Here is a 56,410-nt window from a genome sequence, read left to right as displayed (position 1 = left end):
CCGTCACCCTGGAGGGGCGGCGCCCGCTGCTGGCCGAGGTGCAGGCCCTGGTGACCCCCTCCGCGCTGGAGCGTCCCCGGCGTACGACGTCGGGGCTCGACTCCTCGCGCGTGGCGATGGTGCTGGCCGTGCTCCAGCAGCACTGCGGCGTCAGGCTCCACGCCCACGACGTCTTCGCCTCCACCGTCGGCGGCGCCCGGCTCCACGAGCCGGCCAGCGACCTGGCCCTCGCGATCGCGCTGGTCTCGGCCAGCCACGGCGTCGCGCCGCCGACCGGGGTGGTGGCGATGGGCGAGATCGGCCTGGCCGGTGAGCTGCGCCGGGTGCGCGACCTGCCGCAGCGGGTGGCCGAGGCCGCCCGGCTGGGCTTCCGGGTGGCCGTCGTGCCCTCCGAGCCGGGCCAGGCCGCGCGGCGCTCGCCGGAGTCGTGGGTCGTCGACGGCATGAAGGTCCTCGACGTGCCCGACGTCGCCTCCGCCCTGCGGCTGCTGCGGCTGGTCGGGCGCGACGAGGTCCGCCCGCCGCGGGTGCCCCAGACCTGAGCCCGGGCCCGAGGCAGCGCCCGCGCGGGTCACAACGGCGTCACGACCACGCCATGACCGCGCGGGCGGGCGCACGGGCGCCTAGACTCCCCATGGCGGCCGCCGGGGCCGCCGACCCGCACCCTGGAGGACCCCGTGGTCGCCGACCGCTCGGACGAGACCCTGCGCCTGCGCGCGACCCTGGCCTCGATCGCTCCCGGCACCTCCCTGCGCGACGGTCTGGAGCGGATCCTGCGCGGGCGCACCGGCGCGCTGATCGTGCTCGGCCACGACAAGACCGTGGAGTCCATCGCCACGGGCGGCTTCACCCTCGACGTGCCCTTCACCGCCACCGGCCTGCGTGAGCTGGCCAAGATGGACGGCGCGATCATCGTCGACAAGGACAACACGCGCATCATCCGCGCGGCCGTCCACCTCATGCCCGACCACACGATCCCCTCGGAGGAGACCGGCACGCGTCACCGCACCGCCGACCGGGTGGCCAAGCAGACCGGCTACCCCGTGATCTCGGTGTCGCAGTCGATGCAGATCATCGCCGCCTACGTCGGCGAGACCCGCCACGTGCTGGAGGACTCCGGCCAGATCCTCTCCCGGGCCAACCAGGCGCTGGCCACCCTGGAGCGCTACAAGCTGCGTCTCGACGAGGTGTCGAGCACCCTGTCGGCGCTCGAGGTCGAGGACCTCGTGACGGTGCGCGACGTGGCCGTCGTGGCCCAGCGCCTGGAGATGGTCATCCGCATCGCCCGCGAGATCGAGGACTACGTGCTCGAGCTCGGCACCGACGGCCGCCTGCTCTCGCTGCAGCTGGAGGAGCTGGTCACCGGGGTCGACGCCGAGCGCGAGCTGGTCGTGCGCGACTACCTGCCCGCCGGGCGGCGCAGCAAGAGCCCCGAGGAGCTGCTCGGGCGTCTCGAGGCGCTGAGCCCCACGGAGCTGGTCGACCCGGCCGCCACCGCCCGGGTGCTCGGGCTGGGCAACGGCGAGCACCTCGACGGTGCCGTGGCGCCGCGGGGCTACCGGCTGCTGGCCAAGGTGCCGCGCCTGCCGGGATCGGTGGTGGACCGGCTCGTCGACCACTTCGGCACCCTGCAGAAGCTGCTCTCGGCCGGCATCGACGACCTCCAGGCCGTCGAGGGCGTGGGCGAGCTGCGCGCCCGCAGCGTGAGGGAGGGACTCTCGCGCCTGGCGGAGTCGACCATCCTCGAGCGCTACGTCTGAGGACGACCGCCCTCGCGGGCCTCGTCCTGCGCCTCCTGCTCGGCCTCCTGCACCGGCGAGAGCAGCCGGAACTGCACGTCGGCGGGCTCGCCGCCGATCGCGGCCGCGGCGACGTGGTACCACCCCGGCAGCGCCCAGTCGGCCGCGCGGGTGCACTCGGCGTCGGAGCGGCGCCCCGACCACACGACCTCCACCGTGGTGGCCTCGGCGCTGCGCACCACGACGTCCTGCGGCACGACGGCCCGGCGGCACTCGCGCGTCGTCCAGATCTCGTCGTCGCCCGAGGTGATCTTGAGGGTCAGCTCGCGCGCGGAGGTCGTCCAGGTGCACGCCTCGGAGTCCAGGGAGCGCACGGCCACGTCGATGCCCACCTCGCCGCCGGCCACGGCCGAGGTCACGCTCGGCACCACCTCGAGCTCGCCGTCGTCGCACGGCCCGTCGGGCTGCGCCGGCACCGGCTCGGGGGTGCGGGTGGCGCGCGGCCGGTCGGGGCGCCGGGTGGGCTCGGCGGTGGGGCCCACGCTGGCGCCCGCGGTGGGGGCGTCGGTGGCGGCGGCCGAGGGGCTGGCCTCGGGCGCCGCGGTCGGCGCCGCGGTCGGCGCCGGGTCGGCGGCCGTCTGCACGGCCTGCGGGGTCTCGTCGCCGCCGCTGAGGGCGCCGACGATCCGCACCAGGGCCACGAGGAGGAGCACGAGCAGCAGGAGCACGATGCCGCGGCGCACCCAGTACACGCGCGCCGGCAGCGGTCCGCGGGTCAGCGACGTCATGGCCGTCACCGTAGCCAGCCCGGCCCGTCCGGTCGGGGTGCCACACCGGGGTCGCGCCGGCCCGGGTGAGAATGGCGGCGATGAGCAGCCTGCACGCCCCCCTGCTGGAGTGGTACGACGAGCACGCCCGCGACCTGCCGTGGCGTCGGCCCGAGGCGTCGGCGTGGTCGGTGATGGTCTCGGAGCTGATGCTCCAGCAGACCCCGGTGGCCCGGGTGCTGCCCGTGCACGCCGCGTGGATGGAGCGCTGGCCGACGCCGGGCGACCTCGCCGCCGAGCCCACGGGCGAGGCCGTGCGCGCCTGGGGCCGCCTGGGCTACCCGCGACGCGCCCTGCGCCTGCACGCCGCGGCCACCGCCATCGTCGCCGAGCACGGCGGCGAGGTGCCCCGCGACCACGCCGTGCTGCTCACGCTGCCCGGGGTCGGCGAGTACACCGCCGCCGCCATCGCGTCCTTCGCCTTCGGCCAGCGCCACGTCGTGCTCGACACCAACGTGCGTCGCGTGCTGGCGCGGGTGCTCGGCGGCGACGAGCTGCCGCCGGCCGGTCTCACCCGCGCCGAGCGGGAGCGGGCCGCCTCGGTGGTGCCCGACGACGCGGCCACGGCGGCGACGTGGGCGGTGGCGGTGATGGAGCTCGGGGCGCTCGTGTGCACCGCGCGCCAGCCCGCCTGCGCGGACTGCCCGCTCGCGGCGCAGTGCGCCTGGCTGGCGGCCGGGCGGCCGGCGTACGACGGGCCGCCGCGGCGCGCGCAGGCCTGGGCCGGCACCGACCGGCAGTGCCGCGGGCGGCTGATGGGGGTCGTGCGCGACGCCGAGGGCCCGGTGCACGTCTCGGCGCTGGCGGCGGCCTGGCCCGAGCCGGAGCAGCGCGAGCGGTGCCTGGCCGGCCTGGTGGCCGACCGGCTGCTCGTGCAGGCCGGCGACAGCGGCTACGCCCTGCCCTGACCCGGCCCTGACACGGCCCAGACCCGGCCCTGACCCGGACCGGTCCGGCCCGGCCGACGCGCCGCCATCCCCCGGACGCGACAGCGCCCCGGACCTGGCGGCCCGGGGCGCTGCGTGCTGTGCGGTGTGGTGCTCGACTAGCCGGTCGTCACTCGGTCTCGCCGGTGGCCCGCGGGACGTCGCGCGGGCCCTCCTCGTCGGAGGGACCCTCGCCGAGGGCGTCGCCGACCTCGACCCCGGCGGTCTCGAACGGCGGCAGGTCGGGCAGGGCCGCGACCTTCTGGCCCTGGAAGGTGAAGGTCGCGCCAGGGCCCTCGCCCTCGACGTCGACCAGCACGATCTGGCCCGGGCCGACCTCGCCGAAGAGCATCTTCTCGGCCAGGACGTCCTCGATCTCGCGCTGCACCGTGCGGCGCAGCGGCCGCGCACCCAGCACCGGGTCGAAGCCCCGCTCGGCCAGCAGGTTCTTGGCCGACTGGGTGAGCTCGAGCTGCATGTCGCGGTCGCGGAGGCGGACCTCCACGGCGGCGACCATGTTGTCGACCATGTGCACGATCTGCTCGCGCGACAGGGGCGGGAAGACGATGATCTCGTCGACACGGTTGAGGAACTCGGGGCGGAAGTGCTGCTTGAGCTCCTCCGAGACCTTGCTCTTCATGCGCTCGTAGGAGCCCGCCGCGTCGCCGCTCTGGTTGAAGCCCAGGTGCACCGACTTGGCGATGTCTCGCGTGCCGAGGTTGGTCGTCATGATGATGACGGTGTTCTTGAAGTCGACGACCCGACCCTGGGAGTCGGTGAGCCGGCCCTCCTCCAGGATCTGCAGCAGGCTGTTGAAGATGTCGGGGTGGGCCTTCTCCACCTCGTCGAACAGCACCACCGAGAACGGCTTGCGCCGCACCTTCTCGGTCAGCTGGCCGCCCTCCTCGTAGCCGACGTAGCCGGGAGGCGAGCCGAAGAGCCGCGAGACGGTGTGCTTCTCGCTGAACTCCGACATGTCGAGCTGGATGAGCGCATCCTCGTCACCGAAGAGGAACTCCGCCAGCGTCTTGGACAGCCACGTCTTGCCGACGCCCGAGGGCCCGGCGAAGATGAACGACCCGCCGGGACGCTTGGGGTCCTTGAGCCCGGCACGGGTGCGGCGGATCGCCCGGCTGAGCGCCTTGACGGCCTCGTCCTGGCCGATGACCCGCTTGTGGAGCTCGTCCTCCATCTTGAGCAGACGCGAGGACTCCTCCTCCGAGAGCTTCACGATCGGGATGCCGGTGGCGACGGCGAGGACCTCGGCGATCAGCTCCTCGTCGACCTCGGCGACCTCGTCCATGTCGCCGGCGCGCCAGGCCTTCTCGCGCTCGGACTTCTTGAGGATCAGCTGCTTCTCCTCGTCGCGCAGGCGCGCGGCGGCCTCGAAGTCCTGACCGTCGATCGCGGCCTCCTTGCGCTGACGGACCTCGCCGATCTTGTCGTCGAACTCGCGCAGCTCGGCGGGCGCCGTCATGCGACGGATGCGCAGGCGCGAGCCCGCCTCGTCGATGAGGTCGATCGCCTTGTCGGGCAGGAAGCGGTCGGAGATGTAGCGGTCGGCCAGCGTCGCCGCGGAGACCAGGGCCTCGTCGGTGATGGTGACACGGTGGTGCGCCTCGTAGCGGTCGCGCAGGCCCTTGAGCATCTCGATCGTGTGGGCGATCGAGGGCTCCGCGACCTGGATCGGCTGGAAGCGGCGCTCGAGCGCGGCGTCCTTCTCCAGGTGCTTGCGGTACTCGTCGAGCGTGGTGGCACCGATGGTCTGGAGCTCACCGCGGGCCAGCATCGGCTTGAGGATGCTGGCGGCGTCGATGGCGCCCTCGGCCGCGCCGGCCCCGACGAGGGTGTGGATCTCGTCGATGAAGAGCACGATGTCGCCGCGGGTGCGGATCTCCTTGAGCACCTTCTTCAGGCGCTCCTCGAAGTCACCGCGGTAGCGCGAGCCGGCGACGAGCGCACCCAGGTCGAGGGTGTAGATCTGCTTGTCCTTGAGCGTCTCGGGCACGTCGCCCTTGACGATGTCCTGGGCCAGGCCCTCGACGACGGTGGTCTTGCCGACGCCGGGCTCGCCGATGAGGACGGGGTTGTTCTTCGTGCGGCGCGAGAGGATCTGCATGACCCGCTCGATCTCCTGGGAGCGGCCGATGACGGGGTCGAGCTTGCCGTCGCGGGCGTCCTGGGTGAGGTTGCGGCCGAACTGGTCGAGGACCAGCGAGGACGACGGGGCCTCGCCGCTGGCGCCGGTGGCGGCCGCGGCGGACTGCGAGGACTCCTTGCCCTGGAAGCCCGACAGCAGCTGGATGACCTGCTGGCGCACGCGGTTGAGGTCGGCGCCGAGCTTCTGCAGCACCTGGGCGGCCACGCCCTCGCCCTCGCGGATCAGCCCGAGCAGGATGTGCTCGGTGCCGATGTAGGAGTGGCCGAGCTGCAGCGCCTCGCGCAGGGACAGCTCGAGCACCTTCTTGGCGCGCGGGGTGAAGGGGATGTGGCCGGACGGGGCCTGCTGGCCCTGGCCGATGATCTCCTCGACCTGGGCACGGACGGCCTCGAGCGAGATGTCGAGGCTCTCCAGCGCCTTGGCCGCGACGCCTTCTCCCTCGTGGATGAGACCGAGCAGGATGTGCTCGGTCCCGATGTAGTTGTGGGAGAGCATGCGGGCCTCTTCCTGGGCCAGCACGACCACCCGGCGGGCTCGGTCTGTGAACCGCTCGAACATGCGCATCGCTCCTCGTGCAGGTGGGGTGCCGTCCGCTCCTGGGTGGAGGGAGGGTACGGAGTGTCCAACCCCGCTGACAGCCTACGCGTTCCCCCTCAGCGCAGAAGGTGCGTCCGCTGAGAGCGAACACGCCCGGTCCGCCGCCCGTGCGGACGGCGGACCGGGCGTGTCGGCCGGCGTGTCGGTCGGTGTGTCAGTTGGCGGCGTCGAAGGCCTCGCGCACCTCGGCCGAGACGCGGCCGCGGTCGGGCACCTCGTAGCCGTTGGAGCGGGCCCACTCGCGGATCTCCTTGGCGCTGGGGCCCCCGTCGGCCGAGCCGGCCGAGCCGTTGGTCGCGGCGCCGGCGGAGGCCTTGCGGCCGCGGCGGGCCGAGCCCGACACCTTGCGCGCGTGCCCGACGTAGGGCGCCAGGGCCTCGCGCAGCTCCGTGGCGTGCTCGTCGGTGAGGTCGATCTCGTAGGTCGTGCCGTCGAGACCGAAGGTCACCGTCTCGCTGGCCTCGCTGCCGTCGAGGTCGTCCTCGAGGACGATGTGGATCTTCTGCGCCATTGCTCTGCGACCTCCGTGAATTCGACGCCGAAGCGTCGTCGAATTTGAATTCGTGCGAGATCGATGATGCCAGAGTGGCGACGCCGACAAACAATTGTCACGGGTAAAGGATTCGCGCCGCTTTTTGCCGAAGCGCTTGCGGCGACTAATGAATGCGACGACGTCGGCTAAATGGTCCCGCGACGACCACGGGGACGATCAGCGATTACGCGCGTGCACCAGGGCCAGGCCCCGCAGGGTGAGCCACGGGTCGTGGTGGGTGAAACAGGAGCATTCGGCCAGGACGAGGTCGGAGAGATATCCGGTCGCCACGACGGTGACCGCGTCGGTCTCGGCGCCGAGCTCGGAGATCATGCGGCTCACGATTCCCTCGACGCTGGCCGCGACCCCGAAGAGCATGCCCGACTGCAGCGCCTCGACGGTGTTCTTGGCGATCACCGAGCGGGGCCTGAGCAATTCGACGGTGCGCAGCTGGGCGCCGCGACGCCCGAGTGCCTCGAGCGATATCTCGATGCCGGGCGAGATGGCGCCGCCGACGTACTGCCCGCGGGCACTGACCACGTCGAAGGTCGTGGCCGTGCCGCCGAAGTCGACGACGATGGCGGGGCCGCCGTGGAGGGTGGCGGCGGCCAGGGCGTTGACGATGCGGTCGGAGCCGACCTCGCGCGGGTTGTCGGTGAGCACCGGCAAGCCGGTGCGGACCCCGGGCTCCACGACGACGTGGGGCACGTCGGGGAAGTGCCGGGCGAGCATGTCGCGCCACTCGTGCAGCACCGTCGGCACGGTGGCGCAGACCGCGACGCCGGAGACGGCGTCGGCGGCAGGGCCGCCGGGAGCGCCGGCCAGGAGGCCGCGCAGCAGCACCGCCCATTCGTCGGCGGTGCGGCGGGCGTCGGTGCCGACGCGCCAGTCGGCCAGGACCTGCCCGGGGGCGCCGGGCTCGACCGCCGGGTCGAGCAGCCCCAGGACAGTGTGGCTGTTGCCGATGTCGGCGCACAGCAGGCTCACGGCTCAGACGTCCCGGAGGTCGAGCCCGAGGTCGAAGACCGTGACCGAGTGGGTCAGCGCGCCGGAGGAGATGAAGTCGACGCCGGTCTCGGCCACCGCGCGGGCGCGAGCGAGGGTCAGCCCACCGGAGGCCTCGAGGGTGGCGCGGCCGGCGGTGAGCCGGACGGCCTCGGCCATCGTGGCGTCGTCCATGTTGTCGAGCAGGATCTCGCGGCAGCCGGCCTCCAGCAGCTCGCGCAGCTGGTCGAGGTCGGTGACCTCGACCTCGACGCGCAGGTCGGGGTGCGCCTCGCGCACGGCGCGGTAGGCCGGCACGACGCCGCCGGCCGCCACCACGTGGTTGTCCTTGACCATCGCCATGTCGGTGAGCGACATGCGGTGGTTGACCCCGCCGCCGCAGCGCACGGCGTACTTCTGCAGGGCGCGGTAGGTCGGCAGCGTCTTGCGGGTGTCGAGCACGCGGGCGCGGGTGCCCTCGAGGGCGTCGACCCACGCCGCGGTGGCGGTGGCGACGCCGGAGAGGTGGCTGGCGTAGTTGAGCGCCGTTCGCTCGGCGGTGAGCAGGCCGCGGGTCGGGCCGGCCACGCTCATCACGACGTCGCCGGGGGCGACCCGGGTGCCGTCGGGCACCTGACGGGTGACCTCGACGGCGTCGCCGAGGACGAGGCGGAAGACCAGCTCGGCGATGCCGAGGCCGGCGACCACGCCGGCGTGGCGTGCCCCGAAGTCGCCCTCGCCGCGGGCCTCGGCGGGGATGGTGGCCATCGACGTGACGTCGCCCGCGGCCACGCCGCCGGGCAGGTCCTCGGCCAGCGCCGCGACGACGGCGTCGTGCACCGCACGCGGGTCGAGACCCGCCTCGGCCAGCTCGGCGAGGAGCGGCCCCGGCAGCTCGTCGTACGGCGTGAGGCCCGGGAGGGTGCCGGGTCGGGTCGCGGTCTCGTGGCTGCTCATCGCGGTCCTCCGGTGGTCACGGGTGCGGGGGTGGGACCCGCCGCGGGGTCGGTGGCGGGGGCCGGCACGTGGAGGAGGGCGAGCGCGCCCTCGCGCAGGGTGGCGTCGACGTGGCCGGCCCAGCGGGCGTCGTCCCGCTCGGGGAAGTCCTCGCGCCAGTGGGAGCCGCGGGTCTCCTCGCGCAGCAGCGCCGCCCCGGCCAGCGCCGTGCTGAGGGTGACCAGGTTGGTGGTCTCCCAGGCCGCGACGTCGACGACGGTCGCCGGCTCGGCGGCCAGGGCGGCCACCTCCTCGGCGGCGGCGGTGAGGCCGGCGGCGCTGCGCAGCACCCCGGCACGGGCGGTCATCGTCTCCTGCAGGCGGGGCCGCACGGCGGCGTCGACCAGGCCGGGGGCGCGGCCGTCGTCGGCGGGGTCGAGCGGCTCGCTCCAGCCGCGCAGCTCACCGGGCAGCACCGAGGCGATGCGGCGGGAGAAGACGAGGCCCTCGAGCAGGGAGTTGGAGGCCAGGCGGTTGGCGCCGTGCACCCCGGAGCAGGCGACCTCGCCGGTGGCGTAGAGGCCCGGCACGTCGGTGCGGCCCCACAGGTCGGTGGCGACGCCGCCCGAGGCGTAGTGGCAGGCCGGGGCGACCGGGATCAGGTCGGTGACGGGGTCGACGCCGTGGGAGCGCGCGGTGGCCAGGATGGTCGGGAAGCGGCGCTCCCAGAAGCGCGCCACCGCGGCCGGGTCGTCGGGGTCCTCGCCGAGGTGGCGGGCGTCGAGCCACATGTGGGCGCGGCCGGTCTCGTGCATGCGGCGCGTGATCGCCTTGGCCACGACGTCGCGCGGGGCGAGGTCGGCCAGCTCGTGCACGCCGCGCATGAAGGCCGTGCCGCCGTCCTCGGGAGGGCCGTCGACGAGCACGGCGCCCTCGCCGCGCACGGCCTCGGAGATGAGCGGCTGCTGGCCCAGCGAGTGCGGGCCGAGGTACATGACGGTGGGGTGGAACTGCACGAACTCCAGGTCGCGCAGCCGCGCCCCGGCGCGCAGGGCCAGGGCGGTGCCGTCGCCGGTGGAGACCGCCGGGTTGGTGGTCTGGGAGAAGACCTGGCCCAGGCCGCCGCTGGCCAGCACCACCGCGCGGCAGCGCACGGCGCCGACGCCGTCGCGCTGCCCCTCGCCCATCACGTGCAGCGTGACGCCCGCGACGCCGCCGCTGCCGACGGGCCCGTCGAGCAGCAGGTCGACGGCCAGGGCGTGCTCGACCACCTCGATCTCCGGGGCCCGCGCGACCGCGGCGATCAGCGCCCGCTGGATCTCCGCGCCGGTCGCGTCGCCGCCCGCGTGGGCGATGCGGTCGCGGTGGTGGCCGCCCTCGCGGGTCAGCGACAGCTCGCCGTCGGGGGCGTGGTCGAACTGCGCGCCCAGCGCGATCAGCTCGCGCACGGCCTCCGGTCCCTCGGTCACCAGCGCGCGCACGGCCTCGGCGTCGCAGGCGCCCGCCCCGGCGACCAGGGTGTCGATCTCGTGCTCGGCGGGGGTGTCGCCCGGGCCGAGGGCGGCGGCGATGCCGCCCTGGGCCCACTGCGTGGAGCCCGCGGCGAGCACGTCCTTGGTGACGACCAGGACCTTCTCCACCCGGTCCTTGAGCCGCAGCGCGGCGGTCAGGCCCGCGATGCCGGAGCCGATGACCACCACGTCGGCCCGCGTCGTCCACCCCGGGGCGGGGGCGGCGAGGCGGCCGGGCAGACCACCGGGCAGACCACCGGGCTGAGCACCGGGCTGGGCGCCGGGTCGGGCTCCGGGCTGGGCTGCGGGTCGGGCGGGCGCGTCGGGCATCGTCGAAGGCTAGCGCCCGGCCACGGTGTCGCCGCGGACCAGACCGGAGCCCGCGACGGCCTCGGCCGGGTCGAAGCCCGTGGCCAGGATCTTGTTGTCGGCGTCGACGAAGACCACGTGGGGCCGGTGGGTGCGGGCCTCGGCGGTCTCCATCTGGCCGTAGGCGATGAGGATGACCAGGTCGCCGGGGTGCACGAGCCGGGCCGCGGCACCGTTGATGCCGAGCACGCCCGAGCCGCGCTCACCGGCGATGGTGTAGGTCTCCAGGCGCGCGCCGTTGGTGATGTCGACGATGTGGACCAGCTCGCCGGGCAGCAGGTCGGCGGCGTCGAGGAGGTCCTCGTCGACGGTGACCGAGCCGACGTAGTGCAGGTCGGCCTGCGTCACGGTCGCGCGGTGGATCTTGCTGGTCATCATGGTGCGCAGCATCAGGAGGCTCCTGCGGTCTGGTGGCCCGGGCCGGTCGGCCCGAGGGCGAGGGGGAGGTTGTCGATGAGGCGGGTGGTGCCGACGCGGGCGGCGACCAGCACGCGGGCGGGGGCGCCCGGCTCCGGCCGCGCGGGCGGGTCGGCCAGGTCGGGGTCGGTGAGCACGAGGTAGTCCAGGTCGAGGCCGGGCTCGGCGTCGACCTCGGCGCGGGCGGCGGCCAGGGCGGCGGGGGCCGCCTGCGCCGGGTCGGTCGACGCCGCCGCGCCCTGCGCGGCCCGCAGGGCGCGGCTCAGGGCGAGGGCGGCGCGCCTGTGGTCGGGCTCGAGGAAGCGGTTGCGGCTGGAGAGGGCCAGGCCGTCGTCGTCGCGCCGGGTCGGGGCGCCGACCACGTCCACGCCGAGACACAGGTCAGCCACCATCCGGCGTACGAGCGTGAGCTGCTGGTAGTCCTTCTCGCCGAAGACGGCGACGTCGGGACGCACCAGGCCGAGCAGCTTGGCCACGACGGTGAGCACGCCGCGGAAGTGGCCCGGACGGGTCCGGCCCTCGAGCACCGAGCCCAGCGGGCCGGGCTCGACCGTCACCTGCGGCTCGCGGACCTGCGGCCAGCCGGGGTACATCTCCTCGGCCGACGGGGCGAAGACGACGTCGACGCCCTCGCGGGCGCAGACCTCGAGGTCGGCCTCGAGCGTGCGGGGGTAGCGGTCGAGGTCCTCACCCGGCGCGAATTGCAGCGGGTTGACGAAGACCGAGGCGACCACCGCCCCCCGGGCCCCGGCGTGCTCGCGCGCGAGCCGGGCCAGGCTGGCGTGGCCCTCGTGCAGCGCGCCCATGGTCGGCACGAACGCCACCGGCTCCCCCGCCGCCCGCACCCCGGCGAGCGCCGCGGCGAGCTCCGCGCGGTCGCGGGCCAGGACGGGCCTGGTCGGAGGACCGGGCCGGGCGCTGGTCGCGGTGCTGGTGCCGGTGCTGGTCGCGGTGGTGGTCGCGGTGGTGGTCGCGGTGCTGGTCGCGGTGGTGCCGGTCGTCGTGCCGGGCGTGGTCACCGGGGGTCCCCGGCGCGGTGGCGGCGCGGAGCCGGCTCGGCGTGCGGCGCCCCGGCGAGGGCCGCGTCGAGCGCGCGGGTGATCTTCACGGCCCGCAGCGGCAGCAGGCGACCGTCGGCCACCGCGCGGTCGAGGGTGGCGCGCGCCATCGCGACGTACGACGGGAGCGTGTGGGCGGCGTTGGCGGCGAGGTCCTCGAGGTGGGCCTGCACCGTGCCGACGTCGCCGCGCACGATCGGGCCGGTGAGCGCGGCGTCGCCCCGGTCGAGGGCGTTGTCGAGCGCCGCGGTGAGCAGCGGGCGCAGCGTGCCGGCGGGGTCGTCGGCGCCGGCCGCGGCCAGCATCTCCATGGCCTCGCTGACCAGCGTGACCAGGTGGTTGGCGCCGTGGGCCAGGCCCGCGTGGTAGAGCGTGCGCATCTCCTCGGGCACGCTCATCAGCCGCCCGCCCAGACCGGCGGCGAGGCGCTCGGCCATCGCGCGCTCGGCCGGCGCGGCGGTCACGCCGAGAACGCAGCCGGAGAGCCGCTCGAGGTCGACGGCGGTGCCGGTGAAGGTCATCGCGGGGTGCAGCGCGAGGACGCGGGCGCCGACCCGCTCGGCGGGGGCGAGCACCGCGAGCCCGTGGCGCCCGGAGGTGTGCACGACGTGCTGGCCCGGGCGCAGGGCGCCGCTGGCGGCCAGCATGGAGACGACGTTGTCGAGCATGTCGTCGGGCACCGTGAGCAGCAGGACGTCGCAGGCGCGGGCGACCGCGGTGGGCTTGGCGCCGGCGACGCCGGGCAGCAGCGTGGCGATGCGCTCGAGCGAGGCGGGCGACTCCCCCGCGGCGGCGGCGACCTCGTGGCCGGCGGAGCGCAGCCGCGCGGCGAGCACGGCACCGACCCGGCCGGCGCCGACGACGCCGATGCGGAGGGGGGCGGCGCCGGGCGCGGCGAGGTGCCGACCCGCCGGGGTGACCGGGGTGGGGTCGGGACCGGGGGCAGGGCTGTGCGCGGGTGGGACCATGACCGTGACCTTTCGTTTCAGTCCCTCCGACCACCTCCGTCGCCGCGCTGCCGGTCGTGCTGGCTGCGGGTCGGGAGGCCGGGGTGGGTACCGAACGGTGAGCTCGTCAGATGCACCACGAATCTACGCCGACCGCCCCCGCGGGGTAAGGCGATCGGGTGTGACCTGGCCGACAGGCCGGTCGCTGCTGAGAGGGCGCGGGAGTGGCCGGGCGCGGGTCTCAGCCGACCTGGAGCGGGCGCGGCGCGCGCGGCAGCCAGGTCTGCGTGACGTGGTCGACGATGTGGACGCCCTCGGGAGCGGTGATCTCGTGCACCCCGTCGGGCACGACGCCCTGGCGCAGCGACTGGAAGACCGCCCACTCGCGACGCTTGCGCTTGTTGCGGAAGCTGGTGGCGAAGGACTCGGGGTCGGTCCAGTGGGCGAACTCGTCGGAGTCGAGGAACTTCAGCTCCACGCACAGCCCGTGGGGCAGCCCGATCGAGCGGCACTGCTCCGGGGTCGAGCGGATCTCCCACTCGAAGGCCTTGGTGAAGACGAAGTCGGGACCCACGGGGTAGCCCCACTCCTCGGCGTTGCGCAGGCCGAGGTCGAGGTAGCCGTGGGAGTCGCTGTCGAGGTAGAGCCCGTGGCGCGGCACGCGGATGATCGACTGCACGTCGCCGACCTGCCACGCGAGGTCGCCGAGCGAGACCTCGCCCTCGGTGGTGAGGACCATGTCGCCGTCCCACTTCCAGGAGTAGCGCGTGGCGACCTGGGCGAAGCACCAGTTGTAGAAGTACGACAGCGAGTGCACCGAGAGCTCGTGGGTGGCGAGGTGCTCGGCGCCGGCGCGCGCGACCGCAAAGGGGTAGGTCGCCTGGCGCAGCCGGTGACCCAGCCCGGCCCGCTCGGCGGTCGCGGCGGCCACCTCCGGGGATCCGTCGGTCGACCCGTTGTCGACCACGAGCACCTCGTCGCAGGCGCGCAGCAGCGGCGGGAGCACGAAGGGCAGGGCGCGGGCCTCGTCCTTGACGCGCAGCACGGCGGTGGAGCCGGCCCGCAGGCCGCCGGGGCGGTGCCAGGGCCAGGTGATGTCGAAGTCGGCGTGGCCCTCGAGGTTGCGCAGGCCGTCGGGGTGGCGGATGGCGTTCACGGCGGGGCCCTCAGCGCTCGCGGCCGGCGGCCTTGCGCAGCCCGCGGCGCACCGGGGCCGGCACCATCGCCCGCAGGCCGTGGGGCACCCGGTCGGCGGCGCGCACCGGGGCGTCGGGGGAGGGCGCGTCGGCCGGCTTCGGGCCGCCGGGGCCGCCCTGGCCGCCGGGGCCGGTCTGGCCGCCACCGGGGCCGCGACCGCCCTGGCGCATCCGGTGCTCCGTGGCGACGACCGAGGAGCGGCTGATCGCCTCGGCCTCGGCGTACAGGTCGGTGTAGCCCTGGCGCAGCTGGTCGAGGGCCTCGTGCACGGCCGGCTGGTCGCCGCCGGGCTCGGCGAGCTTGTTGAGCTCCGACCAGGTCTCGGCGGTGAGCTCGTGCAGGCGCGGGGGCAGGGCGAGGTCGTCGAGGGTCTGGGTGACGCGGCGCAGGCCGGGGTCGACGAAGCGGTGGCCGTCGCGGATCTGCTCGCTGGTGGCGTGCAGGACGTGCTGGAGCTGCAGCTGCTCGCCCACGCGCATCGTCTCGCGGGTCCAGTCGTCGAGCAGGTCGGAGTAGCGCACGAAGACGCGACCGCCGTCGGCGACGGACTCGCGGGTGGCGCGCTCGGTGTGGAGCAGCATGTTGAGCCAGGAGCTGGCCAGGTGGGCCGAGCCGAGCCGGTTGGCGTAGTACTTCTGCTTGCTCCCGACCACCTCCGCGGGCGGGCGGAGCATGGTGGCGAAGACCGGGGTGGCGCCGCTGCGGATCGCCGCGACCCGCCACAGCGACAGGAACCAGCTCAGCCGGGGGTCCTTGACGACGAGCTCGCTGGCCACCTCGAAGTGCGACTCCAGCCACTGGGCGGTGCGGATCCGCTCGGGCTCGCGGGTGGAGATGCGGCCGGTCTCGAACCACGCGTCGGGTCGCGAGTCGCTGACCTGCACGACCGCCTCGCGCAGCAGGCGGGTGTGGTGCTCGACGGCCCAGGCCGGCTCACCGAAGCCCTTGGGGTTGGTCTCGTCGGGCACGACCTCCGGCTTGGGCACGTGCAGGCCCAGGATCTGCATCAGGCCGGCCATCGTGCTCGTGCCGCTGCGGCCCGCGCCCGCGACGAAGAGCACCTTGCGCGGGTGGTCGGCGGGGTCCGGGGTGGGCGGCACGGTGGCGTCAGGCAGGGCGGTCACGGGAGGGGAGCCTACTGCCGATCGGGCCCGCCACTACGGTGGGCGCGTGAGGCTGCGCCGACGCGATCCCCGACGCGGGCCTGCGGACGGTCCCGCAGACGGTCCGGCAGACCGTCCGGCCGAGGGCCCGGCCGACGGTCCCGTGATCAGCGTGGTCGTGCCCGTGCACGACGTCGCCGCCTACCTGCCCGCCTGCCTCGACAGCATCCTGGCCCAGAGCCACCGCGCGCTCGAGGTGGTCGTCGTCGACGACGGCTCCACCGACGGGTCGGGCGCCGTCGCCGACGCCTACGCCGAGCAGGACGCCCGCGTGCGCGTCGTGCACCAGGCCAACCAGGGCCTCGGCGCCGCCCGCAACGCCGGCCTGGCCCACGCCACCGGCCCGCTGCTGGCCTTCGCCGACTCCGACGACGTCGTGCCGCCGGACGCCTACGCCACCATGCTCGAGGCCCTGAGGCGCGACGACAGCGACCTGGTCACCGGCTCGGTGGCGCGCTGGGAGGACGGCCGGCTCACCGAGCCGCCCTGGATGCGCCGGCTGCACCGCGAGCGCCGCGCCCTGGGGATCGCGGAGCTGCCCGAGCTGATGGGCGACGTCTTCGCCTGGAACAAGCTCTGGTCACGGGCCTTCTGGGACACCGCGGGCCTCACCTGGCCCGAGGGCGTGCGCTACGAGGACCAGCCCACGCTGACCCGGGCCTACCTGGCCGCGCGGCGCATCAGCGTGCTGCCCGAGGTGGTCTACCACTGGCGCATCCGCACCGACGGCAGCTCCATCACCCAGCAGCGCTCCTCGCTGGCCGACCTCACCGACCGCTGGTCGACCAAGCGCGACTCGCTGCGCAGCGTGGAGCAGTGGGCGGCCGACGCCCCGGCCGCGACGGGGGGCGAGGTGGTCGACGTCATGCGCGACCGCGTGCTGGCCGGCGACCTGCACCGCTACTTCACCGAGATCCCCGGCTGCGACGACGCGTGGTGGGAGCTGCTGCGCTCCGGCGTGCTCTCGCTGTGGGGGGCGGGTGCCCCCGGCGGCCGCGGGCCCACGTCGCTGACCGCCTCCGGCCTGCCGCCGGTGCACCGGCTGACCGGGTGGCTCGTGGAGCAGGGCCGGCGCGAGGACGCCGCGGCGGTCATGGCGTGGATGGCCGAGCACCCCGGCCCCGCCCCCCGCACCTCCGGCCCCGACGGGGCGCGGCTCGCGCTGCCCGTCCTCGACCCCGCCTCCCTCGACCCCGCCGCCGTCGCCCTGCGGGCGCACGAGGTCTGAGGCGGTCGGCGCGGCGGCGGGTTTCACCGGCCGGCTGGCGAGACCCGCACCGGTCGGCCCACGCACGGGCCGACCAGTGCGGGTCCGGGCCGACAGGTGCCGCGGGCGGCGGGGCGTACGGCGTGCCGCGGGTTTCACCGGCTGACTGGTGAAACCCGCACCTGTCGGCCGACGCACGGGCCGACAGGTGCGGGTCTGGGCCGACAGGTGCCGCGGGCGGCGGGGTCGGACGGCCCGGGTGGTGCTGGTGGGACCGGTGGTGCCTCAGGGGGCGTGCGTCAGAGCAGGCCCTCGGACTGCAGGAAGTCGAGGGCGACGTCCTCGGTCTGCTCGCGGTCGACCGAGATCCGGCCGTTGAGCTCGGTGAGCTTCTCGGTGGTCAGCGCGGCCATGAGCGGGTTGAGCACGTCGGCGACGCCCGGGTTGGCGTCGAGGAACTCGTCGGAGACGGCCGGCACGAGGTTCTGGGCGGGCTGGATCTCCTGGTCGTCCTCGAGCACGACGAGCCCGAGGGACTCCAGCGTGCCGTCGGTGGTGCTGGTCTCGCCGAGCTCCGACTCGCCGTCGAGGACCGACTGGTAGGTCTGGTCGCTGGCGTAGCCCAGGGGCAGCACCTCGGTGACGTCGATGCCGTACTCGTCGACCAGGCCGCCCTCGCAGTCGAGGCGTCCCTCGCAGTCGGGGGCCGCGGCCAGCACGACCGACTCGCCCTCGAGGTCGGAGAGCTCGTCGACGTCGTTCTCCTCGGCGTAGTCCTGGGTCACGAAGAACGCGTTGGTGTCGGTGGCGGGCGACACGTCGAGCAGGGTGATGCCGGCGGCCTCGAGCAGGTCGGCGCCGTCGGCCTTCAGCTCCTCGCCGTCACCGGTCTCGAAGGGCTCGGCGTCGTCGCCGTTCTCCCGGGCGTTGAGGGCGTTGACGATGCCGCCGACGTACTCCGGGACGACGTCGACGTCACCGGGGAAGGTGCCGAGGTAGGCGTCGCGGGCGTCGACGAGGTTGACGGTGGGCTCGTAGCCCGCGTCGGCGAGCAGCTGCTCGTACATCGAGGCGACCAGGGCCGCCTCGGGGAAGTTCTGGCTCGCGATGGTGACGGGGCCGCCACCGGCGGCGGGCTCGGAGCCCGTGGACTCCGAGGGGGACGACGACGAGGAGGCGTCGTCGGAGGCCGTGTCGTCGAGCTCGTCGCCGGCACAGGCGCTCGCGGCCAGCAGGGTGCCGGCGGAGAGCACCGCGGCCAGGGAACGTCGCAGCTTCATGGGGTGCACCTTCTGTGTCCCGCGGGCGGCGCCCGCGCGTGTCCGGTCGGCGGGCGGACCCGCGTCAGGGGCCGACGGCGTCGGCTAGGACGAGACTGTAGGCGCCGCGACCGACGCCGGGGCTCCCCCGGACCGGCGAGGCCGACCCGTGGGACGCGCACCCGGCGACCCGGGAGGGGTGGTGAGGCGCTGCGCGAGGGCGGCGACCAGCTCGAGCAGCAGCGCGACCACGGCCACGACGACCGCGCCGGCGATGCCCTGGCCGTACTGGTTGCGCACGAAGCCGTCGGTGATGACCCGGCCCAGCCCGGGCCCGGCCACGAGCGCGGCGATGGTGGCGGTGGCCCACACCTGCACCAGGGCCAGGCGCAGCCCGGAGACCACCAGCGGCGTGGCCAGGGGCAGCTCGACGCGGCGGAACTTCTGCAGCCCCGTCATGCCCATGCCGTCGGCGGCCTGGCGCACGTCGGCGGGCACCTCGCGCACGGCGACGTAGGCGTTGGTGATGATCGGGGGCAGGGCGAAGAGGGTCAGCGCGACCAGCGTCGCGAGGCCGGCGCGGCCGTAGGGCCCCGCCTCGCGCACCCCGGGGAACCAGCCCTGGGTCCAGCCCCAGGCGTCGGCGGTGACGAGGAGCGCGAGGAGGGCGAAGGTCGGCACGGCCCGACCGATGTTGGAGATGTTGATCGCCAGGAAGCCGCCCCGGCCCAGGTGGCCCAGCCACAGCGCCACGGGGAGCCCGAGGGCGGCGGCCAGCCCGAGGGCGGTGACGGTGAGGAGCAGCTGCTGGAGCAGCAGCTCGAGCATGCCGCCGTCGCCGGTCCAGCTCGCGGCGGTCGTGAGGTAGGCCCACGCGTCCTGGAGCACCCTCATGCCCGCACCCCCCGGGTCCAGGGCGTCAGCACCCGCTGGGTCGCCACGAGCAGCACGTCGAGGACGATCGCGAGCACGACGCACAGCACCGCCGCGGTGAGCAGCTCGGCGCGGAAGTCGGTCAGCACGCCGTCCTTGATGAGGTTGCCCAGGCCGCCGTAGGAGACCAGGGAGCCGACCGTGGTGAGCGCGACCGTGGAGACGGTGGCCACGCGCAGCCCGGCCATGACGACCGGCAGCGCCAGCGGCAGCTCCACGCGCAGCAGCAGGCGGCCCGGGCCGTAGCCCAGGCCGGTGGCCGACTCGCGGACCTCGTCGGGCACCGAGCGCAGCCCCTCGAGGAAGGCGCGCACGAGGATGGTGAGGGCGTAGAGCGCCAGCCCGATGACCACCGTCGTGGGCGACAGACCCGTGAAGGGCACCAGCAGCGGGAGCAGGGCCAGCGACGGCACGGTGTAGATGCCGGTCGAGACCGCGAGGATGGTCGACTCCAGCCGGGGCAGGCGGCGGGCGAGCACGGCCAGCGGGAAGGAGATCAGCAGGCCCGCCAGCACGGCGGCCACGGTGATCCACACGTGCTCCACGGTGGCGTCGACGATCTCGGACTGCCGGTCGGTGACGTACTGCCAGCAGAACCACTCGTTGGTCAGACGGCTGTAGCAGGACGGCCCGGCGTCGGCGGTCGGCACGGCCAGCGCCGCGGCCTGCACGAGTAGGGTCACCGCATGGAACCTACCGGCTCCCCCGCGAGCCAGCCGATGATCCGGCTCTCGGGCGTGGGCAAGACCTACCCCGACGGCACCGTGGCGGTCCACGAGCTCGACCTCGAGGTCGGACGCGGCGAGCTGGTCTGCCTGGTCGGCCCGTCGGGCTGCGGCAAGTCGACGACGCTGAAGATGGTCAACCGGCTCATCGAGCCGACCACCGGGCGCATCGAGATCGACGGCGCCGACGTCACGGGGGTCGACCCCGTCGAGCTGCGCCGCGGCATCGGCTACGTCATCCAGCAGGTGGGCCTCTTCCCGCACCAGCGCATCGTCACCAACGTGATGACCGTGCCGCTGCTCTACGGCGAGTCCAAGGCGACCGCCCGCCGCCGCGCCGAGGAGCTCATGGACCTCGTCGGGCTCGACCCGTCGACCTACGGCGACCGCTACCCCCACCAGCTCTCGGGCGGTCAGCGCCAGCGCGTGGGCGTGGCCCGCGCGCTGGCCGCCGACCCGCCGGTGCTGCTCATGGACGAGCCCTTCGGCGCCGTCGACCCGGTGGTGCGGGTCAGGCTCCAGGACGAGTTCCTGCGACTGCAGCGGGACCTGGGCAAGACCGTCGTGCTGGTCACCCACGACATCGACGAGGCCGTGCGCATGGGCGACCGGGTCGCGGTCTTCGCCACCGGCGGCCGCCTGGCGCAGTACGCCACCCCCGCGGAGCTGCTGGGCCGCCCCGCCGACGACTTCGTGGCCGACTTCGTGGGCTCGACCCGCGGGCTGCGCCGGCTCACCGTCACCCCGATCGACCCCGCCCACCTCGAGCCCCTCGACGGGGTCAGCGCCGGTCAGCTGGGCGCGGCGGTCGACGTCGGCGCCACCCTGGAGGAGGCGCTGGCCGTGCTGCTGCGCGACGACAAGGGCATGGTCGGGGTCAAGGACGGTGCGCGCTTCGTCGGCGTGCTCACGCCCAACGGCGTGCACCGCGCCCTGCGCGCCTCGCTGGGCTGAGGCACACTCCGTCCCCGCGGACGGGGCCCTCGCGGGCCGGCCGGGCCCTCAGGCCTGGTCGGCGGGGGCCACCGGCACGTCGCGGTGCCACGACTCGGTGACGTACGTCGTCACCCAGCCCATCGAGGTGTAGAGCCCGTCGGCGCCGGTGGAGGAGTCGGCGTCGACCTCGAGGCCCACGCGGTCGCGGTCGCGGCCGGCGGCGTCGGCGATGATCGTGCGCAGCAGGCCCTTGGCCACCCCGCGGCCGCGCGCCGCCTCCCGCACGCCGATGTAGGAGACGTAGGAGCCGTCGGGCCCGTCGGCGCTCTCCGAGACCGTGCCGACCAGCGCACCGACCGCCTGGGGTGCGGCGCCGTCGTCGGCGCCGTCGAGCAGCTCGGCCAGCCACCAGTGGTCCCAGCGGTGGCCGGGGTCCTCGCGCAGCCGGTGCAGGAACTCGTCGAAGGTCTCCTCCCACGAGTTGAAGTGGTCGAGGAAGGCCTCCTCCAGGACGTCGTGGACGTCGCGCAGGTCCTCGTCGTCGGGCATGCCGCCGCCGGCGCGTCGCACCTGGCGGAAGCGCACGCCCTTGCGCTCCCACAGCGCGGGGTCGGGCACCAGCGAGGACTCCTCGGCGGTGACCGGGCGGCTCATCTGCCACCAGGTGCGGACCTTGGCGAAGCCGCCCTCGGTGAGCCAGCGGGCCTGGCGCTCGTCGCCCTCGAAGGCGCCGGTGTCGATCTGCTGCACCTCGAGGCCGCGGGCCTCGCCGACGGCACGGGCCTGGCCCACGGCCCACTCGACGAGCACGTCGGAGCAGGCGTCGGCCGTGCGGGCGGGCAGGTCGCGCTCGACGACGTGGACGAAGAGCATCCGGCCGCCGGCGCGGTCGTGCACGCTGCCCCAGGCGCGGATCAGGCCGTCGGCGTCGCGCACCACGACGTTCTGCCGCGTGCGCAGTCCGCGCTCGGAGACCTCGACGAGCACGTCGTCGACGCTGGCGCCGGCCCAGCCGCGGCCGTGGCGCTCGTGGGCGCGCAGCAGGGTCGTGAGCCGCTCGACGTCGGCCCGGTCGGCCGGGTCGGGGCTGTCGACGCTCCAGTCGGCGGGGAGCCCGGGAGGGTCGGGGACCAGCTCGACGGGGTCTTCTTCGAACCGGGACTCCTCGGGGATCACGAGGAGCCATCCTGCCGTACGCCGCGGCCGCGGTGGACCACCCCGCGGAGCGACGCAGCGCCCGCGGGGCCCGCGGGCCGCCCGGGCCGGGAGGCTGGGCTCACGCGCGGCGGCGGCGGGTGGCCTCGGCCTCGGCGCTGCGCCAGGCGGCGGTGACGGTCTCGACCTCGGCGCGCAGCACGTCGATCTCGGCCTCGACCTCGGCCATCCGCACGATCGCCTCGGCGGCGCGCTCCTCGGCGGCGTCGAGGCTGCGGGCGGTGAGGGCGCCCTCGCGCTCGAGCTCCTGGGCGCGCTTGGTCTCGGCGAGCAGGCGGCGGGTGGTCTCGGCGTCGTGCTTCTGGAGCTTGGCCAGCTCGGCCTCGAGCTCGGAGAGGGCGGTCTCGCGCTCGGCGAGGCGGGCCCCCAGCTCGGAGCGGACGTCACCGACCTGCCGGGCGACGTGGGCGGCGTGCTCCACCGAGCGCTCCTCGGCCATGCGGCGGTAGGCCTGGGCCTGCTCGGCGCGGTCGCGGTTGGCGTCACGACGCGACTGGAGCAGCTCGGAGTAGGTGATGCGGGTGGCGGCCGCGCCCAGCAGGACCGCGCTCACCCCGGCGACGACGCCGGCGACCCACGAGCCGGACAGGGCCGCGGCGAGCACGACCACGGCCGCGACCACGAGCAGCAGCGTGGCGACCGTCAGGCGGGTGCTGCGCTGGCGCCGCCGCGAGGCCGACGCGCTCGTCGAGGCGCTCGAGGGGGTGCGTCCCGTGCTCGGCTCCGTGGCGGGTGTGACGGACGGGGCCGATGGGGAGGTCATGGCGACCAGACTAGGGCGGCGGGTCGTCGCCACGGACGCGACACGCGCGCTCCAGGACCAGCCCTGCGACCAGGATGACCACCCCGGCCAGCGCGGCGACGGCCGAGCGGATGGCCCGGGCCTCGGCGAGCTCGGCCCGCAGCCCCAGCCAGCTGACGGCGTAGCCGGCGTAGAGCCCGCCGACCAGGGCGCCGACGTAGGCGCTCGCGCGCCCGAGCGCGAGGCGGTTGACGGCCCGGTGGGCCTCCATGCGCTCGTGGCGCACCTGGAGGGCGCGCCACGTGGCCCAGGCCGTCCAGGCGACGGCCGCGGCCACGACCAGCAGCGTGGCGGGCTGGGCCCACGACATCTGCGGGGCCGAGCCCGAGGCCGCCTCGAGGACCGGACGCAGCAGCCAGCCCACGACGAGGGCGACCACGCCGGTCGCGGTCAGCGCCGCCGGGGAGGTCGGCCGCAGCCGCCGGGGATCCTCGGGGTCACCGGACGGACGCTCCGGTCCGCCGGCGTCAGGGGTGCGGTCGGGCCCGGGGGCCACGACTCACTCGACCTCGAGGTGGAGGTCGTCGCGCAGGGCGACGCCGTCCATGCCGACCGCGGTGAGCAGCTCGGCGATGGGGCCGGCCTCGGGCAGCGTGGCGTCGGGCTCGAGGTCGAACCAGGGCTTGAGCACGAAGGCCCGCTCCTTGGCCCGCGGGTGGGGCAGGCGCAGCGACGGCTCGTCGCTGCGGCGGTCGCCGACGACGACCAGGTCGACGTCGAGGGTGCGCGGGGAGTTGGGCACCACGGTGCGCTCGCGCTCGAAGGCGTCCTCGATGGCCAGCGCGCGGTCCATGAGGCGGTTGGCGGCCAGCGTGGTGTCGATGAGCACCACGGCGTTGAGGAACTTCTCCGACCCCTCGGGGCAGCCCACGGGCTCGGTCTCGTAGACCGGGGAGACGCCGGTGACCCAGACGTCGGGGGTGTCGGCGATGGCGTTGACCGCGCCCTGGAGGGCGGCGAGGCGCTCTCCCAGGTTGGACCCGATGGCCAGCACCGCGCGACGGATCGGGCGCATCTCACCGGTGAGGGTGTCGGCGTCGATGATGTGCGGGTTGGGGGTTTCGGTCACGTCGCGTCCTCGCGTCTTCGGGTGATCGTCAGCGCGACGTCCGCGAACGTCGCCTCGATGGGTGCATCCGGCTTGTGGATCGTCACCCGCGCCCATTCAACACGGTGATCCCTCAAGCAGACGTCGGCCACGCGTCCTGCGAGCGTCTCGATCAGGTCGACCGGGTCACGCTCGACGGCGGCCTTCACGTCGGCCACGAGACTCCCGTAGTCGACGGTGTCGTGCAAGTCGTCGGAGGCGGCCGCGGGGGTGGTGTCGAGGCCCAGCACGAGGTCGATGACGAAGGTCTGGCCCTCGCGCCGCTCGAACTCGAAGACCCCGTGGTGGCCCCAGCACTCCACCGCGAGCACGGCCAGCTCGTCACTCGTGCGCGGGCTCATGCGGGGCTCCTGTCGTCGGGCTGCGCGGAGGGGGCCCGGAGCATCCGGGCCGCGGCCAGCGCGTCGCGCGCCGACCGTACGTCGTGGACCCGCACGCCCCACGCACCGGCCCCCGCGAGGTGGGCGAGCACCACGGCGTGGGCGTGCTCGCGCCCCTCGGGCTCGCGCGGCGCGCCGTCGGGGCCGGCCAGCAGGGCGCCCAGGAAGGACTTGCGGCTCGCGCCCACCAGCACCGGGTGGCCCAGCGCCAGCACCGGGTCGAGGTCGCGCAGCAGCTCCCAGTTGTGCTCGCCGCGCTTGGCGAAGCCCAGCCCGGGGTCGAGCACGATCCGGTCGTCGGCCACGCCGGCGGCGCGGATCGCCTCGACCCGCTCCTCCAGCTCCTCGCAGACCGCCGCCACCACCCCGCCGGGGCCGTCGTAGACGGCGAAGTCGCGCATGTGGTCGGCGTGGGCACGCCAGTGCATCGCCACGTACGTCGCGCCCGCGGCCGCCGCCACGGTCAGGATCTCGGGGTCGGCCAGCCCGCCGGAGACGTCGTTGACGATCACCGCGCCGGCCTCCAGCGCCGCCGCGGCGACCTCGGCGCGCATGGTGTCGACCGAGACCACGGCGCCCTCGGCGGCCAGCGCGGCGATCACCGGCACCACCCGGGCCAGCTCCTCGGCCACCAGCGGCCGGGTCGCGCCGGGGCGGGTCGACTCCCCGCCGATGTCGAGGACGTCGGCGCCGTCGGCCAGCAGCCGACGCCCGTGGGCCACGGCGGCCGCGGGCTCGACGTAGCGCCCGCCGTCGGAGAAGGAGTCGGGGGTGACGTTGACGACGCCCATGACGCGGGGCCGGTCGAGCGGCAGCCGCAGCGACGCGGCCGCCGGGGAGGCCGCCCCCGGCGGGGCCTGCGTCGTCGACGGGGCCTGCGCCGTGGGCGGGGCCGGCGGGACCCCCGGGCGGTCGCCGGTCACGTCAGTGCGTGCCGCGGATCAGCGCCATCGCCTCGGCGCGGGTGGGGCCGCTGTGCATGATGCCGCGCACGGCGGAGGTGATGGTGCGCGCGCCGTGCTTCCTGACCCCGCGCATGGTCATGCACAGGTGCTCGGCCTCGATCACGACGATGACGCCGCGGGCCTCGAGGATGTCCATGAGCGCGTCGGCGACCTGGGTGGTGAGCCGCTCCTGCACCTGCGGGCGCTTGGAGTAGACGTCGACCAGGCGCGCCAGCTTGGACAGGCCCGTGATCTTGCCGCTCGCGGCCGGGATGTAGCCGACGTGGGCCACCCCGGTGAAGGGCACGAGGTGGTGCTCGCACATCGACCACAGCTCGATGTCGCGCACGAGGACCATCTCGTCGTGGCCGAGGTCGAAGGTGGTCGAGAGCACCTCCTGCGGGGTCATCCGCAGGCCGGCGGTGAGCTCGGCGTAGGCGCGGGCGACGCGGGCCGGGGTCTCGCGCAGCCCCTCGCGGTCGGGGTCCTCGCCGATCGCGCAGAGCAGCTCGCGCACGGCGGCCTCGGCGCGCTCGTGGTCGAAGGCGGGGATGTCCTCGGGGGCGCGCTCGGGGGCGCTGATGCGGTCGGTCACGGGGTCATCCCTGCTGCGTGGGCGAGCCGGGGCTCGGAGGGGTGGGGGGCGCCGGCGGGGTGCCGTCGGGGCCGAGGCCGGGGTCGCCGTGGACGTCGCCGCCGGCCCCGGGCGGGGTCAGCACGACGCCGGCGGGCTGGTCGGCGGGGGCGCCGTTGCTGCGGGCGCGGTCGCGGATGGCCTGCGGGATCTCCACGGCCGGGATGTCGGAGGGTCGACGGTCGGGCGAGCCGGTCCAGGCCGGGCGCACCGGGCGGCGGCGCAGCGGCTCGAAGACGCGGGCCACCTCGGCCTTGTCGAGGGTCTCCTTGTCGAGCAGCTCGAGCACGAGGGCGTCGAGCACGTCGCGGTTCTCCTCGAGGATGTCGAAGGCCTCCTGGTGGGCGACGGCGAGGAAGTTCTTCGTCTCCTCGTCGACGATCGCGGCGACGTCCTCGGAGTAGTTGCGCGAGTGGCCCATGTCGCGGCCCAGGAAGGGCTCGCCCTGGGTCTCGCCGAGCTTGATGGCCCCGAGGCGGTCGGTCATGCCGTACTGGGTGACCATGGCCCGCGCGAGGTTGGTGGCCTTCTCGATGTCGTTGCCGGCGCCGGTGGTGGGGTCGTGGAAGATCATCTCCTCCGCGGCGCGCCCGCCGAGCATGTAGGCCAGCTTGTCGAGCATCTCCGAGCGGGTCTGGGAGTACTTGTCCTCGTCGGGCAGCACCATCGTGTAGCCCAGGGCGCGACCGCGCGGGAGGATCGTGATCTTGTGCACCGGGTCGGTGCCGGGCAGGGCCGCGGCGACGAGGGCGTGGCCGCCCTCGTGGTAGGCCGTGATGAGCTTCTCCTTCTCGCTCATCAGGCGGGTGCGGCGCTGCGGGCCGGCGATGACGCGGTCGATGGCCTCGTCGAGGGCGGCGTCGGTGATCAGCTTGTCGTTGGTGCGCGCGGTGAGCAGCGCGGCCTCGTTGAGCACGTTGGCCAGGTCGGCGCCGGTGAAGCCCGGGGTGCGGCGCGCCACGGAGATCAGGTCGATGTCGGGCGACATGGGCTTGCCGCGCGAGTGCACCTGGAGGATCTGGTGGCGGCCCGAGAGGTCGGGGGCGTCGACCTGGATCTGGCGGTCGAAGCGGCCCGGGCGCAGCAGCGCGGGGTCGAGCACGTCGGGGCGGTTGGTGGCGGCGATGAGGATGACCCCGCCGCGCACGTCGAAGCCGTCCATCTCGACGAGCAGCTGGTTGAGGGTCTGCTCGCGCTCGTCGTGGCCGCCGCCCATGCCGGCGCCGCGGTGACGGCCCACGGCGTCGATCTCGTCGATGAAGACGATGGCCGGGGCGTTCTCCTTGGCCTGCTCGAATAGGTCGCGCACGCGGGACGCGCCGACACCGACGAACATCTCGACGAAGTCGGAGCCGGAGATGGAGTAGAAGGGCACGCCGGCCTCGCCGGCCACGGCGCGCGCCAGCAGGGTCTTGCCGGTGCCGGGAGGGCCGTAGAGCAGCACGCCCTTGGGGATCTTGGCCCCGACGGCCTGGAACTTCGCCGGCTCCTGGAGGAACTCCTTGATCTCGCCGAGCTCCTCGATGGCCTCCTCGCAGCCGGCCACGTCGTTGAACGTCGACTTCGGCATGTCCTTGGAGATCAGCTTGGCCTTGGACTTGGCGAACTGCATGACACCGCGGCCGCCGCCGCCCTGCATGCTGTTGAGCAGCCACAGGAAGATGATCACGATGATCACGATGGGCAGCACGGAGAACAGGAACGAGCTGAGCAGGCTGGGGCGCGAGATCTCGGTCTTGACGTCGTCGATCGTGCCGGCGCGGTACTGCGCCTGCGCGGCGTTGACGAGGTCGCGCTGGGTGCCGTTGATCCAGTAGGTGGTGACCTCGGAGCCCTCGTCGCGCACGCCGTCGTCGAGGACGGCCTTGATCTGCTGGTCACCCCCGACGAAGGTGATCTCCTCGACGTCGCCGTCGGCGATGTACTTGCTCATCGTCGAGGCGTCGATCTCGTCGCCACCGCTGTTGGGCGCGAGGAACTGCAGGGCGAGCAGGACACCCACCACGGCGACGACGATCCACAACCAGGGACCCTTGAAAATGCGCTTCACGGACTTCTCTCGTCTTGTGCACGGCTGAACCCACGACGGTACAGGTGGCAGGCGTGGTCCAGTCTCTCAGGCGCTCGGTTGAGAGGGGCCTGAGAGACGCGGTGCCGGGTCGGCCCGGGTCGGCCCGGCCGGGCCCGGTGGAGCGGCGGTCAGGAGTAGACGTGCGGCGCGAGCGTGCCGATGTCGCGCAGGTTGCGGTACTGCTCCTTGTAGTCCAGCCCGTAGCCCACGACGAACTCGTTGGGGATGTCCCAGCCGATGTACTTGACGTCGACGGGCATCTGCAGGGCCTCGGGCTTGCGCAGCAGGGTGCAGATCTCCACGCTCGCGGGGTTGCGGCTGGTGAGGTTGGAGGTCAGCCACGACAGGGTCAGGCCGGTGTCGATGATCTCGTCGACGATGATCACGTGACGCCCGGAGATGTCGGTGTCGAGGTCCTTGAGGATCCGCACGACGCCGCTGGACTTGGTGCCGGAGCCGTAGGACGACACCGCCATCCAGTCCATCTCGAGGTGGCGGCTGAAGCTGCGGGCCATGTCGGCCATCACCATCACCGCACCGCGCAGGATGCCGACGATCAGCAGGTCCTTGCCGGCGTAGTCGTCCTCGATCCGGGCGGCGAGCTCACCGAGCCGCTCCTGGATCTGGGCCTCGGTGAACAGCACGTTGACGAGGTCGTTCTCCACGTGGGCAGAGTCCATGGCGCAGAGCCTAGGGGCGCTGCGGGTCGGTGGCGACGGCGGGTCAGTGGCGACGGCGGGGCTTGTAGACCTCGACCGGCACCCGCTGGGAGCTGGAGCCCTTGAGCAGGTCGTTGCCGGCGTAGCTCGCGACGAAGGTGTGCTCGCCACGGTCCAGGCGGCCCAGGTCGAGCACGACGGTGCCGTTGTCGCGCAGCTGGCCGCGCTCGACGACGCGACGGCCGGCGGTGAGCACGACCGCGCCGCTGGGGGTGGCGGGGTCGCCGGCGGCGCTCACGCGCACGGTGACGCGCACCTTGTCGCCGAGCTCGACGCGGCGCGGGGCGCGGGCGTCGGTGTCGGAGGCGACCGGCCTCTTGGTCAGCTCGACCTCGCCGATGCCGGCCTTCTCGCGGCGGGCGCGGTCGACGACGATGCTCCCGCTGGCGTAGCCGGGCTTGGAGAAGGTGACCTCGTAGCTGCCGCTGCGCACCCGCAGGGCGAAGTAGCCGTGCTCGATGTCGTTGTCGGGCGAGGCGTAGGACAGGTCGCTGGCCACGACGTCGCCGGTGGCCAGGTCGACGGCCTGCACCTCGACGTCGTCGACGTGGCGACCGCGCTGGTCGACGACCGCGCCCTGCACCATCGCCCCGCCCGTGCCGGCGACCCGGGGGGCGACGCCGTGGCTGGAGGACGCGGTGGCCGTGGTGCCGGGAGCGAGCATGGCCGTGGCGGCGAGGGTGGCGGCGGCGACGAGCGAGGTCGTGAGCATCTTCATCGGGGGGTCTCCGGGGGGAGCGGCGGGCAGGGGGCGCCCGAGGGGGTCAGGTCCGGCGGGGTGGGCCGGGGGCGGCCGGGGGGCTGCCACGCAGACCATCGGCACCTCGGGTCGCCGACCTGAGGCGTTCGGCCCGCCCTGCCCGTGGGGCGTCGAGCGGTCTGGACCGCCCGTCGCGGTCCGGCCCGGGACGGCCCGGGACGGCCCGGCGGGCCCGGGGGCCCGGGAGGGCTCAGGCCACCGGGGGCGCCGCGATCCGCAGCAGGCCGTCGGCCCGGGTGCCGCGCAGGGGCCCGGGGAGGTCGATCCAGCGCTGGCCGTGCCAGTCGGTGACGAGCGCGTCGAGGGCGCGCACGTGCTCGTGGAGGAGCTCGGCGGCCGGGGCCCCGGCGTCGAGGGCGGCCAGGCGCAGGACGCGGCGGCGCAGGGCGTCGGGCCGGTCGGCGAGCTCGGCCACCGGCAGGGCGCCGTCGGGCCGGACCAGCCGGGCGTGCTCGACCTCGGCGAGGTCGTCGAGCAGGTCGGCGTCGGCGCGCAGCTGCTCGGCCGTGCGGGCCAGGGCCGCGGCCACGCCGGGGCCCAGGTGCTCCTCGAGGGCGGGCAGCACGGCGCGGCGCACCCGGACCCGCGCGTAGCCCGGGTCGTGGTTGTGCGGGTCGTCCCATACGTCGAGGCCCTCGACCTGGCAGGCGGTGACCGTGTCGTCGCGGGCGACCTCGAGCAGCGGGCGGCGGTAGCGGTCGAAGCGGCGGCGCATCCCGGCCAGGGAGCGGGCGCCGGAGCCGCGGGCCAGCCCCAGCAGCACCGTCTCGGCCTGGTCGTCGCGGGTGTGGCCGAGCAGCACCGCGGCGGCGTCGAAGTGGGCGCCGACCCGGTCGAGCACGGCGTAGCGGGCCCGTCGCGCCGCTCCCTCGGGACCCTCGCCGTCGAGCACGACCTGCACCCGCGCCCCCGCCGTCTCGTCGGCGCCCAGCGCGGCCATCTGCTCCACCACGCGGGCGGCCTGCTCGGCCGAGCCCTCCTGCAGGCCGTGGTCGACCGTGACCCCGACGACGCGCCAGCCCCCCGCCCGCGACTCGTGCACCGTGGCGGCCAGCAGGGCGAGCGAGTCGGGCCCGCCGGAGCAGGCCACCACCACCGTCGCGCCCGCCGGGAGGTCGGCCAGCTCCCGGCGTACGGCGAGGCGGACCGCGGCGACCGCGGGGTGCAGCCTGGGCATCGCGCTCGACCCGGCCTGTCTCAGAGGACCCGGGCGACCCAGGCGGAGGGGTCGTGGATCTCGGCCTTGCTCGGGAGGTTCTGCGGGCCGGCCCACACGGCGTTGAACTGCTCCATGCCGACCCGGTCGACGACGGTGCGCACGAAGGCGGCGCCGTCGCGGTACTGCGCCATCTTGGCGTCGAGGCCGAGCAGGCGGCGCAGCAGGCGGTCGAGGGCGCCGACGCCCTTGCGCCGCTCGTCGAAGCGGCCGCGGATGTGCTCGACGCTCGGGATGACGCGCGGGCCGACGCCGTCCATGACCACGTCGGCGTGGCCCTCGAGCAGGCTCATGACGCCGGTGACCTGGTCCATCAGCTCCTTCTGCTCGGGGCTGCTCACCAGGTCCATCAGCGAGCCGCCCTCGCCGTCGCGACCACGCGAGCGCAGCACCTCGCTGACCCGCTTGAGGCCGTCGTCGAGCATGCGGGAGGAGTCCATGGTGTCGGCGACCTGGCCGACCAGGGAGAAGAGGTGGTCGCGCATCCAGGGGACGGCGGTGAACTGCACGCGGTGGGTCTCCTCGTGCAGGCAGACCCAGAGCCGGAAGTCGGTGGGGTCGACGCCGAGCTCCCGCTCGACGTGCACGATGTTGGGGGCGACCAGCAGCAGCCGGCCCGCCGGGGCGAAGAACGGGTCGAACTGGCCCAGCACCTTGCCGCCGAGGAAGCCGAGCAGCCCGCCGACCTCGAGACCGGTGATCCGCGACCCCAGGGCCAGCGAGAGCCCCGAGGGGGGCTTCTTCTCCACCAGCTTGGCCACGACCGGGGCCAGCACCGCCTTGAAGCCGTCGGCGTTGGCCTGCACCCACCCGGCACGGTCGACCACGAGGACCGGCGCGGTGCCGTCGGGGGCGTCGAGCCCGGTGAAGTCGCGCACCAGCCCGGTGGAGCGGTGGGCGCCGGCGCGCAGCTCCTCCACGACGGCCGTCGCCTCGGCCCGCCCGACCGTGGGGCCGTCGCCGGCCAGGCGCGAGCCCAGCGAGACCGCGAGGTCCCAGTCGATGATCTCCGGGGTCTCCGGCGTGGGGGTGCTCATGGCCCCGAACCTATCCGTGGCGCCCTGACCCGGGCGCGGGTCAGGGTCCGGGTCACGAGCAGGTGCAGGCCGCGAGGGCGGCCGCGGCGCGGTCGAGGGCGGCCCGGGCGTCGAGGGTGTCGACCTCGCGGATCCGGTCGGCCATGAGCGCGAAGACCAGCGGCGTGCCCCGGCGGTCGACCGCGACGCCGGCCAGGCTGCTCACCCCGGTGAGGGTGCCGGTCTTGGCGCGCACGTCGCCGACCGCGTCCGGAGCCACGTCGTCGAAGCGCAGCGCGAGCGAGCCGGTGAAGCCGGCCACCGGCAGGCCGCCGAGCACGGCGCGCAGCGGGGAGTCCTCGGCGGAGGTGCCGACCGCGCGCAGCACCCCGACCAGTGTCTCGGGGGCGATGAGGTTCTCCCGCGACAGCCCGCTGCCGTCGAGCTGGCGCACCGGCACCGGCACGCCGAGGTCGCGCAGCACCTCGGCGACGCCGGCCACCCCGGCCGCGCTGCTGCCCTCTCCCCCGCTGGCCAGGCCGACGTGGCGCAGCAGCACCTCGGTGGCCTCGTTGTCGCTGACCTGGAGCAGCTGGTCGACGATCTCGGGCAGCGGCGCGCTGCTCACCTCGGCCACCGGGTCGGCACCGACCGCGGCCTGAGCGCGCCGCGGGCGGCCCTGCACCGCCACGCCGGCCTGTCGCAGCGCGGCCGCGAAGACGTCGGCGGCCTCGCGCGCCGGGTCGGCCACGCGGCCGACGCCGCTGGCGGGACGGCCCTCGTCGACCCACAGCGCCGAGATCGGCGCCACGACCCCGTCGGGCACGTAGTCGGCGGGCCACGACGGGTTGACCGCGGGGCCGGTGAAGAGGCTGGCGTCGTAGGTGAGGCGCAGCGGGCCGGCGCCCGTGCCCCGCAGCGCCGCGGCCGTGCGGCGCGCCAGCGTGGTCACGTCGGCCCGCCGGGGGTACGCCGCGCCCTCGGCCGCCGCCGGGGTCCGGGCCAGGAACGGGTCTCCCCCGCCGACGAGGGTCAGCGTCGACCCGCGGCGCACGACCCGCGTCTCGAAGGTGGTCGCGGGGTCGAGCACGCTGAGCGCGCCCACGGCGGTGAGCAGCTTGGTGGTGGAGGCGGGCACGGCGGCCGGCGTCCGCCCGCGGGCCACCAGGCCCACCGGCGCCGACCCCGCGGCGCCGTCGCCGAGGCCGGCCACCGCGGCGACCACGTGGCGCCCGAGGTCGCGGTCGCCGAGCGCGGCCGCGAGCGTGCGTCGTACGGTGGCACGGTCGAGGGTGCGCAGGCCGGCCGCGGCGGCGACGGGCGCCGGCTCGTCGAGGTCGGGGAGGTCGAGGCCGTCGGGCGGCGGGACGCGGGAGGGGTCGCCGGGGCCGGGCGCGGGGTCGCCGGTGAGCGCGGCGAAGCGGTCGCCGACCTCTCGGGCGGCGTCGTCGAGCACGCCGGTGCGCCACGCCGCGGCCCCGCCGGCGCCGAGCGCGAGCACGAGGACCACCGCCAGCAGACGCCCGCCACGCCGCCGCGGAGCGTGGCCTGCGTCACGTCGACCCACCGAATCCCCTTCCCGCTGCAGCGTTTCGGGTCATTGTGCGCGACAATCGCCGCCGGGCCCACGTCGGGCCCGAGGACCTGGCCCCCGACCCGACCGGTCGAGGGCCCACCGACATCCGGCCCACGACGGGCCGACACAAGCGGAGGCTGACTGTGCTGGAGTTCGACGTGCTCGTGGAGATCCCCAAGGGTCAGCGCAACAAGTACGAGGTCGACCACGAGTCGGGGCGCATCCGCCTGGACCGCACCCTCTTCACCTCCACGCAGTACCCCGCCGACTACGGCTACATCGAGGACACCCTCGGCATGGACGGCGACCCGCTCGACGCGCTGGTCATCCTCCAGGAGCCGACCTTCCCGGGCTGCCTGATCAAGTGCCGCGCGATCGGCATGTTCCGCATGACCGACGAGGCCGGCGGCGACGACAAGGTCCTCTGCGTGCCGGCGACCGACCCGCGCCAGGAGCACCTGCGCGACATCAGCCACGTCTCGAAGTTCGACCGCCTGGAGATCCAGCACTTCTTCGAGGTCTACAAGGACCTCGAGCCCGGCAAGTCCGTCGAGGGCGCGGAGTGGGTCGGCCGCACCGAGGCCGAGGCCGAGGTCCACGCCTCCTTCGACCGCTTCAAGAAGACCGGCCACTGAGCCGACGCCCTCCCGCAGCCCCCGTCCGGTCACCCGGGCGGGGGCTGCGGTGCGTCAGGGGAGGCGGCGGACGCCGCGCACGTAGGCCACGGCGCCGCTGACCTGGAGGGTGACGTCCTGGACGCCGCCGCGGGCCAGCCAGCTGCGCAGCTCGACGCTGGAGCAGCCCGGCCCGAGCAGCCCGCTGGCGCGACCGACCTGCCAGGCCGGCGACAGCGCCGGCACGGTGCCGCGCAGCAGCAGGCTGGCGCTGAGCACGCCGCCGGGCCGCAGCACCCGCGCGAGCTCGGCCACCGCGGCGGCGGGGTCGGGGAAGCAGTGCAGCCCCATGAGGCTGACGACGAGGTCGAAGGAGGCGTCGTCGAAGGGCAGGTCGGCCACGTCGGCGGCCACCGTGGTGACCAGGTGGTCGACCTTGCGGTCGGCGGCGGCGCGACGGGTCCGCTCGAGCATCACCTCGGCGATGTCGACGGCCACCACCTCCACCTGCTGGTCGGCGCGCAGCGAGCGCAGCGCCACCCCGCCGCCGCACGGCACGTCGAGCACGCGGGAGCCGTCGGGCAGGTGGCCGACCTCCTCGGCGGCGGTGAAGAGCAGCTGCTGGTCGGTGCCCAGGCCCAGGCGCCACAGCGGCCCACCGACGCCGGGGTGCTCGACGGTCCAGTCGTAGAAGGCGCCCCACAGCGGGTCGCCTTCCCAGCCGCCGGTGACCCGCCCGGGCAGGCGCGCGACCTGCTCGCCGGCCGCACGCGCCCCGACGTACGCCGAGCCGAGCGCACCGCCGACGGCGGAGACCAGGCGGGCCGGCCCGCGCGGGCGCGCCATCAGGCCCCGGCCCGCTCCGCGGCGGCGCGCACCGAGGACTCGCGCGGGGTGCCGACGGGGCCGACCAGGCCCGGCGAGCGCAGCATCTCCTCGGGCACGCCGAGGGCGTCGACGAGGTCGACCGCGATCGGGCGGACCTTGCGGCACAGCGAGGAGACCTCGCGGCTGATCGCCTTGGAGCGCTGCACCGAGAGCCGGCCGTGCTCCATGAACCACGCCCGGTCGGCCTCGATGACCGAGAGGGCGTGCAGGTCGCACAGCAGGTTGAGGGCCACCTTCTGGTCGCCGTCGGGCAGGGCGCGCACCTTGGCCACGAAGGCCTCGAGCACGAGCCGCTCCATGTGGGCGTGGGCGGCGCCGATCACGTGGTCCTGCACGCGCGAGAAGACCTGGCCGGCGTTCATGCCGCCGTCGATGCCGCGCTTGAGGCGCCGCGCGACCCCGCTGACCATGTGCTCCTCGCGGAAGCGGAGCATGCCGAGCTGGTACTCGGGGTCGAGCAGCCCGGCCTCCTGGTCCCACTCGTCGCCGCCGGGCAGCACGTCGCGCAGCCGCTGCACCAGCTTGTGCACGGCCGTCTTCTCCACGACGGTCTCGACGGCCAGGCCGGCGACGAAGCGGACCATGCCGAACTGGTCCATGTCCTCGAACTCGCTGGCGTAGCCGGTGAGCAGGCCCTTGGCCACCAGCTGCATGAGCACGGTGTTGTCGCCCTCGAAGGTGGTGAAGACGTCGGTGTCGGCCTTGAGCGCGGCGAAGCGGTTCTCGGCGAGGTAGCCCGCGCCGCCGCAGGCCTCCCGGCACTCCTGGATGGTGCGGGTGGCGTGCCAGGTGCCGAGCGCCTTGGTGCCGGCGGCACGCGACTCCAGCTCGCGCTTGGCCGTCTCGGCCTCGACCTCGTCGCCGCCGGCGGCGGTGGCCACGGCGTGCAGGTCGGCGGCGACGACCTCCTGGGCGAAGTGGAGCGCGTAGGTGCGGGCCAGCAGCGGCAGCAGCCGGCGCTGGTGCACGCCGTAGTCGAGCAGCAGCTCCTCCTGCTCGGGGTCGGAGGCCTCGAACTGGCGGCGCCGGTCGCCGTACCTGACCGCGATCGCGATCGCGACCTTGGCGGCGTTGATGCCGGCGCCGCCGACGCAGACGCGGCCCTGGATGAGGGTGCCGAGCATGGTGAAGAAGCGGCGGTTGGGGCTCTCGATCGCGCTCTCGTAGACGCCGGCGGGCGTGACGTCGGCGAAGCGGTTGAGCAGGCTCGTGCGCGGCACCCGCACGTGGTCGAACCACAGCCGGCCGTTGTCGACGCCGTCGAGGCCCATCTTGGGGCCGTCGTCCTCGATGCGCACGCCCGGCGCGGGCTCGCCGTCGACGCGGATCGGCACCACGAAGGCGTGGACGCCCTGCGACTCCCCGCCGATCTCGAGCTGGGCGAAGACCACGGCGACCGTGCCGTGGACGGCGGCGTTGCCGATGTAGTCCTTGCCGGCCTCCTCCGAGGTCGTGGTGATCACGAACTCCTGGGTGGCCAGGTCGAAGGTCGCGACGGTGCCGAGGGCCTGCACGTTGGACCCGTGGCCGGTCTCGGTCATCGCGAAGCAGCCCAGCAGCCGCCCGGCGATGAGGTCGGGCAGGTAGCGGTCGTGGTGCTCCTTCGTGCCGAGCTGGAGCACGGCGCCGCCGAAGAGGCCGAACTGCACGCCGGTCTTCACCAGCACCGAGAGGTCGCCCAGCGCGAGGGTCTCGAAGGCGGCCACCGAGGCGCCGACGTCGCCGCCGCCGCCGTACTCCTCGGGGAACCCGAGGCCGCTCTGGCCGGTCGAGGCGATCTCGACCACGACGTCCTTGACCCGCTCGCGGAACTCGTCGGGCGTCATCGTCTCGGCGTCGCGCAGCACCTGCGCGTGGTCGACGAGGCTGTCGCGCACGAGCTGGCGCACCTCGGCGTACTTCCCGTCGAGCAGGCGGGTCATCGCCGCCACGTCGACCTCGGGCTGGCGGTAGCCCGAGCGGTGACGCTCCGGCTCGGGCGTGCTCGCGGCCGGGGCGGGGGCCTCGGTGGCGGCCGACGGGGTGACGGTGGTGCTGACGGTGTCGCTCGACATGCCCCGACGCTACTCGCGGGTCACCGGGGCGCCCAGGAAAACGCCGGATCTGCCGCCCTCACGGGTGAGACCGGGGCGCGCCGGCGGGCGCGGCGCGGGCAGGGGCTCAGTCGCGGGAGACCGGCACCTTGGAGGTGGTGGTCGTCGGGTGCGACTGGAGCGGGTAGCGGTCGAACTTCTGCCCGCTGGCCAGGCCACCGACGTAGAAGGCGACCAGCGCGATCATGATGCCGGCGATGTCGTCGGCGATGTAGTGCCAGCCGAAGTAGAGGGTGGCGACGACGGTGACGCCGAAGTTGACCCAGAAGACGACCTTGAGCACACGGTTCTGCAGCGTGAACTGCACCATGAGGGCCACCAGCAGCGTGATCGCGGTGTGGAGGCTGGCGAAGCCGGCGACCGACTGCACCTGGCCCTCCAGGCCCGGGATCATGTAGCTCTGCCGGGTGTAGACCAGCGACTCCATCAGCGACGTCGTCGGTGTGTCGGCCAGCGGCTGGTAGATCGCGACGTACTCCAGGCCCGGGCCCAGGGTGGGGAGGGCGTAGTAGGAGATCGTGCCGAGGGTCCACGCCACGCACTGCGAGGTGACGAACCAGTAGCCGTAGGACATGTTGCGCGACCACACCAGCCAGGCCGTGACCGCCAGCGGCACCAGCGGCAGGAACCACAGGTAGATGTAGCTGAGCAGGTGGGCGGCGACGGTGGTGCCGAGCAGGTCGTGCAGCACGATCGCGGGGTCGTTGCCGAAGAAGAGCGCGCGGTCGAGCAGGTGCAGCTCGCGGTCGTACATCCGGTCGGAGACGAGCGGGAGGTAGGACTTGATGTTGCGGTAGCAGACGTAGACGACGTAGAAGCAGATGATGCCGAGCGCGACCAGCGTCAGGCGCTCCTTGTTCCAGTGCGAGCGCAGGCGCTCGCGCACGATCGCCGGCATCAGCGTCGGGCGGCCCTTGGAGTACCACAGCGTGCGTGGCAGCAGGTCGAGCAGCAGCGCGCCGAGCAGCAGCAGCGGCAGGCGCAGCCACGACGGGCCGAGGAAGCTGCCCTCGGGGTCGACGAGGCCCTGGTCGAGCACGGCGGCGGTGATGACGGCCCACAGGCCCATCCCGATCGCGGTGACCACGAGGAGGACGTAGGCGCGGCGATACACGCAGGTCAGTGTAAGGACTGTCCCTACGCTTCGCCCCCTCCGCGCGCCCCGGGGAGCACCGCGAGCCGCGTGGCGTCCACCACCACGCCCACCCGGTCGCCCGGCGCCACGCGGTGGTCGAGGCCCGCCACGGCGTCGACCTCGCCCACCCCGTCGACCTCGAGGACCAGCCGCAGCTGCTCCGGCGTGCCCCGCAGCGAGCGCACCGTCGCCGCCAGCGCGCCGACCTGCGCGCCCGGCTGCCCGGGGGCGGCCAGCTGCAGCGCGGAGCGGCGTACGGCGACCGCCGTGGCCCCGCCCGCGGCGACGGGCCGGCCGGCCGCCGCCAGCACCCGGTCGGCCGCGGGGCCGTGCAGGACGCGGGCGTAGCCCAGGAAGAGGGCGGTGGCCTCGTCGACGGGGTGGCGCCACACCTCGCCGATGTCGCCGTGCTGCACCAGGCGACCCGCCCGCATCACCGCGAGCCGGTCGGCCACGGTGAAGGCCTCCTCGTGGTCGTGGGTCACCATCAGCGCGGTCGTGCCGGCGCGGCGCAGGATGTCGCGCAGCTCCACGGCCAGCCGCTCGCGCAGCCCGGCGTCGAGGGCCGAGAGCGGCTCGTCGAGCAGCAGCAGCCGGGGCTCGACGGCCAGCGAGCGGGCCAGCGCCACCCGCTGGCGCTCCCCGCCCGACAGCGTGCCGGGCAGCCGGTCGGCGTAGCCGGTGAGCCCGACCAGCTCGAGCAGCTCCTCGACGCGGCGGGCCTGCTCGCGGGCCCCGGAGCGCGAGCGGCGGCGCAGGCGCAGGGCGTAGCCCACGTTGCGCCCGACGGTGAGGTGGCCGAAGAGCTGCCCGTCCTGGAACATCAGCGCGAAGCCCCGCCTGTGGGTCGGCACGCGGGCCAGGTCGTCGCCGTCCCACGCGATCCGGCCCGTCGCGGGCTCGAGGCCGGCCACCGCGCGCAGCAGCGTCGACTTGCCGCACCCCGAGGGGCCCAGCACGGCGAGCACCTGGCCGTCGGGGAGGTCGAGGTCGACCCCGCTGACGGCCGGGCGGCCGTCGTAGGACACCGAGACGTCGCTCAGCGCGAGCATCGCGCTCCTCCTGTCGTCGGGCCGGTCACGGGGCCGGTCACAGGGCCGGTCACAGGGCCCCCAGCGACGGCACGCGCAGCCGCTCGACGGCCAGCATCACACCGGCGGTGGCCGCGGCCAGCACCACGGAGGCGGCCAGGGCCATGCCGTAGTTCATCGCTCCGGGGCTGCCGATGAGGCGGTAGATGACCACCGGCAGGGTCGGGGACTCCTCGCGCGCGAGGAAGGAGGTGGCCCCGAACTCCCCCAGCGACACCGCGAAGGCGAAGCCGGCGGCGGCCAGCAGGGGGCGCCACACCACCGGCAGGTCGACGGTGAGCACGGTGCGCCAGGCCCCGGCGCCCAGCGAGGCGGCCGCCTGGCGCTGCCGGTCGTCGACGCCGCCGAGCACGGGGGCGATCGTGCGCACGACCAGCGGCAGCGCCACCAGCGCCTGGGCCACCGGCACCAGCAGCGGGGAGTCGCGCAGGTCGAGCGGCGGGGAGTCGAGGGTGATGAGGAAGCCGAAGCCGAGCGTCACCGCCGAGACGCCCAGGGGCAGCATGAAGAAGCCGTCGAGGGCCGCGCGCACCCGCCGCTCGGCCCGCCCGCGGGAGCCCCGGGTGACCACGACGGCCACCAGCAGGCCCAGGGTCAGCGACATCCAGGTCGCGTCGACCGCGGTGCGCAGCGAGGTGAGCAGCGCGTCGGTCACCGGCACCAGCAGGGCGCCGCCCTCGCCGGGGGTGCGCAGGGCGCGGTAGTTGCCCAGGCTCCAGGCGTCGTCGACGCGCAGCGAGCCGCTCACCAGCACCGCCACGGGCGCGGCGACCACCACGAGCAGCAGCGCGGTGGCGCCCAGCTGGGGGAGGTCGCCGCGGCGGGGGCGGCGCGGGCGGGGCACGACGCGCGCCAGCGTCGGGTCGGGCACCGCCCGCAGCCGCGCGGCCACCAGCAGCAGCGCGGTGACCGCCACGAGCTGGAGGATCGACAGGGCCGCGGCCGCCTGGAGGTCGAGCAGGTTGGTGGTGAGCAGGTAGATCTCGGTCTCCACCGAGGAGTAGCGCAGCCCGCCCAGGGTCAGCACGACGCCGAAGGCGGTGGCGCAGAAGAGGAAGACCACGCTGGCCGACGACACGATCGCCGGGCGCAGCGCCGGCAGGGTCACGGTGCGCAGCACCTGCAGCGGGCTCGCACCCAGCGCCGCCGCCGCCTCGCCCGGGCGCGGGTCGAGCGACTCCCACGCCGCGCCCACGCCGCGGATGACCACGGCGACGTTGAAGAAGACCAGGCCCGCGACGATCGCCACCGGGCTGCCGTCGAGGCCGAGGAAGGCCAGCGGGCCCGCCTCGCCCAGCAGCTGGCGGAAGGCGATGCCGACGACCACGGTCGGCAGCACGAAGGGCACGAGCAGCGCGGCGCGCACCACGCGGCGCAGCGGGAAGTCGAGGCGGTGCAGGGCGAAGGCGGCCGGCAGGCCCAGCAGCACCGACAGCGCCGTGGCCACCGTCGCCGACCAGACGGTGAACCACAGCACCCGGTGCACCCGCTCGCGGCCCAGCACCTCGAGCACGGCACCCGGGTCGAGCACGCCGTCGACGACGAAGCCGCGTGCGAGCATGCCGCTCACCGGCAGCACGAAGAAGACCGCCAGCACCGCCACCGGCAGCGCCGCGAGCGCCAGCAGGGTCAGCGCCCGCCTCACCGGGTGACGACGTCCGTCCACTCCTGCAGCCACGTGGCGCGCTCGGTGGCGATCTCGGCGGGGTCGACCTCGTAGGGGTCGGTGGGGCGCTCGGCGTGCCGCGCCCAGTCGGTCGGCAGCTCGGTGCCCTCGACCACCGGGAAGACGTACATCGACTCCGGCAGCGCGGCCTGCACCTCCGGCCCGGTCATGAAGCGCACCAGCGCCTCGGCCCCGGCCACGTTCTCCGCGCCCGCCAGGACCCCGACGTACTCGACCTGCTGGAAGCAGGTGTCGAGCAGCGCCCGGGTGGTCGACGAGCCGTCGTCGGCGAGGGTGAAGGCCGGGGAGGAGTCGTAGGAGACGACGACCGGGCGGTCGCCGGAACCGCCGCCCTGGGTGAAGTCGGTCTGGTAGGCGTCCGACCAGCCGTCGACGAGCTTGGCGCCGTTGTCCATGAGGTCGGCCCAGTAGTCGGGCCAGTCCTCGCCGTACTCCGCGATCGTGGCCAGCAGGAACGCCAGGCCCGGGGAGCTGGTCGTGGCCCCGGGCACCACGAGCAGGTCGCGGTAGGCGGGGTCGGTGAGGTCGTCGAGCGAGGCCGGCGGCTCGAGGTCGCGCTCGGCGAACCACGTCTCGTCGACGTTGACGCACACGTTGCCGTTGTCGACCGCGGTCAGCGCCCCGTCGTCGTCGCCGGGCACGGCGTAGTCGGAGACCCCGGCGGGGGCGTCGAAGGCGTAGGGGGCGAAGACGCCCTCCTCCAGCGCGCGGGAGGCGAAGGTGTTGTCGACGCCGAAGGCCACGTCGCCGGTCGGGGAGTCCTTGGTCAGGACCAGCTTGTTGGTGAGGCTGCCGGCGTCACCGGAGGCGCGGACCACGAGGTCGTAGCCCGACTGCTGCTCGAAGGCCCGCTCGACCTTCTGGGGCAGGACGAACGACTCGTGGGTGACCAGCACGACCTCGCTGCCGTCGCCGGTGGCCCCCTCGGTGCCGCCGGCGCCGGTGGAGGAGCCCGCACCGCCCGTGTCGGCGGCGGTCGGGTCGTCGTCGCCGCTGCCGACCAGCGAGCAGGCCGGGGTGAGGCCGAGGACCACCGCGGTGGTCAGGACGGTGAGTGCGCGCGCACGCCTCATGTGGACTCCCTTCGCCGGTGCTAACCGGAGCAGGTTCGGAGGGTCTGCGGTACGACGCGACTCGTCGTCCGCACTCTCAGCACGCCACCGGTGGCCGGTCGTGCTCCCCTGTCTTCTGCGGCCAGTGTAGGTCGCCGGCCGCTCCGGCACGGTCGGCCGCCGGGCCGTGGCCACCCGGCGCCCGCCCGGTGGGTGCGGCTGGCGGGGTCTGAGAGGCTTCCGGCGTGCCGAGCCTCCGCCACCAGCTCCTCGCGACCCTCATCCCCCGACTGCGCCGGGCCGGCGAGCTGAGCTCGCTGCCCGAGGAGCGCGAGCGCGTGCTCGAGGGGCAGGCAGGCCGCGCGCCCGGGCTGGCGACGGGGCTGGTGCCCGGCTTCGCGCGGCGCTTCACCCTGGTCACCGACTCCTCCGCCGGCTTCGACGTGCACGTGCTCGCCCCACGCGGGGTCGAGCCCGAGCGGACCCTGGTGTGGATGCACGGCGGCGCCTACGTCGCCGGCATCGACCCCTTCCACGTGCGCTACGCCGCCGCGCTCGCCCGCCGGCTCGGGGTGCGGGTCGTGCTGCCCGACTACCCGCTGGCCCCGGGCAGCACCTGGGCCGACTCCCACGACCGGCTCGTCGACGTCGTCGCGCGCGCCTGCGCCCACGGCCCGGTGCTGCTGGGCGGCGACTCCGCCGGCGGCGGCATCGCGCTGGCCGTGGCCCAGAGCGTGCGCGACCGCGGTCTCGACCCGGCGGGGTCGCTGGAGCGGCTGCTGCTGCTCTCGCCCTGGGTCGACCTCACCACCTCCACGCCCGCGACGCGGTGGTTCGCGGCGCGCGACCCGTGGCTCTTCGAGTCCAAGCTGCACGCCTACGCCGCGTGGTGGGCCGGCTCCCCCGACGACCTGGCCCGTCCCGAGGTCTCCCCGGCGCTGGGCGACCTCGCCGGCCTGCCGCCGGCGCTGGTGCTCTGCGGCACGCGCGACCTGCTCGTCCCCGGCGTACGGCTGCTGGCGCGGCGGGCCGCCGAGGCCGGGTGGGACCTCACCTACGTCGAGGAGCCCGACCTCATCCACGTCTACCCGATCCTGCCGCTCATCCCCGAGGCGCGCCGGGCCCGGCGCACCGTCGAGGCCTTCCTGCGGGGGTCGGCCCGATGAGCGGACCGGTGAGCGGTTCGGCGGGCGGCCCGGTGGACGGCACGGGGGTGTGGTCCAGCGACTTCGCGGGGCTCGCGCCGGCGGTCGCCTACGCCGTGTGGCGGCTGCGGCAGGAGGTCTTCGTGGTCGAGCAGGACTGCCCCTACCCCGACCTCGACGGCCGCGACACCGAGCCCGGCACCCGCCACGTCGTGCTCCCCGACCCCGAGCGGCCCGACGAGGTGCCGGTGCTGGGCTACGCCCGGGTGCTCGACGACGGCGACACGTGGCGCATCGGCCGGGTCGTGCTGCACCCCTCGGGCCGCGGGCGGGGCCTCAGCGGCACGCTGATGGGGGCCTGCGTGGCGTTGTGCGACGGCGACGGCGACGGCGACGGCGACGGGGGCGAGAGCGGGGTGCGCCGTGACGTCGTGCTCGACGCCCAGGCGCCGCTGGCGGGCTGGTACGCCGGCTTCGGCTTCGCCGTCGACGGGCCGGAGTTCCTGGAGGACGGCATCCCCCACGTGCCGATGCGGCGGCGCGGCTGAGAGGTCCCGGCGTGGCCTGCGGGGTCGCGGGCGTCGCGGGGGTCGTGGGGTCGCGGGGGCCGCGGGGGTCGCGCGGGTTTCGAGACGGTCGCTGGCGCTCCCTCCTCAACCACCGGGGTCGCGCGGGGCGGGGTCGGGCGGGCGTAGGGTCCCAGGCGTGCTGCGACGACTCGGACTCTCCCTGGCCACCCTCGCGCTCGCCTCGACCGGGGTGGTGGCGCTCGCGCCCCCGGCGGCGTACGCGGCCCAGGCCGGCAGCGAGGCCGGGGCGGGCGGCGACACGCTCTTCCCGCGGCAGGGCGACGCGCGCTACGAGGTGCGGTCCTACGACGTGTCGCTCGACTACACGCCCGTGACCAACCGACTCACCGCCACGACGCGGATCGTCGCCGTCGCGGCGCGCGACGTCGGCCGCTTCGACCTCGACCTCGAGGGGCTCGACGTGTCGCGGGTGCTGGTCGACGGCGAGGAGGCCGCCTTCTCGCGCGACGACCACGAGCTCACGGTGCGCCCCGACGGCGGGCTCGACCGGGGGCGCTTCACGGTGCGCGTCGACTACGGCGGCGAGCCGCAGGAGCACATCGACCCGGACGGGTCCACCGAGGGCTGGGTCCGCACGGCCGACGGCGCCACCGCCCTGGGCGAGCCGGTCGGCACGATGACCTGGATCCCCTCCAACAACACCCCCGGCGACAAGGCGCGCTACACCTTCCGCCTCACCGTGCCCACCGGCTACGAGGCCACCGCCAACGGCGTGCTCGTCTCCCAGCGCGACGAGGGCCTCACCACCACGTGGACCTGGCGGGCCGACGACCCGATGGCGACCTACCTGGCCATGGTCTCGATCGGGCAGTTCGACGTCTTCGAGTCGCAGACCGAGTCGGTCGACGGCCGCACGATCCCGATCTGGTCCTTCACCGACGTGACCGGCGGCGACGCCGCTGCGGCGCGGCGGCTGCTGCCGAAGGTGATCGCCTTCCAGGAGAGGCTCTTCGGCCCCTACCCCTTCGACGCCGCCGGGCTGGTCGTCGACGACGCCGACGTGGGCTACGCGCTGGAGACCCAGACCCGCCCGTTCTACCCCTCGGTCGGCGCCGCCGACGGCGCGCTCGTCCACGAGACCGCGCACCAGTGGTTCGGCGACTCCGTGACCCTGGTCGACTGGCACGACATCTGGCTGGCCGAGGGCTTCGCGACCTACGCCGAGTGGCTCTGGGACGCCCGCCACGGCGGTGACACCGCCCAGGAGCACTTCGACGACCTGTACGCCACCCCGGCCTCGGGTGCCCTGTGGCGCCCGGCGCCCACCGAGTTCACCGACGCCGCCGACCTCTTCGGCAGCCCGGTCTACAACCGCGGGGCGATGACGCTGCACGCGCTGCGCAAGGAGGTCGGCGGCGACGACTTCTTCCGGATCGTGCGGCTGTGGGCGCAGCGCAACGAGGACGGCAGCGTGCGCACCGCGCAGCTCGTGCGGCTCGCGGAGCGGGTCTCCGGTCGCGAGCTGTCGCCGCTCTTCCGCACCTGGCTGGAGAAGGCGGGCAAGCCGGCCGGTTACTGACCGCTGGGCTCGGAGTCGCTGGGTCCGCGGCCGCTGGGTCCGCGGCCGCTGGGTCCGCGGCCGCTGGGTCCGGGGTCCCTGAGTCCGGGGCCGCTGGGTCCGGGGTTCCTTAGTCCGGGGCCGCTGGGTCCGGGGTCCCTGGGTCCGGGGCCGCTGGGTCCGGGGCCGCTGGGTCCGGAATCGTGGGACCTTCGGTCGGTGGGCCCGGGGTTGTCGGCCTGGCCGGGGTCCGCGGGTCGGCGTGGCTCGCGGACCGGCCCGTGCTGGCGCAGGAGCGCGATGGTGGCCCAGCCGAGGGCGTCGAGCGCCCGCTGCGGCGACCACGGTTCCTGCCGGTCGCAGAGCGCGACCCGGAGCCCGTCGACCAGACCCTGGAGCACGTCGAGGGCGACCTCGTCGTCGAGGCCGGTCAGGTGTCGGATCCAGTGGCGCTCCTGGGTCCGGGCCTGCGCGACCGCCGCGGCGAGGGCGTCGTCAGCCCGGGCAAGCTCGCAGAGGGCCAGCCACACTCTGACCGCCCGGTGGCCCTCCTCACCGTGGGGCAGCAGCGTCGCGAGGGGACCGTCGCCCCGGCCCCTGCCGCCGAGGTCGCTGGTCGCTCGCACACCGGCCCAGGCCCGGACGCACATCAGCTGCATCAGCCGCTCCCGTCCGCCGAGGTGGTGCAGCACGGTGCTCGGGCTGAGGTCGGCCTCGGCCGCGATCCGGCGCAGCGACAGGGCCTCCACCCCGTCACGCGTCACCAGCCGCGACACGGCGGCCGCGAGCTCCTCGACGCGGTAGGTGGTGTCGAGGATCCGGGGCACGGCGTCATCCCAACACGGTCGGACGCAGCGCGTCGCCGGCTCTCCACAGGCCCGGTCGCCACCGGCCGCCTCTGCACGGACCGGTTCACCGCCGGCTGCCCCTCGCGGCCGCCGGTCGCTCGTCGGGCAGTCCGCGGTGAGCGTCCGCGGGTTGAACGAACGTTCGATCAACCCGCGAGCGACTCCCCCGCGAAGCCGGAGCGACCSGCCGCACCGACCARCAGCGAGCCCAAGGGCGGAGCGCTCCGATCACGCCGACACGTTGAACGAACGTTCGATCAACCCACGAGCGACTCCCCCGAAGCCGGAGCAACCCGCCGCACCRACCAGCAGCGAGCCCAAGGGCGGAGCGCTCCGATCATGCCGAGACGTTGACGAACGTTCGATCAACCCGCGAGCGACTCCCCCGGAAGCCGGAGCGACCAGGCACGCTCGGTCGGCAGCAGGCGCGGGCCGGGCGGGCCTGCGGCGGTGGGAGCGCGGCGGTGGGAGCGCGGCGGTGGGAGCGCGGCGGTGGAGCGCGGCGGTGGGAGCGCGGCGGTGAGGATCCGCGGACGGACCGAACGATCCACCACCCCTGGCGCCGCCCCCGGAGAGCCGCGCCGACGGGCGCGCCAGTCAGCGACGGACGCGAGCCGAGCGCGAGGACCCCGCGGTCATGACCGGGGTTGGACGAGCGTTCGACCACGCCCAAGGCACGTCCTTGGGGAGCGACTCGCGAGATCCGGTCACCCGTCGCCGATGCCTGTCGCGGGGCCGAGCACGGTGGCTGCTCCGCGCGCGGGGCGTCGACTCAGCGGGTCCCTTCCCCGCGGTCGAGCCGCACGTGGTCGGCGTGCCAGCTCGTCGCCGGCTTGGCCCGGGTGTCGCCGCAGGACCCGAGGCGGGGCGCCACCGTGGACGACAGGTGGACGGTCGCCACGAACGCACCCGCGGGGTCGACGACCCGCAGCACGGCCCGCTGTCCCTCTGCCTGTCCCTCTGCCTGTCCCTCTGCCTCTCCCTCTGCCTGCCCCGCTGCCTGCCGCCCCTCTGCGTGCACCTCGGCACGCGGCGGCGGGAGCGCCTCGAGGCTGACCGCGAGCGGCACGTCGTGGGCCAGCCCGAGCCGCTCGCGCACCGCCAGCTCGGCGACCTGCTCGGGCGCGGACCGCCCGGCGCTCCCCCGTACGCGCCCGGGCGGGAGCGCACCGGCCACGACGGCCTCGGCCACCGCCACGGCGTCGTCGGCGCCGACCCGGCCGAGGGCCAGTCCGCTGGGGAGGGCCAGCAGGGTCCCGGAGAAGCGGTGGCCGCCGAGGTGGGTGGTCTCCCAGGTGCCCTCGGGCCAGCGGGCGGCCAGCGCCGCGGCGACCGGGCGACCGAGCTCGGCGCAGCACAGGTCCCGCGAGCCGTTGGTGCACACCAGCCACAGCGGCTCCGCGTCGTCGTGGTGGGGCAGCAGCCCGGAGCCCTCGGGGTCGTGGGGGTCGACCCCGGTGACGGCGTCGGCCGAGGGCAGCGTGGCCGACCAGAGCCGCGGTGCCTCCCCGTCGTCGAGGTGGGCCACGACCACCCGGGCCGGTGTGACCTCGCCGGGCAGCGGCGTACGGGCGCCGGGGCGACGGAGCAGCTGGACGCGCACGTCGCGCAGACCGGCGAGGTGGGCGCGAGCGGACTCGGGCAGGCGCGACTCGCGGAGCGCCTTGCGCCCCCACGGCCCGGGCTGCTCGAGGAAGAGCCAGCGACGGTCGGTGGGTGCGGTGCCGGCGAGCGGCTCGTCGTCGGCGAGGCTGGCGGCGGCGCAGCGGAGGTCCACCGGCCCATCAGACCACGCCGCGTGGCTCGGGCCTCGGCACGGCTGTGAGCTCGGACCCGGCACGGGGCGCAGGGCCGGGCGCGGGGCCGAGCGCGGAGCCGAGCGGGGGGGCCGGGCGCAGGGCCTGACCGGGGTCCGGGGCGCCCGCTCACACCACCTGCCGACCACCGACCCAGACCGCCTGCACGAGCGGCACCCCGGGCCGGTAGGCCAGGTGCACGTGGCTCGGCGCGTCGAGCACGACCAGGTCGGCGCGGGCCCCGTCGGTGAGCCGTCCGACGTCGTCGCGGTCGAGCGCGGCCGCCCCGACCGCCGTGGCCGCGTGCACGGCCTCGCCCGCAGTGAGGCCCATCTCGCGCACGGCCAGGGCGATGCAGAAGGCCATGCTGCTGGTGAAGCTGGAGCCGGGGTTGCAGTCGCTTGCCAGTGCCACCCGCACGCCGGCGTCGAGCAGCCTGCGGGCGTCGGGGTAGGGCTGCCGCGTGGAGAACTCCACGCCCGGCAGCAGGGTCGCGACCGTGGCCGTCTCGCGCAGCGCGTCGACGTCGGCGTCGGTGAGGTAGGTGCAGTGGTCGACGGCGCTCAGCCCGAGCTCGGCGGCCAGCAGCACCCCGGGCCCGGGCCCGAGCTGGTTGGCGTGCAGGCGCCCCCGCAGCCCGACCGCCGCTCCCGCGGCGAGCACCGCGCGGGCCTGGTCGGCGTCGAAGGCGCCGGTCTCGCAGAAGACGTCGATCCACCGGGCGTGGGGCGCGGCGGCCTCCAGCATCGGCCCGGTGACGAGGTCGACGTAGGCCGCCGGGTCGTCGGCGAGCTCGGCGGGCACGACGTGGGCCCCCAGGTACGTCGTCTCCTCGGTGAACTGGCGCGCCACCGCGAGCGAGCGCGCCTCGTCGCGCACGGTCAGGCCGTAGCCGCTCTTGGTCTCCAGCGTCGTCGTGCCCTGCCGACGCATCTCCGCGACCAGGCGCGCCACCGTGGCGGTCAGCTGCTCGTCGGTGGCGGCGCGGGTCGCGGCGACCGTGGTGCGGATGCCGCCGGCGGCGTAGGGACGCCCGGCCATCCGTGCCTCGAACTCCGCGGCCCGGTCGCCGGCGTGCACCAGGTGGGAGTGGGAGTCGACGAAGCCCGGCAGCACGGCCCGCCCGCCGAGGTCCACGCGCAGGTCGGCCGTCGGCGCCGACGCCGCCGGCCCCACCCACGCGACCCGTCCGCGCTCGACCAGCAGCGCCGCGTCGTGGCGCAGCCCGAGCAGGTCGTCGTCCTCGGGGTCGTTGGTCACCAGCTCCCCGATGCCGGTCAGCAGGGTGGTCGGCCCGGCGGCCCCGCCCGCACCGGACGGGCCGGACGGGCCGGACGGGCCGGGCGGGCCGGGCGGGGTGAGGGGGGTGTGCGGGCCACCGGTCACGGCAGGACCTCCTGGATCGCGGCGGCCAGGGCGGCGCCGAGGGGCTGGTCGGGGGCCGGGGCCCTGGGGCCGACGACCCAGCGACCGTCGACCATGACGGCGAGGACGTCGGCGGCGCTCGCGGCGAAGACGGCGGTGTGCTCGTCGTCGCCGGTGCCGGCGGTGCGCGGGGAGGTCGTGTCGAGCACGACCAGGTCGGCCCGGGCGCCGACCTCGAGGCGTCCGGCGTCGGGGAAGCCGAGCCCGGCGTGGTCGGTGCCGGCCGCGAGGAGCTCGCCCGCGCTCCAGTGACCGCGGCGGCGCGAGGTCAGCCGCTCGTCGAGCTCCAGGGCGCGCATCTCCTCCCAGGGGTCGACCACGGCGTGGCTGTCGCTGCCCAGCGAGAGGACCGCTCCCGCGTCGGCGAGACGGCGCGCGGGGCCGACGCCGTCGCCGAGGTCGCGCTCGGTGGTCGGGCAGAGGCAGACGCGGGTGCCGGAGCCGCCGAGGAGGTCGACGTCGGCGTCGGTGAGGTGGGTGGCGTGGACCGCGGTGGTCCGGGGGCCGAGCGCGCCGGCGTCGGCGAGCAGGCGGGTCGGGGTGACGCCGTGGGCGGCGAGGCAGGCGGCGTTCTCGGCCGGCTGCTCGGAGAGGTGCACGTGCAGCGGGCCGCCGGCGGCCGCGGCCACCACCGTCGGCAGGTCGGCCCGGGGCACCGCCCTCACCGAGTGGATCGCCGCGCCCACGACGACGTCGTCGCTCCCGTGCAGCCGCTCGATCAGCGCGGCGCGCCGCTCGGCCCAGGCCTGCGCGGAGCCGTCGCTGCACCGCCGCTGCACTCCCTCGACCGGGGCGCCGAAGCCGCTGCTGAGGTAGCAGGTGTCGAGCAGGGTCAGCCGCAGTCCGACCGCGCGGGCGGCCTCGACGAGGGCGAGCTCCATCGCGTGGTCGGGGTAGGGGGTGCCGTCGGGTCGGTGGTGGAGGTAGTGGAACTCCCCAAGGGTCGTCACGCCCGAGGCGACGATCTCCCCGAGGACGGCCCGGGCGAGGCGGTGGTAGGAGTCGGGGTCCAGGCGCGCGGCGACGGCGTACATCTGCTCGCGCCAGGTCCAGAACGTGCCCCGGCCGCGCTGGGTGCGCCCCCGCAGCGCGCGGTGGAAGGCGTGGCTGTGGGCGTTGGCCTGCCCCGGCACGACCAGGCCGTCGAGCACCACCGCCTCGCGCCCCTCGCCCACCGCGCCCCCCGGCTCCACGCGCGTGAAGCGACCGTCGGCCACCTCCACCAGGACGTCGTCGCGGGTGGCGCCGCCGACCCACGCCCGCCGCAGCACGTACGCCGCGGTGGCCGCGCCGGCCCCGGCGCCGGCCGGGCGGGCAGCTCCCCGGGGCGAGCCGCCGGTCGCGGGGCCGGTCGAGGGGCCGGTCGCGGGGCCGGTCGCGGGGCCGGTGACAGGTCCGCTCACCGCGCCAGCACCTCGAGCGCGTCGGCCAGCGCCTCGACGCCGGCGAGGCAGTCGGCGACCTCGGCGTGCTCGGCCGGGGAGTGCGAGACGCCGGTGGGGTTGCGCACGAAGAGCATGGCCGTCGGCACGCCGGCCGCGGCGAGCACGCCCGCGTCGTGGCCGGCCTGCGTGTCGAGCACCGGCCAGCCGCGCCCGACCGCGTCGAGGACCCCGACCAGCGCCGGGTCGAAGCCCACCGCTCCCGAGACCGACTCGGGGTGCACCGCCAGCGAGGTGCCGTCGCGCTCGGCGCGGGCGACGCCCTGGGCGGTGATCGCGGCGACCAGCGCCTCCAGCTCGGGCTCGCTCGCGGCCCGGGCGTCGAGCCAGGCGCCGACCTTCGAGGCGATGACGTTGGTCGACCCCGGGGTCACCTCGACCCGCCCGATCGTGGCACGGGCCCCGGCCAGCCGCGCCTGCTTGTGGGCCGCGAGCGCGATCATCGCGAAGGTCAGCACCGGGTCGGCGCGGTCCTCCATCCGGGTCGTGCCGGCGTGGTCGGCGCGGCCCTCCAGGTCGAGCCGCCAGCGCCCGTGCGGCCAGATGCCGCGAGCCGCGCCCACCGGCGCGTCGAGGTCGACCAGTGCCCGGCCCTGCTCGACGTGCAGCTCGACGAAGGTGCCGACGCCCTCGAGCAGCCCGGTCCCCGGCCCTGTGCCCGATCCTCCGCGCGACCCCACGCCCGACCCTGCGCCCGGCCCCTCCTCGAGCCCTTGCCCCAGCCCGGCCGCCTCCAGCGCGTCGGGCAGCCGCACGCCGTCGGGGTCGACGAGCTCGCGCAGGTCGGCCCACGCCGCCCTGCCGGTGGCCCACCGCGAGCCCAGGCACGCCCGCCCGAAGCGCGAGCCCTCCTCCTCCGCGAACACCGACACCCCGACCGGACGGCCGGGCCGCACGCCCCGCTCGCGCAGCCGGTCCAGCGCGGCCAGGGCCGAGACGACGCCGAGCGGACCGTCGTAGGCCCCGCCGTCGTCGACGGAGTCGAGGTGCGAGCCGGTCAGCACCCCCGGACCGCTCGCCCCCTCCGGGCGCCACCACGCCACGACGCTGCCCAGCCCGTCGACCCGTACGTCGAGCCCGCGGCCCGCGCACTGCTCCAGGAACCACGCGCGCAGCTCGCGCTCGGCGCCGTCCCACGGCCGCCGGTGGTAGCCGCCGGTGCGCGCCGAGCGGCCGACGGGTGCGAGGTCGCGCCACATCGCCTCGAAGTCCGGGCGACGGCCGGCGGGCCGCTCAGCGGGGGTGTCGGGCACAGTGACCTCCGTGGAGTTCCGAGACGTGGTGCGGCGTCGCCGCATGGTGCGCCGCTACAGCGACCGACCGGTCGACCCGGCCGTGGTGACCCGCGCGATCGAGCACGCGACCCGTGCGCCGAGCGCCGGCTTCAGCCAGGGCTGGGGCTTCCTGGTGCTGGAGGACCCCGCCGACGTGCGCCGCTTCTGGGAGGCCACCAGCGACGACGTGGACGACCCCGGCCCGTGGCTGGCGGGCATGATGACCGCGCCGGTGGTGATCGTGCCGTGCAGCAGCAAGGCGGCCTACCTCGCCCGCTACGCCGAGCCCGACAAGGGCTGGGAGGACCGCGCGGAGGCGCGCTGGGCCAAGCCCTACTGGCACATGGACGCCGCGATGGCCAGCCTGCTCATCCTGCAGACCGCGGTCGACGAGGGCCTGGGGGCCTGCTTCTTCGGTGTGCCCCCGGGGCGCGAGGCCGCGCTGCGCGAGGCGTTCGGGCTGCCCGACGAGGTCGACCCGATCGGGGTGGTCACCCTGGGCCACCGGGTCGCCGACACCGGCAGCGCCGGCTCTCCGGCGCGCCGTGGGCGCCGGCCGCTGGAGGAGGTCCTCCACCGCGGCCACTGGGGAGCCGGCGCGGGCGCCGCCAGCGGCGCCGACGGTGCCGACAGCGGGGCGGCGGACGACGACGGGTAGCGGCACCGAGCCAGTCCAACGGCCGCCGCGCGGCCGGTCAACGCGCCGGGGGGCCAGGCCGTCTCGGATCCGAGACGGCTCGTCCCCGGGGGGTCCGTAGGCTGGGGCACGCGGAGGTGAGGTCAGATGAGCGACGAGACCCGGGCGGCCCGCAGGGACCAGGCCGCCGACGAGCGCGAGCGGCGCAAGCGCAGCGGGCAGAGCGCGGCCGCCGCCCGCATCCAGCACCAGTCCAGCTGGGTCGACCAGCAGATCCGCGTGGCCATGGCCCGCGGCGACTTCGACGACCTGCCCGGCGCCGGCAAGCCGATCCAGGGCCTCGGCACCGACCATGACCCCGACTGGTGGGTCAAGAAGCTCGTCGAGCGCGAGCAGATCACCGCCGTGCTGCCGCCGAGCCTGGCCCTGCGCAAGGAGGACGCCGAGCTCGACGCCCGCCTCGACACCTTCACGATGGAGGCCGAGGCGCGCCGGGCGGTCGAGGACTTCAACGCCCGCGTGCTGCACGCTCGCTACACCCCCACCGACGGCCCGCCCCTCATCACCATGCCGCGCGACGTGGACGCGGCCCTCGCCGGCTGGCGGGCCCGGCGCGAGGAGCGGCGCGAGGCCCAGCGCCAGGCGCTCGCCGCCCAGGCCGCGGCCGCTCCCGCCCCGCGGCGCCGCTGGTGGCACCGGCGCGCAGCCGACCGGTAGCCGCGGCCTCCCACCCGGCCGCCGACGCACCCACCAGCCCCACCCACCGACGCACCCTCCGGCCCACCCACGGCAGCGGCCCGCCCCCGTCCGTCCGGCGAGAGATCGGTCATACCCGTCGGTAACCGTGCGCTGCTACGTTCGCGCGCATGCGACCCAGCAAGGACTTCTTCCGCCCCCTCGCGGTGGGTGCGCCCACCCCGCCCACCGACATCCCGGCCCGCCCCAGCCGGGCGATCCACTTCTTCGACCCGAGCAACGCGAAGATGGCGGCCAAGATCCCGCAGATGGTCGGCGGCGTCGACGTCCTGCTGGGCAACCTCGAGGACGCGGTCAAGGCCGACAACAAGGTGGCCGCGCGGGAGGGCCTCGTGCGGATCGGCCAGGAGACCGAGGGCCTCGGCGGGCCCGACAGCCCCACGCAGCTGTGGACGCGCATCAACTCCCTCGACAGCCCGTGGGCCCTCGACGACCTCACCACGTTGGTGCCGGCGATCGGCCACAAGCTCGACGTGGTCATGGTGCCCAAGGTGCAGGGCGCCGAGGACATCCACTACGTCGACCGCCTGCTGGCCCAGCTCGAGGCCAAGGCCGGTCTCGACCGCCCGATCCTGGTGCACGCCATCCTCGAGACCGCGCGCGGCATGGCCAACGTCGAGGAGATCTGCGGCGCTAGCCCGCGCATGCAGGGCCTCAGCCTGGGCCCGGCCGACCTGGCCGCCGACCGCCGCATGAAGACCACCCGCGTCGGCGGCGGCCACCCCGGCTACCTCGTGCGCCAGGACCCGCCCCGCAACGAGCTCGGCGTCGCCGAGATCGAGGCCCCGCGCTCGGTCTTCCAGCAGGACCTGTGGCACTACACCATCGCCCGCATGGTCGACGCCTGCGCGATGCACGGCATCTACCCCTACTACGGCCCCTTCGGCGACATCGCCGACGTCGTGGCCTGCGAGGACCAGTTCCGCAACGCCTTCCTGCTCGGCTGCGTCGGCACGTGGAGCCTGCACCCCAAGCAGATCGCCATCGCCCACCGGGTCTTCAGCCCGTCGGTCGAGGACGTGGCGCACGCCCGGCGCGTGGTCGCGGCCATGGGCGACGGCACGGGCGCGGTGATGCTCGACGGCAAGATGGAGGACGACGCCTCCCTCAAGCAGTGCCTGGTCATGGTGGAGCTGGCCGAGCAGCTGGCCGCCATCGACCCCGAGCTCGCCGAGCAGTACGCCGCCGCCGGGTCGGAGGACTGAGATGACCGAGCACCCCACCGCGCCCGAGACCCCCGCGCACACCCCGCTGCGCTCGGTGCTCTACATGCCCAGCTCCAACGAGCGCGCCCTCGAGAAGGCCAAGTCGCTGCCGTGCGACGGCCTCATCCTCGACCTCGAGGACGCCGTCGCCCCCGACGCCAAGCCCGCGGCGCGCGAGGCGGCCGCGGCCGCCGTGGCGTCGGGCGAGTACGGCCGGCGCACCGTCACCATCCGCGTCAACGGCCTCGGCACCGAGTGGCACGACGCCGACCTCGTGGCCGCCGCCCAGGCCGGCCCCGCCGGCGTCGTGGTGCCGAAGGTCGGCAGCGCCGACGAGGTCCGTGCCCTGGTCGCCGCCCTGGAGAAGGCCGGCGCCCCCGACCACACCCGGCTGTGGGCCATGGTCGAGACCCCGCAGGCCATCCTCGACGTGCGCGAGATCGCCGCCGCCTCCGACCGGCTCGCGGTGCTGGTGATGGGCACCAACGACCTGGTCAAGGAGCTCTACGCCGAGCACGTGCCCGGCCGCGCGCCGCTGCTCACCTCGCTGTCGCTGTCGCTGCTGGCCGCCCGGGCCGCCGGCGTCGCGGTCCTCGACGGGGTCTACAACGACGTGAAGGACGCCGACGGGTTCCTCGCCGAGTGCCGCCAGGGCCGCGAGATGGGCTTCGACGGCAAGACCCTCATCCACCCCGGCCAGGTCGAGGGCGCCAACACCGCCTTCGCCCCGAGCCCCGAGGCGGTCGAGGACGCCCGCGGCGTGCTCCAGGCGTGGGAGGACGGTCGGGGCTCGGGCGTGGTGACCTACCGCGGCAAGATGGTGGAGAACCTCCACGTCGAGTCCGCGACCCGCACGCTGCGCATCCACGAGGCGATCACCGCGCTGCAGTGACCCGGCGGTGATCCCGGCGGTGGTCCCGGCCGTGATCCCGGCCGTGATCCTGGCGGTGGTCCAGGCGGTGGTGTGATGGGGGCGTGAGCCTCCTCGACGCGTTCCACACCAGCATCCGCCTCGCCGGGCGGGAGGACGAGCCCGCACCCGGCATCGTCCTCGACACCGACGGCCCGGTGCGTCGCCGCTACCCGGCGACGCCCGGGTCGTCGTACTGCATGGTCGAGTGCCCGGAGGGTCTCGGCGAGGACCCCGACCACTGGATCGCGCGGCAGGTGGCGTTCTTCTCCGGCCGCGGGGAGCAGGTGGAGTGGAAGACCTACTCCTACGACTCCCCCGCCGACCTCGCCGACCGGCTCGTCGCGGCGGGCTTCGTCGCCGAGGACGAGGAGACGCTGCTGCTCGGCGAGGTCGCCGGGCTGGTCCACGACGTGGCGCTCCCCGACGGCGTCGCCCTGCGGCAGGTGGGCAGCGAGGAGGACCTCGCGCGGGTCGACGTCCTCCTGCGCACGATCTGGGGCGAGGGCCGCGACGACGGCTCGCTCGCCGCCGAGGTGCGCGCCGACCCCGACGCGCTCGACGTCGTCGTGGCGGAGGAGTCGCCCACGGGACCGGTGCTGTGCGCCGGGTGGCTGCGCTACACCCGCGGCACCGACTTCGCCAGCATGTGGGGCGGCTCGACACTGCCGCAGTGGCGGCGCCGTGGGCTCTACCGGGCGACGGTCGCGCACCGCGCCGCGCTGGCCCGCGACCGCGGCCACCGCTACGTGCGCCTCGACACCTCGCCCCACTCACGACCGATCCTCGAGCGGCTCGGCCTGCGGGCGGTCGCCACCACGACGCCCTACGTCCTCGACGGGCGCAGCGGCGCCGCGCGGTCTTCGTGAACCAGCCGTGAGCCGGTCGTGATGCGGTCGACGTCCGCCTGACCTGGGACGACGCCGCACGGTCACCCTCAGAGGTGAGCGCCGTCACAGTCGCCGGGGAGTAGACCTGGACCTCCACACTCTGGAGGGAGTCTCACATGGTCCTCATCGGACTTGTCCTGCTGCTCATCGGCATCTTCGCGTCCATCCCGCTGCTCACGACGGTCGGCATCATCCTGCTGGTCGTCGGCCTGGTCCTGAACCTCGTGCCGATCGGAGGCACCCGACGGCGGGTCTTCTGACCCCCGCTCGGCGACCAGCACGACCGCGGCACGACCGCGCCGCACGACGACCCCCGGCCCTCGGTCGGGGGTCGTCGTCGTGAGGCACCGCGCAGCCGGTCAGCCCCAGAGGTCGCGGACCCGGTCGACCCACGCGGCGGCCTGGGCGTGCCCGGCGCGGGCCGAGGGTGGGCGCGCCGCGGGGTCGAGCACGTTGCGGCCGATGGCCGCCCGGGCGTCGGCGTCGGGCGTGATCACCAGGTGGGCCACGCCCAGGTCGGCGAGCTGCCGGCTCGCGCTGCGCAGTGGCCCGACGCCCCGGTCGGCGGG

At 75.2% G+C, this 56,410-nt stretch carries 54 protein-coding genes and 1 riboswitch (2 of these 55 cut by a window edge); of the genes, 15 read left to right on the top strand and 39 right to left on the bottom strand.

The window, feature by feature from the left end; translation table 11 throughout:
* Both radA and disA read left to right on the top strand, forming a co-directional pair.
* Positions 1-542 carry the end of a DNA repair protein RadA gene (gene radA / locus ASF50_RS17210; RefSeq protein WP_056864868.1) on the top strand. It extends 886 nt beyond the left edge of the window, so only the last 542 of its 1,428 coding nucleotides appear in the window; its start codon lies off the left edge, out of view; its stop codon occupies positions 540-542.
* Positions 543-677: 135 nt separating this feature from the next.
* Positions 678-1,760: a DNA integrity scanning diadenylate cyclase DisA gene (gene disA, locus ASF50_RS17205; protein ID WP_200919148.1), complete on the top strand. Its 1,083-nt coding sequence runs from the start codon at positions 678-680 to the stop codon at positions 1,758-1,760.
* On the opposite strand, the gene ASF50_RS17200 is transcribed toward disA, so the two are convergent.
* Complete coding sequence (locus tag ASF50_RS17200; RefSeq protein ID WP_056905295.1) at positions 1,751-2,527, bottom strand: hypothetical protein; 777 nt, start codon at positions 2,525-2,527, stop codon at positions 1,751-1,753. The two genes, disA and ASF50_RS17200, sit on opposite strands and share 10 nt — an antisense overlap.
* Positions 2,528-2,607: 80 nt before the next feature.
* Between ASF50_RS17200 and ASF50_RS17195 the strand changes: the two genes are divergently transcribed.
* Entirely contained in the window at positions 2,608-3,474 is an 867-nt protein-coding gene (locus tag ASF50_RS17195) for an A/G-specific adenine glycosylase (protein WP_056905456.1), read from the top strand.
* A 148-nt stretch (positions 3,475-3,622) separates the two neighbouring features.
* Here ASF50_RS17195 and ASF50_RS17190 read toward each other — a convergent pair whose 3' ends face one another.
* From ASF50_RS17190 to ASF50_RS17145, 10 genes are all read right to left on the bottom strand, one after another.
* Positions 3,623-6,211: an ATP-dependent Clp protease ATP-binding subunit gene (locus ASF50_RS17190; protein WP_056864871.1), complete on the bottom strand. Its 2,589-nt coding sequence runs from the start codon at positions 6,209-6,211 to the stop codon at positions 3,623-3,625.
* A gap of 193 nt (positions 6,212-6,404) precedes the next feature.
* Positions 6,405-6,761, bottom strand: a complete 357-nt coding sequence (locus ASF50_RS17185) for a histone-like nucleoid-structuring protein Lsr2 (protein WP_056905294.1) — start codon at positions 6,759-6,761, stop codon at positions 6,405-6,407.
* A gap of 198 nt (positions 6,762-6,959) precedes the next feature.
* A complete protein-coding gene (locus ASF50_RS17180) occupies positions 6,960-7,769 on the bottom strand; it encodes a type III pantothenate kinase (protein ID WP_082503331.1) in 810 nt (269 codons plus the stop codon).
* Positions 7,770-7,772: 3 nt separating this feature from the next.
* Positions 7,773-8,723: a carboxylating nicotinate-nucleotide diphosphorylase gene (nadC, locus tag ASF50_RS17175; protein WP_056905293.1), complete on the bottom strand. Its 951-nt coding sequence runs from the start codon at positions 8,721-8,723 to the stop codon at positions 7,773-7,775.
* Positions 8,720-10,543, bottom strand: coding sequence for an L-aspartate oxidase (locus tag ASF50_RS17170; RefSeq protein ID WP_082503330.1), 1,824 nt, complete (start codon positions 10,541-10,543; stop codon positions 8,720-8,722). The genes nadC and ASF50_RS17170 overlap by 4 nt, the downstream gene beginning before the upstream one ends.
* 9 nt (positions 10,544-10,552) lie before the next feature.
* Complete coding sequence (panD, locus tag ASF50_RS17165; RefSeq protein WP_056864874.1) at positions 10,553-10,972, bottom strand: aspartate 1-decarboxylase; 420 nt, start codon at positions 10,970-10,972, stop codon at positions 10,553-10,555.
* Positions 10,972-12,018, bottom strand: a complete 1,047-nt coding sequence (gene panC, locus ASF50_RS17160) for a pantoate--beta-alanine ligase (protein WP_056905292.1) — start codon at positions 12,016-12,018, stop codon at positions 10,972-10,974. The genes panD and panC overlap by 1 nt, the downstream gene beginning before the upstream one ends.
* The gene (locus tag ASF50_RS17155; RefSeq protein WP_082503329.1) at positions 12,015-13,025 is read right to left on the bottom strand and encodes a Rossmann-like and DUF2520 domain-containing protein; all 1,011 of its coding nucleotides are present in this window, start codon (positions 13,023-13,025) and stop codon (positions 12,015-12,017) included. The genes panC and ASF50_RS17155 overlap by 4 nt, the downstream gene beginning before the upstream one ends.
* Before the next feature lie 220 nt (positions 13,026-13,245).
* Positions 13,246-14,160 (bottom strand): hypothetical protein, encoded by a 915-nt coding sequence (locus ASF50_RS17150; protein ID WP_056905291.1) that lies wholly within the window; start codon positions 14,158-14,160, stop codon positions 13,246-13,248.
* Between the two features lie 10 nt (positions 14,161-14,170).
* A complete protein-coding gene (locus tag ASF50_RS17145; RefSeq protein WP_056905290.1) occupies positions 14,171-15,325 on the bottom strand; it encodes a sulfotransferase family protein in 1,155 nt (384 codons plus the stop codon).
* A 142-nt stretch (positions 15,326-15,467) separates the two neighbouring features.
* Here ASF50_RS17145 and ASF50_RS17140 point away from each other — a divergent pair, with 142 nt between their 5' ends.
* Positions 15,468-16,592: a glycosyltransferase family 2 protein gene (locus ASF50_RS17140; protein ID WP_056905289.1), complete on the top strand. Its 1,125-nt coding sequence runs from the start codon at positions 15,468-15,470 to the stop codon at positions 16,590-16,592.
* A gap of 278 nt (positions 16,593-16,870) precedes the next feature.
* Here the strand turns inward: ASF50_RS17140 and ASF50_RS17135 are convergent, their stop codons facing one another.
* The 3 genes from ASF50_RS17135 to ASF50_RS17125 form a co-directional block, all read right to left on the bottom strand.
* Positions 16,871-17,851 carry an ABC transporter substrate-binding protein gene (locus ASF50_RS17135; protein ID WP_056864879.1) on the bottom strand — a complete coding sequence of 327 codons (981 nt, stop codon included), beginning with the start codon at positions 17,849-17,851 and terminating at the stop codon, positions 16,871-16,873.
* An 84-nt stretch (positions 17,852-17,935) separates the two neighbouring features.
* Positions 17,936-18,724, bottom strand: coding sequence for an ABC transporter permease (locus ASF50_RS17130; protein ID WP_082500385.1), 789 nt, complete (start codon positions 18,722-18,724; stop codon positions 17,936-17,938).
* Positions 18,721-19,446, bottom strand: a complete 726-nt coding sequence (locus ASF50_RS17125; protein ID WP_082503328.1) for an ABC transporter permease — start codon at positions 19,444-19,446, stop codon at positions 18,721-18,723. Before ASF50_RS17125 ends, ASF50_RS17130 begins: the two co-directional genes overlap by 4 nt.
* A 3-nt stretch (positions 19,447-19,449) precedes the next feature.
* On the opposite strand from ASF50_RS17125, the gene ASF50_RS17120 reads away from it, so the two are divergent.
* Positions 19,450-20,442 (top strand): ABC transporter ATP-binding protein, encoded by a 993-nt coding sequence (locus ASF50_RS17120; protein ID WP_200919156.1) that lies wholly within the window; start codon positions 19,450-19,452, stop codon positions 20,440-20,442.
* A 48-nt stretch (positions 20,443-20,490) separates the two neighbouring features.
* Here the strand turns inward: ASF50_RS17120 and ASF50_RS17115 are convergent, their stop codons facing one another.
* From ASF50_RS17115 to dacB, 13 genes are all read right to left on the bottom strand, one after another.
* Entirely contained in the window at positions 20,491-21,600 is a 1,110-nt protein-coding gene (locus ASF50_RS17115; protein WP_056864881.1) for a GNAT family N-acetyltransferase, read from the bottom strand.
* 100 nt (positions 21,601-21,700) lie between these two features.
* The gene (locus ASF50_RS17110; RefSeq protein ID WP_235557726.1) at positions 21,701-22,402 is read right to left on the bottom strand and encodes a hypothetical protein; all 702 of its coding nucleotides are present in this window, start codon (positions 22,400-22,402) and stop codon (positions 21,701-21,703) included.
* A gap of 10 nt (positions 22,403-22,412) precedes the next feature.
* Complete coding sequence (locus ASF50_RS17105) at positions 22,413-22,937, bottom strand: DUF3180 domain-containing protein (protein ID WP_082503327.1); 525 nt, start codon at positions 22,935-22,937, stop codon at positions 22,413-22,415.
* Between the two features lie 3 nt (positions 22,938-22,940).
* Positions 22,941-23,510 carry a 2-amino-4-hydroxy-6-hydroxymethyldihydropteridine diphosphokinase gene (gene folK / locus ASF50_RS17100; protein WP_056905288.1) on the bottom strand — a complete coding sequence of 190 codons (570 nt, stop codon included), beginning with the start codon at positions 23,508-23,510 and terminating at the stop codon, positions 22,941-22,943.
* Positions 23,507-23,890: a dihydroneopterin aldolase gene (folB, locus tag ASF50_RS17095; protein ID WP_056905287.1), complete on the bottom strand. Its 384-nt coding sequence runs from the start codon at positions 23,888-23,890 to the stop codon at positions 23,507-23,509. Before folB ends, folK begins: the two co-directional genes overlap by 4 nt.
* Positions 23,887-24,720 carry a dihydropteroate synthase gene (folP, locus tag ASF50_RS17090; protein WP_056865248.1) on the bottom strand — a complete coding sequence of 278 codons (834 nt, stop codon included), beginning with the start codon at positions 24,718-24,720 and terminating at the stop codon, positions 23,887-23,889. Before folP ends, folB begins: the two co-directional genes overlap by 4 nt.
* A 133-nt stretch (positions 24,721-24,853) precedes the next feature.
* Positions 24,854-25,468: a GTP cyclohydrolase I FolE gene (folE, locus tag ASF50_RS17085; RefSeq protein ID WP_056864884.1), complete on the bottom strand. Its 615-nt coding sequence runs from the start codon at positions 25,466-25,468 to the stop codon at positions 24,854-24,856.
* Between the two features lie 4 nt (positions 25,469-25,472).
* The gene (ftsH, locus tag ASF50_RS17080) at positions 25,473-27,557 is read right to left on the bottom strand and encodes an ATP-dependent zinc metalloprotease FtsH (protein ID WP_056905286.1); all 2,085 of its coding nucleotides are present in this window, start codon (positions 27,555-27,557) and stop codon (positions 25,473-25,475) included.
* A gap of 149 nt (positions 27,558-27,706) precedes the next feature.
* On the bottom strand, positions 27,707-28,258 hold the full coding sequence (gene hpt, locus ASF50_RS17075) for a hypoxanthine phosphoribosyltransferase (RefSeq protein ID WP_056905285.1): 552 nt from the start codon (positions 28,256-28,258) through the stop codon (positions 27,707-27,709).
* Between the two features lie 43 nt (positions 28,259-28,301).
* Positions 28,302-29,015 (bottom strand): Ig-like domain-containing protein, encoded by a 714-nt coding sequence (locus ASF50_RS17070; RefSeq protein WP_056905284.1) that lies wholly within the window; start codon positions 29,013-29,015, stop codon positions 28,302-28,304.
* 232 nt (positions 29,016-29,247) lie between these two features.
* On the bottom strand, positions 29,248-30,234 hold the full coding sequence (gene tilS / locus ASF50_RS17065) for a tRNA lysidine(34) synthetase TilS (RefSeq protein ID WP_056905283.1): 987 nt from the start codon (positions 30,232-30,234) through the stop codon (positions 29,248-29,250).
* 20 nt (positions 30,235-30,254) lie between these two features.
* Entirely contained in the window at positions 30,255-31,310 is a 1,056-nt protein-coding gene (locus tag ASF50_RS17060) for a zinc-dependent metalloprotease (protein WP_056905282.1), read from the bottom strand.
* A 52-nt stretch (positions 31,311-31,362) separates the two neighbouring features.
* A complete protein-coding gene (gene dacB / locus ASF50_RS17055; protein ID WP_056905281.1) occupies positions 31,363-32,799 on the bottom strand; it encodes a D-alanyl-D-alanine carboxypeptidase/D-alanyl-D-alanine-endopeptidase in 1,437 nt (478 codons plus the stop codon).
* Positions 32,800-33,011: 212 nt separating this feature from the next.
* Between dacB and ASF50_RS17050 the strand changes: the two genes are divergently transcribed.
* The gene (locus ASF50_RS17050; RefSeq protein ID WP_056865249.1) at positions 33,012-33,500 is read left to right on the top strand and encodes an inorganic diphosphatase; all 489 of its coding nucleotides are present in this window, start codon (positions 33,012-33,014) and stop codon (positions 33,498-33,500) included.
* 54 nt (positions 33,501-33,554) lie between these two features.
* On the opposite strand, the gene ASF50_RS17045 is transcribed toward ASF50_RS17050, so the two are convergent.
* The 6 genes from ASF50_RS17045 to ASF50_RS17020 form a co-directional block, all read right to left on the bottom strand.
* Entirely contained in the window at positions 33,555-34,325 is a 771-nt protein-coding gene (locus ASF50_RS17045) for a class I SAM-dependent methyltransferase (protein WP_056905280.1), read from the bottom strand.
* Positions 34,325-36,421, bottom strand: coding sequence for an acyl-CoA dehydrogenase (locus ASF50_RS17040; RefSeq protein ID WP_082503325.1), 2,097 nt, complete (start codon positions 36,419-36,421; stop codon positions 34,325-34,327). Before ASF50_RS17040 ends, ASF50_RS17045 begins: the two co-directional genes overlap by 1 nt.
* A gap of 106 nt (positions 36,422-36,527) precedes the next feature.
* On the bottom strand, positions 36,528-37,574 hold the full coding sequence (locus ASF50_RS17035) for a phosphatase PAP2 family protein (protein ID WP_165699049.1): 1,047 nt from the start codon (positions 37,572-37,574) through the stop codon (positions 36,528-36,530).
* Between the two features lie 23 nt (positions 37,575-37,597).
* Positions 37,598-38,647: an ABC transporter ATP-binding protein gene (locus ASF50_RS17030; protein ID WP_056905279.1), complete on the bottom strand. Its 1,050-nt coding sequence runs from the start codon at positions 38,645-38,647 to the stop codon at positions 37,598-37,600.
* Between the two features lie 49 nt (positions 38,648-38,696).
* Positions 38,697-40,331: an ABC transporter permease gene (locus tag ASF50_RS17025; protein ID WP_056905448.1), complete on the bottom strand. Its 1,635-nt coding sequence runs from the start codon at positions 40,329-40,331 to the stop codon at positions 38,697-38,699.
* The gene (locus ASF50_RS17020) at positions 40,328-41,446 is read right to left on the bottom strand and encodes a thiamine ABC transporter substrate binding subunit (protein ID WP_056905278.1); all 1,119 of its coding nucleotides are present in this window, start codon (positions 41,444-41,446) and stop codon (positions 40,328-40,330) included. Before ASF50_RS17020 ends, ASF50_RS17025 begins: the two co-directional genes overlap by 4 nt.
* Positions 41,436-41,566: riboswitch (TPP riboswitch) on the bottom strand. (Overlaps the previous gene by 11 nt.)
* A 104-nt stretch (positions 41,567-41,670) precedes the next feature.
* Between ASF50_RS17020 and ASF50_RS17015 the strand changes: the two genes are divergently transcribed.
* From ASF50_RS17015 to ASF50_RS17005, 3 genes are all read left to right on the top strand, one after another.
* Positions 41,671-42,591, top strand: coding sequence for an alpha/beta hydrolase (locus ASF50_RS17015; protein ID WP_056905277.1), 921 nt, complete (start codon positions 41,671-41,673; stop codon positions 42,589-42,591).
* Between the two features lie 8 nt (positions 42,592-42,599).
* The gene (locus ASF50_RS17010) at positions 42,600-43,118 is read left to right on the top strand and encodes a GNAT family N-acetyltransferase (RefSeq protein ID WP_235557725.1); all 519 of its coding nucleotides are present in this window, start codon (positions 42,600-42,602) and stop codon (positions 43,116-43,118) included.
* Between the two features lie 157 nt (positions 43,119-43,275).
* Positions 43,276-44,679, top strand: a complete 1,404-nt coding sequence (locus ASF50_RS17005) for a M1 family metallopeptidase (RefSeq protein WP_056905275.1) — start codon at positions 43,276-43,278, stop codon at positions 44,677-44,679.
* Here ASF50_RS17005 and ASF50_RS19175 read toward each other — a convergent pair.
* The 5 genes from ASF50_RS19175 to ASF50_RS16980 all read right to left on the bottom strand — a co-directional run bounded on the left by ASF50_RS19175 (position 44,673) and on the right by ASF50_RS16980 (position 51,422).
* Entirely contained in the window at positions 44,673-45,485 is an 813-nt protein-coding gene (locus ASF50_RS19175) for a TetR/AcrR family transcriptional regulator (RefSeq protein WP_056905274.1), read from the bottom strand. The two genes, ASF50_RS17005 and ASF50_RS19175, sit on opposite strands and share 7 nt — an antisense overlap.
* A gap of 793 nt (positions 45,486-46,278) precedes the next feature.
* On the bottom strand, positions 46,279-47,283 hold the full coding sequence (locus tag ASF50_RS16995; protein ID WP_056905273.1) for a sucrase ferredoxin: 1,005 nt from the start codon (positions 47,281-47,283) through the stop codon (positions 46,279-46,281).
* 148 nt (positions 47,284-47,431) lie between these two features.
* Positions 47,432-48,586 (bottom strand): imidazolonepropionase, encoded by a 1,155-nt coding sequence (gene hutI / locus ASF50_RS16990; RefSeq protein ID WP_056905447.1) that lies wholly within the window; start codon positions 48,584-48,586, stop codon positions 47,432-47,434.
* 98 nt (positions 48,587-48,684) lie between these two features.
* On the bottom strand, positions 48,685-50,130 hold the full coding sequence (locus tag ASF50_RS16985; RefSeq protein ID WP_082503322.1) for a formimidoylglutamate deiminase: 1,446 nt from the start codon (positions 50,128-50,130) through the stop codon (positions 48,685-48,687).
* Entirely contained in the window at positions 50,127-51,422 is a 1,296-nt protein-coding gene (locus ASF50_RS16980) for an allantoate amidohydrolase (protein WP_321163144.1), read from the bottom strand. The genes ASF50_RS16985 and ASF50_RS16980 overlap by 4 nt, the downstream gene beginning before the upstream one ends.
* Before the next feature lie 10 nt (positions 51,423-51,432).
* Between ASF50_RS16980 and ASF50_RS16975 the strand changes: the two genes are divergently transcribed.
* From ASF50_RS16975 to ASF50_RS19520, 6 genes are all read left to right on the top strand, one after another.
* Complete coding sequence (locus tag ASF50_RS16975; protein ID WP_056865255.1) at positions 51,433-52,101, top strand: nitroreductase family protein; 669 nt, start codon at positions 51,433-51,435, stop codon at positions 52,099-52,101.
* Between the two features lie 126 nt (positions 52,102-52,227).
* On the top strand, positions 52,228-52,797 hold the full coding sequence (locus tag ASF50_RS16970) for a DUF1992 domain-containing protein (protein ID WP_056905272.1): 570 nt from the start codon (positions 52,228-52,230) through the stop codon (positions 52,795-52,797).
* 149 nt (positions 52,798-52,946) lie between these two features.
* Complete coding sequence (locus ASF50_RS16965) at positions 52,947-54,041, top strand: HpcH/HpaI aldolase/citrate lyase family protein (RefSeq protein WP_056864901.1); 1,095 nt, start codon at positions 52,947-52,949, stop codon at positions 54,039-54,041.
* Position 54,042: 1 nt separating this feature from the next.
* Positions 54,043-54,933: an HpcH/HpaI aldolase/citrate lyase family protein gene (locus ASF50_RS16960; RefSeq protein WP_056905271.1), complete on the top strand. Its 891-nt coding sequence runs from the start codon at positions 54,043-54,045 to the stop codon at positions 54,931-54,933.
* Between the two features lie 83 nt (positions 54,934-55,016).
* The gene (locus ASF50_RS16955; protein WP_056905270.1) at positions 55,017-55,820 is read left to right on the top strand and encodes a GNAT family N-acetyltransferase; all 804 of its coding nucleotides are present in this window, start codon (positions 55,017-55,019) and stop codon (positions 55,818-55,820) included.
* Between the two features lie 137 nt (positions 55,821-55,957).
* The gene (locus ASF50_RS19520; RefSeq protein ID WP_165699050.1) at positions 55,958-56,101 is read left to right on the top strand and encodes a hypothetical protein; all 144 of its coding nucleotides are present in this window, start codon (positions 55,958-55,960) and stop codon (positions 56,099-56,101) included.
* Between the two features lie 99 nt (positions 56,102-56,200).
* Here ASF50_RS19520 and ASF50_RS16950 read toward each other — a convergent pair whose 3' ends face one another.
* On the bottom strand, positions 56,201-56,410 hold the final stretch of the coding sequence (locus ASF50_RS16950; RefSeq protein WP_056905269.1) for a patatin-like phospholipase family protein. The gene runs 636 nt beyond the window's last position; the window shows 210 of its 846 coding nt (coding positions 637-846); its start codon lies off the right edge, out of view; the stop codon is at positions 56,201-56,203.

Origin of the sequence: Nocardioides sp. Leaf307 (assembly GCF_001423135.1) — a bacterium.
GTDB classification, from domain to species: Bacteria; Actinomycetota; Actinomycetes; order Propionibacteriales; family Nocardioidaceae; genus Nocardioides; species Nocardioides kribbensis.
This window is presented reverse-complemented; position numbering and strand designations above follow the sequence as displayed.

Excerpts from the sequence above, each read along its gene's own strand:
- ASF50_RS17200 (WP_056905295.1), bottom strand. The coding sequence starts at position 2,527 with ATGACGTCGCTGACCCGCGGACCGCTGCCGGCGCGCGTGTACTGGGTG.
- ASF50_RS17195 (WP_056905456.1), top strand. The coding sequence starts at position 2,608 with ATGAGCAGCCTGCACGCCCCCCTGCTGGAGTGGTACGACGAGCACGCC.
- ASF50_RS17190 (WP_056864871.1), bottom strand. The coding sequence starts at position 6,211 with ATGTTCGAGCGGTTCACAGACCGAGCCCGCCGGGTGGTCGTGCTGGCC.
- ASF50_RS17185 (WP_056905294.1), bottom strand. The coding sequence starts at position 6,761 with ATGGCGCAGAAGATCCACATCGTCCTCGAGGACGACCTCGACGGCAGC.
- nadC (WP_056905293.1), bottom strand. The coding sequence starts at position 8,723 with ATGAGCAGCCACGAGACCGCGACCCGACCCGGCACCCTCCCGGGCCTC.
- ASF50_RS17170 (WP_082503330.1), bottom strand. The coding sequence starts at position 10,543 with ATGCCCGACGCGCCCGCCCGACCCGCAGCCCAGCCCGGAGCCCGACCC.
- panD (WP_056864874.1), bottom strand. The coding sequence starts at position 10,972 with ATGCTGCGCACCATGATGACCAGCAAGATCCACCGCGCGACCGTGACG.
- ASF50_RS17155 (WP_082503329.1), bottom strand. The coding sequence starts at position 13,025 with ATGGTCCCACCCGCGCACAGCCCTGCCCCCGGTCCCGACCCCACCCCG.
- ASF50_RS17135 (WP_056864879.1), bottom strand. The coding sequence starts at position 17,851 with ATGAAGCTGCGACGTTCCCTGGCCGCGGTGCTCTCCGCCGGCACCCTG.
- ASF50_RS17130 (WP_082500385.1), bottom strand. The coding sequence starts at position 18,724 with ATGAGGGTGCTCCAGGACGCGTGGGCCTACCTCACGACCGCCGCGAGC.
- ASF50_RS17120 (WP_200919156.1), top strand. The coding sequence starts at position 19,450 with ATGGAACCTACCGGCTCCCCCGCGAGCCAGCCGATGATCCGGCTCTCG.
- ASF50_RS17110 (WP_235557726.1), bottom strand. The coding sequence starts at position 22,402 with ATGACCTCCCCATCGGCCCCGTCCGTCACACCCGCCACGGAGCCGAGC.
- folB (WP_056905287.1), bottom strand. The coding sequence starts at position 23,890 with ATGAGCCCGCGCACGAGTGACGAGCTGGCCGTGCTCGCGGTGGAGTGC.
- folP (WP_056865248.1), bottom strand. The coding sequence starts at position 24,720 with ATGGGCGTCGTCAACGTCACCCCCGACTCCTTCTCCGACGGCGGGCGC.
- hpt (WP_056905285.1), bottom strand. The coding sequence starts at position 28,258 with ATGGACTCTGCCCACGTGGAGAACGACCTCGTCAACGTGCTGTTCACC.
- ASF50_RS17070 (WP_056905284.1), bottom strand. The coding sequence starts at position 29,015 with ATGAAGATGCTCACGACCTCGCTCGTCGCCGCCGCCACCCTCGCCGCC.
- tilS (WP_056905283.1), bottom strand. The coding sequence starts at position 30,234 with ATGCCCAGGCTGCACCCCGCGGTCGCCGCGGTCCGCCTCGCCGTACGC.
- ASF50_RS17060 (WP_056905282.1), bottom strand. The coding sequence starts at position 31,310 with ATGAGCACCCCCACGCCGGAGACCCCGGAGATCATCGACTGGGACCTC.
- ASF50_RS17045 (WP_056905280.1), bottom strand. The coding sequence starts at position 34,325 with ATGGCGCGCCCGCGCGGGCCGGCCCGCCTGGTCTCCGCCGTCGGCGGT.
- ASF50_RS17040 (WP_082503325.1), bottom strand. The coding sequence starts at position 36,421 with ATGTCGAGCGACACCGTCAGCACCACCGTCACCCCGTCGGCCGCCACC.
- ASF50_RS17030 (WP_056905279.1), bottom strand. The coding sequence starts at position 38,647 with ATGCTCGCGCTGAGCGACGTCTCGGTGTCCTACGACGGCCGCCCGGCC.
- ASF50_RS17020 (WP_056905278.1), bottom strand. The coding sequence starts at position 41,446 with ATGAGGCGTGCGCGCGCACTCACCGTCCTGACCACCGCGGTGGTCCTC.
- ASF50_RS16970 (WP_056905272.1), top strand. The coding sequence starts at position 52,228 with ATGAGCGACGAGACCCGGGCGGCCCGCAGGGACCAGGCCGCCGACGAG.
- ASF50_RS16965 (WP_056864901.1), top strand. The coding sequence starts at position 52,947 with ATGCGACCCAGCAAGGACTTCTTCCGCCCCCTCGCGGTGGGTGCGCCC.
- ASF50_RS16960 (WP_056905271.1), top strand. The coding sequence starts at position 54,043 with ATGACCGAGCACCCCACCGCGCCCGAGACCCCCGCGCACACCCCGCTG.
- ASF50_RS19520 (WP_165699050.1), top strand. The coding sequence starts at position 55,958 with ATGGTCCTCATCGGACTTGTCCTGCTGCTCATCGGCATCTTCGCGTCC.